General features: G+C 41.1%; 46 protein-coding genes (2 of these 46 only partly in view). 32 read left to right on the top strand and 14 right to left on the bottom strand.

Annotated features, from left to right (window positions below; translation table 11 throughout):
- From R2Q78_RS06015 to lpdA, 6 genes are all read right to left on the bottom strand, one after another.
- Positions 1–631, bottom strand: the 5' portion of a protein-coding gene (locus tag R2Q78_RS06015) for a M28 family peptidase (protein ID WP_316789857.1). Its footprint begins 311 nt before the window's first position; only the first 631 of its 942 coding nucleotides appear in the window; it begins with the start codon at positions 629–631; its stop codon lies off the left edge, out of view.
- Between the two features lie 68 nt (positions 632–699).
- Entirely contained in the window at positions 700–2,148 is a 1,449-nt protein-coding gene (locus tag R2Q78_RS06010; protein WP_316789855.1) for a glyceraldehyde-3-phosphate dehydrogenase, read from the bottom strand.
- A gap of 116 nt (positions 2,149–2,264) precedes the next feature.
- Positions 2,265–3,125, bottom strand: coding sequence for an RNA polymerase sigma factor RpoD/SigA (locus R2Q78_RS06005; protein WP_008242129.1), 861 nt, complete (start codon positions 3,123–3,125; stop codon positions 2,265–2,267).
- A 393-nt stretch (positions 3,126–3,518) separates the two neighbouring features.
- Positions 3,519–3,848, bottom strand: coding sequence for a YegP family protein (locus R2Q78_RS06000; RefSeq protein WP_316789839.1), 330 nt, complete (start codon positions 3,846–3,848; stop codon positions 3,519–3,521).
- Between the two features lie 92 nt (positions 3,849–3,940).
- Positions 3,941–4,789: an MBL fold metallo-hydrolase gene (locus tag R2Q78_RS05995; protein WP_316789837.1), complete on the bottom strand. Its 849-nt coding sequence runs from the start codon at positions 4,787–4,789 to the stop codon at positions 3,941–3,943.
- 158 nt (positions 4,790–4,947) lie between these two features.
- Positions 4,948–6,336 carry a dihydrolipoyl dehydrogenase gene (gene lpdA, locus R2Q78_RS05990; protein ID WP_316789835.1) on the bottom strand — a complete coding sequence of 463 codons (1,389 nt, stop codon included), beginning with the start codon at positions 6,334–6,336 and terminating at the stop codon, positions 4,948–4,950.
- Between the two features lie 334 nt (positions 6,337–6,670).
- Here lpdA and R2Q78_RS05985 point away from each other — a divergent pair, with 334 nt between their 5' ends.
- The 7 genes from R2Q78_RS05985 to R2Q78_RS05955 all read left to right on the top strand — a co-directional run bounded on the left by R2Q78_RS05985 (position 6,671) and on the right by R2Q78_RS05955 (position 14,787).
- Positions 6,671–9,256 (top strand): TonB-dependent receptor, encoded by a 2,586-nt coding sequence (locus R2Q78_RS05985; RefSeq protein WP_316789833.1) that lies wholly within the window; start codon positions 6,671–6,673, stop codon positions 9,254–9,256.
- A gap of 10 nt (positions 9,257–9,266) precedes the next feature.
- Complete coding sequence (locus tag R2Q78_RS05980) at positions 9,267–10,418, top strand: hypothetical protein (RefSeq protein ID WP_316789830.1); 1,152 nt, start codon at positions 9,267–9,269, stop codon at positions 10,416–10,418.
- A 202-nt stretch (positions 10,419–10,620) separates the two neighbouring features.
- Positions 10,621–11,118 (top strand): hypothetical protein, encoded by a 498-nt coding sequence (locus tag R2Q78_RS05975; RefSeq protein WP_316789828.1) that lies wholly within the window; start codon positions 10,621–10,623, stop codon positions 11,116–11,118.
- A 2-nt stretch (positions 11,119–11,120) separates the two neighbouring features.
- Complete coding sequence (locus tag R2Q78_RS05970; protein WP_316789825.1) at positions 11,121–11,909, top strand: SDR family NAD(P)-dependent oxidoreductase; 789 nt, start codon at positions 11,121–11,123, stop codon at positions 11,907–11,909.
- Positions 11,910–11,914: 5 nt separating this feature from the next.
- Positions 11,915–12,907: an NAD-dependent epimerase/dehydratase family protein gene (locus R2Q78_RS05965; protein WP_316789823.1), complete on the top strand. Its 993-nt coding sequence runs from the start codon at positions 11,915–11,917 to the stop codon at positions 12,905–12,907.
- Between the two features lie 28 nt (positions 12,908–12,935).
- On the top strand, positions 12,936–14,039 hold the full coding sequence (locus tag R2Q78_RS05960; RefSeq protein WP_316789821.1) for a sensor histidine kinase: 1,104 nt from the start codon (positions 12,936–12,938) through the stop codon (positions 14,037–14,039).
- Entirely contained in the window at positions 14,020–14,787 is a 768-nt protein-coding gene (locus tag R2Q78_RS05955; protein ID WP_316789820.1) for a LytTR family DNA-binding domain-containing protein, read from the top strand. Before R2Q78_RS05960 ends, R2Q78_RS05955 begins: the two co-directional genes overlap by 20 nt.
- A 4-nt stretch (positions 14,788–14,791) precedes the next feature.
- On the opposite strand, the gene R2Q78_RS05950 is transcribed toward R2Q78_RS05955, so the two are convergent.
- Entirely contained in the window at positions 14,792–16,225 is a 1,434-nt protein-coding gene (locus R2Q78_RS05950) for a PLP-dependent aminotransferase family protein (protein WP_316789819.1), read from the bottom strand.
- Between the two features lie 105 nt (positions 16,226–16,330).
- On the opposite strand from R2Q78_RS05950, the gene R2Q78_RS05945 reads away from it, so the two are divergent.
- The gene (locus tag R2Q78_RS05945; RefSeq protein ID WP_316789817.1) at positions 16,331–17,620 is read left to right on the top strand and encodes a PhzF family phenazine biosynthesis isomerase; all 1,290 of its coding nucleotides are present in this window, start codon (positions 16,331–16,333) and stop codon (positions 17,618–17,620) included.
- Between the two features lie 167 nt (positions 17,621–17,787).
- Here R2Q78_RS05945 and R2Q78_RS05940 read toward each other — a convergent pair whose 3' ends face one another.
- On the bottom strand, positions 17,788–20,235 hold the full coding sequence (locus R2Q78_RS05940) for a hypothetical protein (protein ID WP_316789816.1): 2,448 nt from the start codon (positions 20,233–20,235) through the stop codon (positions 17,788–17,790).
- 407 nt (positions 20,236–20,642) lie between these two features.
- Here R2Q78_RS05940 and R2Q78_RS05935 point away from each other — a divergent pair, with 407 nt between their 5' ends.
- The 4 genes from R2Q78_RS05935 to R2Q78_RS05920 all read left to right on the top strand — a co-directional run bounded on the left by R2Q78_RS05935 (position 20,643) and on the right by R2Q78_RS05920 (position 25,988).
- Positions 20,643–22,841, top strand: coding sequence for a S46 family peptidase (locus R2Q78_RS05935; RefSeq protein WP_316789814.1), 2,199 nt, complete (start codon positions 20,643–20,645; stop codon positions 22,839–22,841).
- A 165-nt stretch (positions 22,842–23,006) separates the two neighbouring features.
- Entirely contained in the window at positions 23,007–25,256 is a 2,250-nt protein-coding gene (locus R2Q78_RS05930) for a GH92 family glycosyl hydrolase (RefSeq protein ID WP_316789813.1), read from the top strand.
- A gap of 66 nt (positions 25,257–25,322) precedes the next feature.
- Entirely contained in the window at positions 25,323–25,469 is a 147-nt protein-coding gene (locus R2Q78_RS05925; protein WP_316789812.1) for a hypothetical protein, read from the top strand.
- Between the two features lie 39 nt (positions 25,470–25,508).
- Complete coding sequence (locus tag R2Q78_RS05920) at positions 25,509–25,988, top strand: SGNH/GDSL hydrolase family protein (RefSeq protein ID WP_316790001.1); 480 nt, start codon at positions 25,509–25,511, stop codon at positions 25,986–25,988.
- 2 nt (positions 25,989–25,990) lie between these two features.
- On the opposite strand, the gene R2Q78_RS05915 is transcribed toward R2Q78_RS05920, so the two are convergent.
- On the bottom strand, positions 25,991–27,175 hold the full coding sequence (locus R2Q78_RS05915; protein ID WP_316789810.1) for an AIR synthase related protein: 1,185 nt from the start codon (positions 27,173–27,175) through the stop codon (positions 25,991–25,993).
- A gap of 85 nt (positions 27,176–27,260) precedes the next feature.
- A complete protein-coding gene (locus R2Q78_RS05910) occupies positions 27,261–29,447 on the bottom strand; it encodes a glutamine synthetase III (RefSeq protein WP_316789807.1) in 2,187 nt (728 codons plus the stop codon).
- A 338-nt stretch (positions 29,448–29,785) separates the two neighbouring features.
- Here R2Q78_RS05910 and R2Q78_RS05905 point away from each other — a divergent pair, with 338 nt between their 5' ends.
- From R2Q78_RS05905 to R2Q78_RS05885, 5 genes are all read left to right on the top strand, one after another.
- Positions 29,786–30,640: a TonB family protein gene (locus R2Q78_RS05905; protein WP_316789805.1), complete on the top strand. Its 855-nt coding sequence runs from the start codon at positions 29,786–29,788 to the stop codon at positions 30,638–30,640.
- A gap of 162 nt (positions 30,641–30,802) precedes the next feature.
- Entirely contained in the window at positions 30,803–31,672 is an 870-nt protein-coding gene (locus R2Q78_RS05900) for a GLPGLI family protein (protein ID WP_316789804.1), read from the top strand.
- A complete protein-coding gene (locus tag R2Q78_RS05895) occupies positions 31,669–34,311 on the top strand; it encodes a hypothetical protein (protein ID WP_316789802.1) in 2,643 nt (880 codons plus the stop codon). The genes R2Q78_RS05900 and R2Q78_RS05895 overlap by 4 nt, the downstream gene beginning before the upstream one ends.
- A gap of 42 nt (positions 34,312–34,353) precedes the next feature.
- Positions 34,354–34,734: a BlaI/MecI/CopY family transcriptional regulator gene (locus tag R2Q78_RS05890; RefSeq protein ID WP_316789800.1), complete on the top strand. Its 381-nt coding sequence runs from the start codon at positions 34,354–34,356 to the stop codon at positions 34,732–34,734.
- Between the two features lie 6 nt (positions 34,735–34,740).
- Positions 34,741–36,021 (top strand): M56 family metallopeptidase, encoded by a 1,281-nt coding sequence (locus R2Q78_RS05885; RefSeq protein WP_316789798.1) that lies wholly within the window; start codon positions 34,741–34,743, stop codon positions 36,019–36,021.
- Positions 36,022–36,038: 17 nt separating this feature from the next.
- Here the strand turns inward: R2Q78_RS05885 and R2Q78_RS05880 are convergent, their stop codons facing one another.
- Positions 36,039–36,356 (bottom strand): hypothetical protein, encoded by a 318-nt coding sequence (locus R2Q78_RS05880; protein WP_316789795.1) that lies wholly within the window; start codon positions 36,354–36,356, stop codon positions 36,039–36,041.
- A 508-nt stretch (positions 36,357–36,864) separates the two neighbouring features.
- On the opposite strand from R2Q78_RS05880, the gene R2Q78_RS05875 reads away from it, so the two are divergent.
- Entirely contained in the window at positions 36,865–38,109 is a 1,245-nt protein-coding gene (locus tag R2Q78_RS05875; protein ID WP_316789793.1) for a DUF2264 domain-containing protein, read from the top strand.
- 53 nt (positions 38,110–38,162) lie between these two features.
- Here the strand turns inward: R2Q78_RS05875 and R2Q78_RS05870 are convergent, their stop codons facing one another.
- Positions 38,163–39,086 (bottom strand): AraC family transcriptional regulator, encoded by a 924-nt coding sequence (locus tag R2Q78_RS05870; RefSeq protein WP_316789790.1) that lies wholly within the window; start codon positions 39,084–39,086, stop codon positions 38,163–38,165.
- A 129-nt stretch (positions 39,087–39,215) separates the two neighbouring features.
- Here R2Q78_RS05870 and R2Q78_RS05865 point away from each other — a divergent pair, with 129 nt between their 5' ends.
- The 4 genes from R2Q78_RS05865 (at position 39,216) to R2Q78_RS05850 (ending at position 44,552) form a co-directional block, all read left to right on the top strand.
- Entirely contained in the window at positions 39,216–40,544 is a 1,329-nt protein-coding gene (locus tag R2Q78_RS05865) for a sugar porter family MFS transporter (protein WP_316789789.1), read from the top strand.
- Positions 40,545–40,565: 21 nt separating this feature from the next.
- Positions 40,566–43,910 carry a tetratricopeptide repeat protein gene (locus tag R2Q78_RS05860; protein WP_316789786.1) on the top strand — a complete coding sequence of 1,115 codons (3,345 nt, stop codon included), beginning with the start codon at positions 40,566–40,568 and terminating at the stop codon, positions 43,908–43,910.
- Between the two features lie 53 nt (positions 43,911–43,963).
- Positions 43,964–44,194 carry a DUF6965 family protein gene (locus R2Q78_RS05855; RefSeq protein WP_316789784.1) on the top strand — a complete coding sequence of 77 codons (231 nt, stop codon included), beginning with the start codon at positions 43,964–43,966 and terminating at the stop codon, positions 44,192–44,194.
- Between the two features lie 100 nt (positions 44,195–44,294).
- A complete protein-coding gene (locus tag R2Q78_RS05850; protein WP_316789781.1) occupies positions 44,295–44,552 on the top strand; it encodes a hypothetical protein in 258 nt (85 codons plus the stop codon).
- A gap of 200 nt (positions 44,553–44,752) precedes the next feature.
- On the opposite strand, the gene R2Q78_RS05845 is transcribed toward R2Q78_RS05850, so the two are convergent.
- Positions 44,753–45,307, bottom strand: a complete 555-nt coding sequence (locus tag R2Q78_RS05845; protein ID WP_316789779.1) for a ferritin-like domain-containing protein — start codon at positions 45,305–45,307, stop codon at positions 44,753–44,755.
- A 226-nt stretch (positions 45,308–45,533) separates the two neighbouring features.
- On the opposite strand from R2Q78_RS05845, the gene katE reads away from it, so the two are divergent.
- The gene (gene katE, locus R2Q78_RS05840) at positions 45,534–47,693 is read left to right on the top strand and encodes a catalase HPII (RefSeq protein WP_316789777.1); all 2,160 of its coding nucleotides are present in this window, start codon (positions 45,534–45,536) and stop codon (positions 47,691–47,693) included.
- Between the two features lie 50 nt (positions 47,694–47,743).
- Here katE and R2Q78_RS05835 read toward each other — a convergent pair whose 3' ends face one another.
- Complete coding sequence (locus R2Q78_RS05835) at positions 47,744–48,217, bottom strand: ankyrin repeat domain-containing protein (RefSeq protein WP_316789775.1); 474 nt, start codon at positions 48,215–48,217, stop codon at positions 47,744–47,746.
- Positions 48,218–48,499: 282 nt separating this feature from the next.
- On the opposite strand from R2Q78_RS05835, the gene R2Q78_RS05830 reads away from it, so the two are divergent.
- The 9 genes from R2Q78_RS05830 to R2Q78_RS05790 all read left to right on the top strand — a co-directional run.
- On the top strand, positions 48,500–49,240 hold the full coding sequence (locus R2Q78_RS05830) for an Error-prone repair protein ImuA (RefSeq protein WP_316789773.1): 741 nt from the start codon (positions 48,500–48,502) through the stop codon (positions 49,238–49,240).
- On the top strand, positions 49,237–50,742 hold the full coding sequence (locus tag R2Q78_RS05825; protein ID WP_316789771.1) for a DNA polymerase Y family protein: 1,506 nt from the start codon (positions 49,237–49,239) through the stop codon (positions 50,740–50,742). Before R2Q78_RS05830 ends, R2Q78_RS05825 begins: the two co-directional genes overlap by 4 nt.
- Positions 50,743–50,744: 2 nt before the next feature.
- A complete protein-coding gene (locus R2Q78_RS05820; protein ID WP_316789769.1) occupies positions 50,745–53,873 on the top strand; it encodes an error-prone DNA polymerase in 3,129 nt (1,042 codons plus the stop codon).
- A 331-nt stretch (positions 53,874–54,204) separates the two neighbouring features.
- Entirely contained in the window at positions 54,205–54,522 is a 318-nt protein-coding gene (locus R2Q78_RS05815) for a hypothetical protein (protein ID WP_316789768.1), read from the top strand.
- Between the two features lie 353 nt (positions 54,523–54,875).
- Positions 54,876–55,247, top strand: a complete 372-nt coding sequence (locus tag R2Q78_RS05810; RefSeq protein WP_316789766.1) for a sigma-70 family RNA polymerase sigma factor — start codon at positions 54,876–54,878, stop codon at positions 55,245–55,247.
- 152 nt (positions 55,248–55,399) lie between these two features.
- Entirely contained in the window at positions 55,400–55,729 is a 330-nt protein-coding gene (locus R2Q78_RS05805; protein ID WP_316789764.1) for a metalloregulator ArsR/SmtB family transcription factor, read from the top strand.
- Positions 55,730–55,784: 55 nt separating this feature from the next.
- The gene (locus R2Q78_RS05800) at positions 55,785–56,252 is read left to right on the top strand and encodes a DUF6428 family protein (protein WP_316789762.1); all 468 of its coding nucleotides are present in this window, start codon (positions 55,785–55,787) and stop codon (positions 56,250–56,252) included.
- Between the two features lie 6 nt (positions 56,253–56,258).
- Positions 56,259–56,684, top strand: a complete 426-nt coding sequence (locus tag R2Q78_RS05795) for an arsenate reductase ArsC (RefSeq protein ID WP_316789760.1) — start codon at positions 56,259–56,261, stop codon at positions 56,682–56,684.
- Between the two features lie 141 nt (positions 56,685–56,825).
- Positions 56,826–57,671 carry the 5' portion of a DUF5703 domain-containing protein gene (locus R2Q78_RS05790; protein WP_316789758.1) on the top strand. The gene runs 1,428 nt beyond the window's last position, so the window shows 846 of its 2,274 coding nt (coding positions 1–846); its start codon is at positions 56,826–56,828; the stop codon falls past the right edge of the window.

The following is a 57,671-nucleotide window of genomic DNA, read 5'->3' as shown; positions in this document are numbered from 1 at the left end:
GCCACGGATGTTTAAAAGTACCACAGGCATAAAGTTCTCCTTTGTCATTATGGCTAATCATATCCATATTGATATTCAGTTTTATTTTTTCCAATGGTACCGGAGGTTTCGCTACAAAAGCTTTTGCCCCCTGCAGACCCATTTCTTCCGCATCAAAAGCTGCAAATACCAATGTATAATTTGGTTGGTTCTTGGCAAAATAGGCGCAGAATTTCAACAATGCAGCTACTCCCGACGCATTGTCGTCCGCACCATTGAATACCTCACCCTTTATAACTCCTATGTGATCGTAATGTGCAGATATCACAATTACACTGTCGCTTTTTCCCTGTATGTAACCAATAAGATTCTTTCCTGTTATGGTCTCCTGGGTGGATTTGAAGCTGAAAGCTTGTTCATATCCCTGCAGATCCGTCGAAAAAGACTTCAAACCTACTTCTTTAAATCTATTGATGATGTAGGTTTTAGCCATTTCAGAACCCTTTGTTCCTGTTTTTCTACCTTCATAAGCGTCAGAAGAAAGTATTTCTACATCCTTCAAGAGCTGGCTGCCTGGAGTTTGTCCTTCAGTTTTTTTTACAGTATTGCAGCTCAGTAATAGCGCGAGTGAGACGAATAGGTATGATTTCATTTTTAAATTCAGCTTAAAGACTTAAAGGTAGCTATATAGAATGAGATATTTTTCGATGAGATTATCAATTAATAATACGTCAGACGTACAACACCGGCTAGCTTTTTCGCCAGTCTGATTACTTGCCTTGTATAGCCATATTCATTGTCGTACCATGCATAAAGCACTACAGATTTGTTGTCTTTCGCGATAATTGTAGCCGGCCCGTCAATAATAGAAGCGTGGCTATTGCCAATCAAGTCGCTACTTACCAGTTCATTGGAAATAGAGTATTCAATTTGCTCTGATAAATCTCCAAATAACGATGCTTGTTTAAGTACTTCAGCTACCTCTTCCTTGGAAGTTACCTTGTTTAAGGAGAGATTTAATATAGCGAGCGAAACATTTGGAGTAGGTACGCGGACTGCATTTCCTGTAAGTTTACCTCCAAGATGCGGAATTACTTTTGCTACAGCTTTATCAGCACCTGTTTCTGTAATTACAAGGTTTAGAGCGGCTGCACGTCCTCTGCGATACTTCTTGTGGTAGTTGTCTAACAGATTTTGGTCATTGGTATAGGAATGCACAGTCTCTATATGGCCTTTTTCAATTCCAAATGCATCGTCTATTAATTTTAATACCGGAACAATGGCATTTGTAGTGCAAGAAGCATTGGAAAGTATATTTTCTGCTGTAAAATCGATATTGGTGTCATTAATTCCAGTCACAACATTAGGGATATCGCCTTTCGCCGGAGCCGTAAGTAATACCTTGCTGATACCCTTAGCTTGTAAATGTCTGCCCAGGCCTTCACGATCTCTAAAAATTCCTGTGTTGTCAATGAGTAAAGCATCTTCGATTCCGTAAAGGGTATAGTCTACATCCTCAGGTTGTTTAGCTTCAATAAAATAAATGGTCTGACCATTTATTAACAATGCTTTATTCTCGAAATCTTCTACAATTGTGCCGCTAAAAGGACCATGGATGGAGTCCGTGCGCAATAGCTCACCTCTTTTAATTAATTCCTCATCACTATAGCTACGTGTCACAATAGCTCTTAGACGAAGCTGTTCTCCTTTTCCAGCCTGTAATATTAATTCTCTTGCAGCTATCCTTCCAATTCTTCCAAATCCAAAAAGTACCACATCTTTCGGTTTCAGACTGATCTTGTCTTTCCCAATATGTTTACCTAATTTACTGATTACAAAATCATGTATAGAGGAATAGTTACTGTTGTCTTCCAGCCATTCCGAAGCCAGACGACCTACATCAATACGTGAGGGTGCAAGATTACATTTTCCTATAACTATTGCCAGCTCCAGGGTTTGATAGATGCTAATGTCTTTGCCGCTTACTTCTTTGGCATACTGATGATGGCCCAGTATTTCGCTGCTACTCACATCAAAAAGAGGTTTACGGAATAATACAAGCTCAATAGATCTGTCGAACCAGAGTTGGCCAACTACATTAATTAATTCAATTGCTTTTTTTTCTTTTTCAATCCAGTTCTGAAACTCAGATTGGTATTTATGTAGCATGTTATGAAATTTTGGTTAGAATGGCACAAAAGTAAAAAAGATCGGGTGAGTACCCAATCTTTTTATTTTATATATTTCTTACAAATTCAGGATGAAGACCGTATTGGCCTGATGCACTATCCCAAATAAGATTTTAATATTTTACTTCTTGATGTATGACGAAGACGTTGTAAAGCTTTATCCTTAATCTGACGAACGCGTTCACGTGTTAAATTGAATTTTTCACCAATCTCTTCAAGAGACAGAGGGTGGTTGGTGCTCAATCCAAAGAAAAGAACGATAATTTCACGTTCACGCTCAGTTAGCGTAGAAAGTGAGCGTTTGATTTCTTCTGAAAGTGATTCGTTGATTAGGCTACTATCAGTATTCGGTTCATGGTTTTCCAATACATCAAGTAATGTATTCTCTTCACCCTGAACAAATGGAGCATCCATTGAAACGTGACGGCCTGAATTACTTAAGGTGTCAGATATTTTATCTACCGTAGTTTCCAGTATGTCTGCAAGTTCCTCAGGAGATGGCTCACGCTCATATTCCTGCTCCAGTTTAGAGAAAGCTTTACTGATTTTACTCAATGAACCAACCTGGTTTAAAGGTAAACGTACAATACGGCTTTGTTCTGCGATAGCTTGTAATATTGACTGACGAATCCACCAAACTGCATAAGAGATAAACTTGAAACCTTTAGTCTCATCAAAACGCTTTGCAGCTTTAATTAAACCAAGATTACCTTCGTTAATTAAGTCTCCCAGTGTTAAACCTTGATTCTGATATTGCTTAGCAACAGAAACTACGAAACGCAAGTTGGTTTTAGTTAAACGTTCTAATGCAGCCTGATCTCCTTCCCGTATCTTTCTTGCTAAAATTACTTCTTCTTCGGCGGTGATTAAATCTACTTTACCAATTTCGTGAAGATATTTGTCTAGGGATTGACTTTCGCGATTGGTAATTGATTGCGTGATTTTGAGTTGTCTCATCTATATGCTTTGGTACTCGTTATGTGTTTTGAACGTGCAAAAGTAAGAATTTAAAGGCAATTAGAAAACATAAATTACTGAAAACGTTACACTTTACACCTGTTATTTATACAATAATTCTACAGCAAAAATTATTCCAAAATACTTTTGTCAGTATCACTTCTTTTAACTGTTTTTGTGTCTTAATCTGTTGTTTTTTAGGTAGTTGTTTCTTTATTTATACTTGTGATTAATTGATTTGTCACCGAAATATTATTTTGTAATGATAGATTATATGGATAAAATTCAAAAATTGTACTCTAAAAAATAAAACGATTACACAGAAAATGTACAATAAAAAGTCCTGTCTGGATGTTTATTTATGACAGGACTTTTTAAATTTATTATTCTTTTTTAAGTCAGATCAGAAATTTCAGCTTCCGGAGCATTCTTTTTCACTGACTCGATGCCATTGTCTCTGCTGGCTACACTTTCGTACATTTCACTGGCTCCGATGATTTGTCCATTACTGGCCTTCAAATTGAAATAAGGCTTCCCATTCGACGAAGTCAGTTTGTCATATCTGCTGTCATCCTGAGAATTTTTCCTAACTGACTCTATGCCATTCAGGCAAGCACTTTTGCTTGAATACCCTTCACTCGCCAAAATAACCTGACCATTTCCTGCCTTTAAATTGAACTGAGTTTCGCCATTCTTCCTGGTTGTAATTTCAAATTTACTCATAGTCTTTTTATTTGTTTTTTACTTAGGTTGATAACATTACCTAAATTTATAAAAAAAACATAAACAGAAACGGGTTGCAGCTATTTTTTTGTTTAAGCCGAAGTAAGCTCAGTTAAACTGAATGTCTGATCGACCCTAATGCCTTTTTCAGTCTGTTGGAGTGTGCAGCATTCATTTACAGGGTCGTGCTCCAGGTACAGGATGTAGTTTTTGTCTGTCGCTTCCTGCAAAAAGGATTTTTTTTCTTTCAGTGTTTGTAGCGGAAACATGTCATACGACATTACGTAGGGCAGGGGTATATGTCCTGTTGAGGGCAGTAGATCTGCCATGTAAACTATTGTTTTTTCTTTGTATTGTATTTGCGGGAGCATCATGGCATCTGTGTGTCCATAAGCAAATCTAATATTGATGCCGTCATGAAACTGGATGCCATCGGTATCTTCAATAAATCTCAATTGTCCGCTTTCCTGAATAGGCAGAATGTTGTCTTTCAGAAAAGAAGCTTTCTCCCTGTCATTAGGATTTACGGCCCAGTCCCAGTGTTTTTCATTGCTCCAGTAAAAAGCATTTTTAAACGCCGGGCGAAGCTTGTCGCCAACACGCATGATAGAACCTCCACAATGATCAAAATGAAGGTGTGTCAGGAACACATCTGTGATGTCGTCTCTGCTGTATCCTTTTGCTGCAAGAGATTTATCCAGGGTGTCGTCTCCATGTAAATAATAATGGCTCAGAAATTTTTCATCCTGTTTATCTCCAATTCCATTGTCTATAAGGATCAATCTTTCACCATCCTCGATCAGCAAACATCGCATTGCCCAGGTGCACATGTTATTGGCATCTGCAGGATTACTTTTTTGCCAGATTGATTTGGGAACTACGCCAAACATAGCGCCACCGTCGAGTTTAAACAATCCGGTTTCAATTGTATGTAGATTCATGATATAAGATTAGCAGAAGTAAAACTAATAAAAAAGGCCGCTTAACGCGGCCTTTTTTATTAGTTTTTTGGCGGTAATTTTGGTGTCTGGGAGAAGGCATAGCGTTCTTTGCGCTTCTTCAGCGCAAAGCAATGCAGCCATCGGGCAGATCACTCAAATTACAAATGTATTACTTCCCCGTAAGCATCAGCAGCAGCTTCCATAATTGCTTCACTCATGGTCGGGTGAGGGTGTACAGATTTAATCATCTCATGCCCGGTTGTTTCCAGTTTACGCGCTACTACGATTTCAGCAATCATTTCAGTTACGTTTGCACCAATCATGTGTGCACCTAATAATTCGCCATATTTAGCATCAAAGATCAATTTTACAAAACCATCTTTAGCACCTGCAGCACTTGCTTTACCAGAAGCAGAGAAAGGGAACTTACCGATCTTCAATTCATAGCCCGCCGCTTTAGCAGCTTTCTCTGTATAACCTACAGAAGCAATTTCCGGACTGCAATAAGTACATCCCGGGATGTTATTGTAATCTAAAGGTTCTGGTTTATGTCCGGCAATTTTCTCTACACAGATGATACCTTCTGCAGAAGCAACGTGGGCTAAAGCCTGTCCGCTTACAATGTCGCCAATTGCATAATATCCTTTTACCGAAGTATTGTAGAATTCATCTACAACAACTTTTCCTTTTTCAGTTTTAATTCCGGTTTCTTCTAAGCCGATATTCTCAATGTTAGCTACTACTCCTGCAGCAGAAAGAACGATGTCACATTCTAACGTTTGCATTCCCGAAGCAGTTTTAACCTGCACTTTACAGCCAGTTCCGCTGGTGTCTACAGATTCAACGCTTGAAGAAGTCATTACCTCTATACCTGCTTTTTTGAAGCTGCGAAGCAATTGTTTCGACACATCTTCATCTTCCACAGGCACTACATTATCCATGAATTCTACCACGGTAACTTTAGTTCCAAGTGTAGCATAAAAATAAGCAAATTCAACACCTATAGCTCCTGAACCTACCACTACCATAGATTTTGGTTGCTCAGGCAATACCATCGCCTGTCTGTAGCCGATTACTTTTTTACCGTCTTGTTTCAGATTAGGTAATTCTCTGGACCTGCCACCTGTTGCCAGGATAATGCTGGTTGCAGTATATTCCTTTTGAGATCCGTCAGCAGCTTTTACTTCTACCTTATTTCCAGGTTTAGCTTTTCCGGTACCCATAATTACATCGATCTTGTTCTTTTTCATTAAGAACTGAACACCTTTGCTCATGCCATCTGCAACGCCACGACTACGTTTAATCACAGCAGCAAAATCAGCCTCAGCTTCAGCAGTCTTAATACCATATTCTGAAGCATGATTGATATATTCGAAAACCTGTGCACTTTTAAGAAGCGCTTTTGTTGGTATACATCCCCAATTAAGGCAGATTCCACCCAACGATTCACGTTCTACAACTGCAGTTTTCAAACCCAACTGAGAAGCTCTGATCGCGGCTACGTATCCACCCGGACCGCTACCTATTACAATTACATCGTAGTTCATATCTTTATTTAAAGGAATTTTAACTTTAGTAAAGGCCAAAAATAAAAAAAATGTTTGTTAATAACCCCTTTAAGATTTTTGAGCCAGTCATTTTAATCTTATAATTTTCGGTTATTGAGTATAAAGTTCATGTGTATTTATGTAGAAAGAGTATAAATAACTGGTAAACTGAAAGTTATAAATGTGATTTGTATGTTAAATGTTGAAAAGTTTTGACATTATTAATAATTATTTAACATGCAGATCAACTATGCTTGCATAATTAATTTTTAACTTTGCGGCTATTAATGCTCATTACCCTAATGAATATCATAATTAAACAAATCAAAAAAGTATGAAGAAATCGTTACTCATCATCTTCACTTTGTCACTTCAATTTCTCGCTGTTAGTGTTTTTGCCCAGCAGATTAGGGGTACAGTGGTAGATTCATTGACAAAAGAATCGTTGCCGGGTGCAGCGGTAAGTCTTAAAGGTACATCCTTGTCTGTTTCCACTTCTACGGATGGCAGCTTTTCAATCAAAAAGCAGGATGGATCAAATGTTTTGGTAATTTCTTATGTAGGATACCAAAAGAAAGAGGTTGTAGTGTCTGCTGGACAAAATGACCTGGGACAAATTATTTTGGTCTCGAATACCAACACCATGAATGAGGTAATGATCGTGGCCAATGCAAGGGCTATCGACAGAAAAACCCCTGTGGCGGTTTCGACTATTAATGCCGAGCGCATAGAAGAAAAAGGAGCTCAGCAGGAATTTCCTGAATTGCTGAAATCTACGCCAGGTGTTTATGCTACAAAAGGTACCGGAGGTGGTTTCGGTGATGCCAGGATTAACATGAGAGGATTCCAAAGTGCCAATATCGCTGTCTTAATTAATGGTATTCCTGTAAATGACATGGAAGATGGCCGGGTGTTTTGGGGCAACTGGTCTGGATTAACTGATGTAACCAGTTCCATACAATCGCAACGTGGTCTGGGTGCTTCCAAAGTAGCGGTGCCTTCCCTGGGTGGTACCATCAATATCCAGACTAAAACCACTGATGTAAAAAAAGGAGGATTTATTTACCAGGGACTTGGAAACAACGGTTACAGTAAAACTACTTTTTCTTATTCAACAGGATTAACCGATAAAGGCTGGGCATTTTCTGCAATGGGATCGCGAAATGTAGGCGATGGTTATGTGAATGGCCTGGGATACGAAGCCTACAGTTATTTCTTTAACATATCTAAAGTAATCAATGCAAACCATACCATTTCTTTAACAGGGTTTGGCGCTCCGCAATACCATGGTTCAAGATTTGAACGTTTTAACCTTGCCTATTACGAGAATGCTCCTCAGGGTAAAAGATTCAATCCTAACTATGGAATTCTGGACGGAAAAGAAAAAACAATAAGTGGTAACTATTACCACAAACCGCAGGCGTCGTTAAATCATACCTGGATCATTGACGAGACTTCGTCGTTGTCTACCGCACTTTATGGCTCTATAGGTAAAGGAGGAAATGAATTCCCTAATGATGCCGCTCTTTTCCTGAATACAAGAACAGGCAATAAGTACACTCCGGTTGATATTGATGCGTTAATAGATCTCAATACAGCTTCACCTGATGGAAGAGCAGTAGCATATCTTCAATCTTACAGAAACGACCACAAGTGGGGCGGTTTGCTGAGTACTTATAAGAAAAAACTAAATGATAAAATAGACCTGCTTGCAGGACTAGACGTAAGGCAGTATAAAGGCGAACATTATAATTCTGTAAGGAATTTATTGGGCGCTGAATATGTTTTAGAAATAGCAAATGGCAATCCGACTACTTCGCGTGGTGCCGGTGATATCAATAATCCGGTTAAGATGGCCAAAACTGGCGATAAAATCGGATTCAATTATGATGGACTGGTAGGCTGGCAGGGAGCGTTCGTACAAGCTGAATACTCATACGATAAACTTTCCGCTTTTGTTTCGTTATCAGGAAACAATCAATCTTATCAGCGTGTAGATCATTATAAATACCTGACTAGCGATCCTAACCGTAAGAGCGCAACGGTTAATAATCTGGGCTATCAGGCAAAAGGTGGTGCAAACTACAATATTGATGCGAACCATAACGTATTTGCCAATGTTGGTTATTTGGAGAAGGCGCCTATTTTCGAAGCTGTTTTTGCAGGCTATCAAAATAAAAAGAATCCTGATGCAGTAACAGAAAAAATCCTGAGCTATGAACTGGGTTACGGATACAGAAGCAGGAAGTTCTCTGGAAACTTAAATTTGTACCGCACCAGCTGGAAAGACAGATCTACTATCAACCCATATTATGATCCGGCAAGTCAGCAGTTTTACACAGCAAACCTAAGCGGTGTTGACGCCTTGCATCAAGGGGTAGAAGTTGATTTTAAATATACGCCGGTACACGGTCTGACTATCAATGGTATGCTTTCTGTGGGTGACTGGAAATGGGATAGCAATGTTCCAAAAGCAGTAATTACCGATGTGAATGGTACAGCTTTAGCCAACGGTTCAATTGGCCCTCTTTACACAAAAGGAATTAGGGTAGGTGATCAGCCGCAAACCACTTTGGCTCTGGGTGCATCATTTGATGTAACAGAAGATTTAAGGATAGGAGCTGACTATAACTATTTCAGCCGTTTTTATTCCTCATTTGTTCCTACCGCCATTACTGCAGAAAATTTAGTGCCATGGCAACTGCCTAATTACTCACTTCTTGATGTAAATGCGGTGTTTAAATTCAAATTCGCAGGCGTGAGATCTTCTATGTTTGCCAATGTGAACAATTTGCTTGATGCTGAATATATCTCAGATTCAAATGCTCAGTTTAATAATGGGATCAGTGATGTAAACAATTCGAACGTATACTACGGTGTAGGCAGAACATGGACAGTGGGTTTAAAGGTTAACTTTTAAGATGATAATCATGAAAAAGAATATATTGTATTTATTAGCGGCTATCACTACGGTATTTACCGCTTGTAATCCATTAAAGGATGAAATTAATAATATAAGTCCTATAGTTGATAAAACTTTTGCTCTAGTTACCTCGGATTATAATTTTCTTCCAACGGGTAATTACGCAAAAGCTGCAGGTTACTTTTTTACTGTAGCAGATGCAAATGCATCCATCCCAGTGATTTTAAACATAAAATATCCGAATTTGGGAAACGGTTCTAAAGCAATTATAACTTATAATTCAATGGCTAATCCGATTAAACCTGCTGATAGTCTATTGTCTGCTAGTGGGGCTGTTCCTACTCAATATACTGTTACGGATGCAGATTATGCTGCGATAAACGGGAACGCAAACAAAAACTTTAATGCAACTAAAGTTATAGAATTCTTAAATGCTAAATTTCCTGTACGGGTAGAAAACCAGTTGGTCGTTCTTAGCTACGTTTATTTTCAGGCTGTAGCAGCACCTGTTGTCGAAACGTTCCTTTATATCGGAGGAGCGTGGGTGAAGCCTTATCATGTTTCGCAGGCGCAATACATTTCTGCAGGAAAAATTACGGCATTTAACTTTGCAGCAGCGGATGAGCCTAATTTGAATAGCTATTTTAACACTTTTTTGAAATCTGACGCTGCAGTATCGGCAACCACAAAAGTTGGCGATGTTAAGTATGTTTCTTATGCTTATTTTGCGTCAAGAAATTATCAAAGAATCAGAACCTTGACGTTTGACGGTGTAAATTGGGTTGCAAAACCTGTACCGGCTGCTCCATTAACTTTTCTAAAAAAGAACGGAACCTGGATACCTGATCCAACCATCTATTATACTTTAGTGAAAGCAGATTTTGAAATATTAAGAGGTTCTAATGTTGCTTCTGAAGCAGCTGTTGCTAATGCCGTTTCATTCGGATCTTTTGATAAGACCGGTGGTGCAAATAACTGGAAAGATGAAGAAATTAAAGTAGCTGTGATCACCATGTTAAATAATAAATATAAAAATGCAGCAGTTGATGCTTCCATCCCCTATAAAATTACCCATGTTCTTTTTAGAGGTCCTAGTCCAACTGTTACCAATACCTATATCAAAACAGCAACAGGCTTTGTTCTTGCACCTGAGAATTAAGAATACTTTTATTTAAAAAAAAAGCCTTGCTTCAGAATTGAAGCAGGGCTTTTTTGTTTTTACCAACAGATGCTTTTTCTCCCGACAAGGCTCCGCAGATAAATATCACAGCTCATGCTTAAATATCTACAGTTCATGGTTTATTTATTTCTCCACTGATCACTTATGCACAGTTTTGTATAACCATAAAAACAAATGTATTATGTTGACCGGTAGTTTATCTGAAAATAATAAAGACGTAAATATTCTTGGTGATGCTTTGGACCTCAATGCATTACATCATACTGTTCGCAAAATTATGCTGGTCATCCTTGATTACCTGCCTGTGGATAACGATGCATCTAACATACTTGTTAGCTTTCTCGAACGGATAGAGCAGGCATATCTGGGCAGAGCACTTCACAAGCAGTTGCATGCCTGTCAACGTCAGTTGAATTATCAGGGTTTCATCACCAACCATACAGAATTAACAGCAGTAAACCATCTGCTCCATACCTTATCTGCATATACGGTTTTGGACGAAGCAGATGAGGTGAATTTGCTTCATCTCGAAAAAATTATAAAACAAACAGATACATCAGGTAAGGATATGAACCATATAAATGGTTCTGATCTGCATCTGGATATTAAGGCCTTTATTGAAGGTTTCAGCTGTAAGACTACTAATCCCGGTCCGGGCAATATTTTTCTAAACCTATGAATATGATGAAATATACCTTAATAACCGGCGCGAGTTCCGGATTGGGCAAAGAGTTTTCTATTCAATGTGCCGCAAAAGGCATGAACCTCATTATGATCGCCCTGCCAGGGAGCAATACCATATCTCTGGCGGCTAATCTTCAGATCGAATATGGGGTAGATGTACAGGTGTTCGAATTTGACCTCACCGATACTATTTTACTCAAAGAACAGCTGAATCACATTCTTGAAAAGTATCAAATTAACTTTCTGATCAATAATGCGGGGATTGGAGGAACGGTTTCGATTAGAAAAAGCTCGCTGGAAGCGATAGACAGAATCCTGCAAGTCAATATCAGGAGTATGGTATTGATCACACAAACCATGCTGCCCTATCTTTTGAAAGAACAAAAAGCCTATATCATGAACATAGCCAGCATGGCGGCTTTTACACCTATCGCTTATAAAACTGTTTATCCTGCGTCTAAAGCCTTTATATCTTCATTTTCATTGGGATTAAGGGAAGAGCTGAATGATACCTCGATTTCTATAAGTGTAGTTTACCCCGGACCAATAATGACCAATTCAGGTGTATCTTCCAGAATCATAAAACAGGGATTAAAGGGTAAGATGGGTTTACTGTCGACGCCAAGAATTGCCGGGGTGGCTTTAAAGCAAACACTGGCCGGAAAGGGCATAATTATTCCTGGTTTTTGGAATAGGCTCAATCAGCGGCTGATGGCCATGCTGCCAATAGAAATTAAGCTAAAAATCGTATCACAAGCAGTAAAAAAAGAATTAGCAATCAAATAATGGATATGAAAATCGGTAAGGTACTGGTAACCGGTGGAAATGGTTTTTTGGGTTCCAATGTTGCACGGGAGCTCTTCAGGCGGGGTTATGAAGTGAAGTTGATGATGAGGCCTTCAGCAGATACCAATGTGATTGCTGATATTCCATGCGAATTGTATTATGGAGAAATCAGTAATACTAAGGATACATTAAGGGCAGTGGAAGGTTGTGATTATGTAGTGCATACGGCTTCTATAACCCGACAGTGGTCTGTCTCTTTTAGAGATTACGAGGAGATCAATGTAAAAGGCACTATGAATGTTGTGGATGCTTGTTTGTTTCATGACGTGAAGAAATTGATACACATCAGCACTGCCAATACCATCGGCCCGGGTAGTAGGCTTAAACCGGCTAACGAACTTAACTCATTCATGCTTACCAATATCAATTCGGGCTATATCAGCAGCAAATACATCGCTCAGCAGTACGTGATGGAGCAAGTTGAGAGAAAGAAGCTTCCCGCAGTAATCATCAATCCCACGTTTATGATCGGACCGTATGATACAAAGCCCAGTTCCGGTAAAATTATCTTGCATGGGATGAATAAACGCATTGTGTTTTATCCGCCCGGGGGAAAGAATTTTGTACACATCGGTGATGTATGTACAGGTATAGCGAATGCATTGGAAAAAGGAAAAGTCGGCGACTGCTACCTGATGGCCGGGGAAAATCTGGACTACAGGGATTTTTTTAAACTGTTGAATAAAGTTTCCGGACAAAATCCACTGCTCATCAGAATACCAGTATTTGTGCTGAAATCAGTTGGATTAATAGGTACATTGCTGGAAATATTTAGCAGGAAAACCGGTAAACTGAACCATTCATCGGCCTACATGCTGTGTTTGTACAATTATTATTCGGGCAAGAAATCTGAGCGGGAACTACAATTGGACTATACATCTACAGAAAAGGCAATAAACAGTGCTTTATTATGGTTCAGGGAAAATAATTACTGCTAAATTTATGCTGATAGGATCTTTTATAATAATGCTACTGAGAATGAAGACGGCACAGATTGAAGCAATTTTTCAAAGTAAATGGTTTAAGTATGGGCTTAGGGTGATCATACTTTACATATTTAGCGTGGTATTCAAATCTTTTGACCTTACTTTTCCTCATGAATTTGGTGTCTTTTCTTTCAGGGGGCAGGCTTTTAGTGTGATGTATGTGTTGCTAGGTTTGTTTGTCTGGGAAGGCGCAGTAATGCTTTCCAGGTATACTGAGCGGAATGTATACAACAAGAATGTCTCAAGAAAGCTTATATTTCTATGTTTGAGCCTTCTTCTTTACGGCTGGCTGGCTGCTTGCCTGTTTGGTTTGTGCTACTCGGTTTTTGATATTCTGCTTTTTGGAAACTATGAGGCCTGGAAGAGTTTTTCTTCCTTCAGTTATGACCTCAATTTTGGCACTTTTCTATTTTACCTGTTGATACTGGCTTATAGCGGGATTGTTTTCTACTATAAAAACTGGAAGGAATCGCAGGTAAATGCCGAACGCCTGATGCGCGAAAACATACAGGCTAAATATGATGTGTTAAAAAGCCAGATTGATCCCCATTTTTTCTTCAATTCTTTAAGTGTACTGACCAACCTGGTTTATAAAAGTGCAGATTTATCGGCGGAATACATCACGCAGCTTGCAAAGAGCTACAGGTATATACTGGATAAGAAATTTGAAAACCTGGTATCCATAAAAACAGAACTGGAATTCCTGGAATCTTATTCTTTTTTAATCAGGATCAGGCACCAAAGTAGTATTGAATTCAACATAGAGATTAGTGAAGAGGTTCAGAATACAGGAATGGTGCCGCCGGCTACGCTGCAAATGCTCGTAGAAAATGCGGTGAAACATAACCGTTTTTCAGGAAACGATCCGCTGCATATTGGCATCAGGGAAGAAGGCGAATTTTTAATAGTAACAAATGACCTGAGGAAAAGGATGGGAGTGCAAAATTCTATCGGTGTTGGACTGGAGAATATTAGTAAAAGATATGAGCTTACCAGTGATAAGCGAATAGAAATTACAGAAACAAAAGATAAATTTATGGTTAGGGTTCCAATAATAAACAATTATGAAGGTTATCATATTTGAGGATGAAAAACACAATGCAGAACGACTGATTCAGTTGCTGGAAAAGTGTGTTCCTGATGTTAAAATAGCGGCAATTATTGAATCTGTAGAGGAAGGTTTAAAATGGTTTGCCGGTAACAATGCAAAAGATGTGGAGCTGATTTTTATGGATATCCAGCTCTCCGATGGGAATTGCTTTGAGTTGTTTGAGCAACAGGAGATCCTGATTCCTGTAATTTTTACTACAGCGTATGATAGCTTCGCATTGCAGGCCTTTAAAGTTTATAGCGTAGATTATTTGCTGAAACCCATAGACCTTAAAGAACTCAAGCGTGCTTTGGAGAAATATGCCTATTTTAAGCTACCTGCAAATCCTGCGGTCAACATCTCCAGGATAGCGGAGGAGTTTTCCAAGCGTGAAAATACGAGGTTTATTGGTAAGATTAACAACCAGCTCATTTATGTAAAGGCTAAGGAAATTGCACACATTCATTTTTCAGACGGACTTACCTGGGCTACCACCATGGGCAGTCAGCGAATACCCCTGGATTACTCCCTCGATCAAATGGAAAAACTGCTGGACAAGAACTTATTCTTCCGGATCAACCGCAAACTGATCGTGCAGATTGATGCCATAAAGAAAATCACCACCTATTACAACAGCCGTTTTGTATTGCAGCTGGCTCCTGAAATAGATATTGATGCCATCATCAGCAGAGAAAGGGTTGCAGGCTTTAAAGCCTGGCTGGAGGGGCAGGAAATTGGTTAGCTACCTAAATCTTAGCTTTTATAAGCGTACCAAGGAGCTTGATCTTTTTTTCAATTTCATCGGTCCATTGTAATCCAAAGCTTAGCCTCAGGCAGTTGTCGAACTGATCCTGCAACGTAAACATTTTTCCCGGCGCTATGCTGATTTTATGTTTTATGGCGGTTTCATAAAGTTCAAGGGTGTTTACCTTCCTGTCCAGTTCTATCCATAGAAAATAGCCGCCCAAAGGCTGACTCACACATGTGCCTTCCGGGAAATGGCTGGCAATAGCGCTGATGTATTTCATGCTATTGTTGTACAGTGTTTGCCTCATTTTTCTCAAATGATTTTCATAACGTCCGTTTTTAAGAAAATCGGCCACTACCTCGGATGTAATGGTTGTGGAGGAGATGGAGTGGTTTAATTTGAGCCTGATTATTTGCTCCTTGAAAATGCCGGGAGCTACCCAGCCAACCCTGTAGCCCGGAGCAAGTGTTTTCGAAATGGAATTGCAGTAAAGCACCAGCCCGCTTTCATCAAAGGTTTTACAGGTAGAAGGACGGTTGCTGCCGAAATAAAGATCGCCGTAGATATCGTCTTCAATCAAAGGCACATTAAAATGCTGAAGCAGCTTAACCACTTCTTTTTTATGTTCATCAGGCATAGAAGATCCGCAGGGGTTATTGAAATTACTGACCAGTATGCATGCGCTGATATTATTCGAAGAAAGTGCTTTTTTCAGCGTATCCAGCTCTATTCCCGTAATTGGGTTTGTTGGCAGTTCCAGTACATTCAGTCCAAGGCTTTTGGTCAGCTGCAGAATACCAAAATAAGCCGGACTCTCAATAGCAATGGTATCTCCCGGTTTTGTAAGTGCCTGTAAGCAGTAGGATACCGCGTTCATACATCCGGAAGTGGTGATCAGGTCATCCTCATTAAAACTGGCTCCCCAGGAAAATGACCATTTTGCAATCTCTCTTCGCAGTTTTTCATTGCCTTGTACCTGATCGTATGCGGTGCCGCTACCCGGAAGACTTCTGGTCGCATGTATCAGGGCCTTGTTTAATTTCGCGATTGGAAGCAAGCTGACATCAGGTACGCCCAGCGATAATAACGTGATCTCAGGGTCTGTACTGTCTTTGTGTACCCTGGTGATCAGGTCATCCTGATGACGGGGTTTTTGTAGGCTAATGGGCTTGCTGGTATTTGGTACAGCCATTCGTTTTTTTGGCGGCAGACAAACGTAGTAGCCAGACCTCGGCCTGGTTTCTATCAACGACCTGCTTTCGAGTTCATAATAGGCTTGCGTTACCGTACTCATATTGTGTCCAAGTTCACGGCAAAGCGTTCTGATGGAAGGCAGTTTGTCACCCGCCCTCAATACTTCATCCGTAATTTGTTTTTCAATCCGGGCAGCTATCTGCATGTATAAAAAAGGTTCGGTATGCTGTTTTCTCATATTGAGGTTATTGAACTGTACTGGTCAAAAATAATAAAATTGTATCTGTATTGGTTGGATTGTTTTTATGAAATTTGCTGAATATCATTAAAACATCAGTCTCGTATGGAAATTTTAAATAGCACAATCGAAGATATAGATACCCTTTTTAGACTTTATGATGCAGCGACAGCATATCAGAAAGAAGTGGGCATAAAAAAGTGGAAAGGATTTGAACGCGCATTGGTAGAACAGGAGATCAAAGAGGGGCGACAATATAAGATCATTGAGGATGGAAAAATTGCCTGTGTTTTTGTGATCACTTATAACGATCCGCTGATCTGGAAGGAAGCGGATGCTGATCCCGCAATATATATCCACCGCATAGCGACAAACCCGGATTATAGGGGTCGTTCTTATGTAAAACATATTGTAAACTGGGCAAAGAAATATGCTGCTGAACACAACAGGAAATTTATCAGGATGGACACAGGAAGCGGTAATGACAGGCTGAATAATTATTACATCAGCTGCGGGTTTACCTATAAAGGGATTACCGGCATAGAACAGACTGAGGGCTTGCCCGAGCATTATAAAAACGGGACTTTCAGCTTGTTTGAGATTGACCTTTCAAAACTTGCTTTTTACCATGTAGATGCTTTCACCGACCAGCTTTTTGGAGGGAATCCTGCTTGTGTGGTTCAATTGGAAAACTGGCTTCCTGATGCGACACTGCAAAAAATTGCTAAAGAAAATGCAGTGCCTGAAACCGTGTTTTTTGTTGCCGAAGATGAAGACTTTCACATCAGGTGGTTTACTCCGGAACATGAGATGGATTTGTGCGGACATGCTACGCTGGCAACTGCACATATTTTGAAGACTGAACTGCAGCGGAAAGACGGGACATTCAGGTTCAATTCTAAAAGTGGCTTGCTGGAGGTAGGCGTAGATGGAGATCAGTTTACACTGAATTTTCCTTCGAGAAAACCTGTAAAAGCAGAATTGCCGCCGATCATATCAGCTTCATTGAGTAAACAACCAAAGCAGGTTTTAAAATCAAGGGATTATGTGCTGGTGTATGACACAGAACAGGAAGTGCGTGAACTTGTATTGGACAGGGCAATGCTGGAGCAGATAGATCTGAAACCGGGCGGTATCATTGCTACTGCAAAAGGTGAGGTGGCGGATTTTGTATCCAGGTTCTTTATTCCCCAGGCCTCGATTTTTGAAGACCCTGTTACAGGTTCGGCGCATTGTTCATTGATTCCTTACTGGTCGGAACAACTTGGTAAAACTGAAATGGATGCATTGCAGGTTTCTGAAAGAGGAGGGAAATTAAGCTGTAAACAGTTTGGAGATCGGGTACTGATCACCGGAACCGCGGTGACCTATGCATCAGGACACTATCGCCTCTGATGAGCAATTGAGTCATTATATTGCTAAGTACTAATTAGCTGATAATCCCTTTTAAGTCCTATCTGAGCCTTATCCCGGATCTGGGCGTATATGTATATTTCAGCAATAGTGGTTCTTCCATTTCGGACCAAAGTGGCCGCCAGCTTGACTGCCGGGTGCAGTAAAAATTAGCATCTTTCTCTTTTGTAAAATGCACCTAATATTAAGAATCCTAATAAAAATGACCCTGCCAATGAAATCTTTTCGCCGTAGTAATATGACTTTGGATGGAAAATAAATTCTATTTTATGACTACCTGCCGGTATATAAGCAGCGCGAAGCAAGTAGTTGGCCCTGAAGTAGGGTGTTTCCACACCATCTATCTGCATGCTCCATCCCTTTTTATAGAATATCTCTGAAAACACAGCGATGCCTGGTTTCTCAGAGCTGCTCTGATAGACGAGTACATCAGGATTGTAGCTGGTTAACGTAATCGTACCAGTTGTACTGCCGGTATCCAGTGGCTTGCCCGCAATGTCTTTGTATTGCTGATCAACAATTACTTCTTTCTTAGGCTCAAGATCTGTGATTGCATGCATCTCTTCATCAGCATTTTTTACAAATCTCACCTTTTGGACAAACCAGGCATGACCACATGCTGCCGGATTTAATTCAACGGCCAGTTTCTGCGTGTTAGGGTCTGAAGTGATGATGTATTTGGTGTTCATCATACCCAGGATATTTAAGTTAAGGCCTTTGCTAAACTGGTTTTCAATGACTTCGTCAAATCGCCTCAATCTTGCTGCCGAATAGCCGCCGATGGATTTATGAAAATAAGGAGTGGTTGCATCGCTAAGGATGCTTTGGCTTAGGTCGATCACTTTATAGTTAGGATCTTTATCAAGCCATATCTGATGATCGACCTCGCGTGGTTGCGGCTTTGCTGCCTCGTGTTTGGCTATAAAAGTACTAGTGTTCAGGTAGCGTTTATCAATACTCCACATATCGACAATTACCAGTGCCAGAAAACCAAATGACAGGGTGGAAAAAGTCGTTTTATTCTTAATATACGCCCATAACAGACCAAAAGCCAGTGCAACGAAAATGCAGGACCTGACAGCGTCAGACTGTGCAGCAGATTGTCTGTCGGCGATCAGGGCGCTACCTATTGAATTGGCTGTTGCACCGTCTATTTTTAGTGTTGCCGCTAAATTACTGATCAGATCAGCATGGGTGCTGCTGGTAAAGGATAAAAATAGGGTAGGAATCAGCGCTACTATCAATGAAATTCCGAAAGTGATGTAGAAAGAGATCTTTATTTTTTTTAGGAGTTCGACCTTATCTTTAAATGAAGATACCTCCTGCAATGCGAGCAGGGCCAATAAAGGAAAACAGAGACCTGCTACAGCAAGTATGGATTCGACTGTGCGGAATTTATTGTATAATGGTACATAGTCAAAGAAGATGTCTGATATGAGGGGCCAGTTTTTTCCGAATGACAGAAACATAGTAAGGATAACAGTAGCGAGTAACCACCATTTCAGGCGATTTTTTACGATCATCAATCCAAGGACGAAGAGAAAACAGATCACAGCTCCAAAATAGAAGGAGCCTTCCGTAAAGGGCTTTTCTCCCCAATATAAGGGTGTGAGGCCCTGCGCTATGTATGCAGCCTGATTTGGGTCGGCACCTATTCCGGTCAGCGTTTTTACCACATTTTCATGTGCGTTGACATCTCCTCTGCCACTCCCGCCGTAGGCACCGGGGATCAGGAAAGTAATACATTCTTCCACACCCTGGCTCCATTGGTAGGCGTACTCCCTTGATAGCCCACTGCCGGTTTTTTCCGCTGCAGGCTGGGTAAGGTTGGCCGGGCCCCTGAGGGTCTCGGTACTGTAATCGTAGGTACTCCATAAAGACGAAGCATTAACGGCAAGAGCCAATATTAAAGCAGCAGCAGCGTAGCCCGCAGATTTTAAAAACGAAGTGGTCAATTTATTTTTAACAGCATGGTACAACTCGATGCCTACTAATATCAGTATGGCAAGCATCAGGTAATAAGTCATTTGTATGTGATTGGCCCGGATCTCCAAAGCAAGGAAAAATGCCAGGATTGCAGTGCCCGGTAGATAGTTTCCCCTGAAAATAAGAATTAGCCCGGCCAGAACAGGAGCAAAGAAAGCAATAGCAAATACCTGGTTGGCATGTCCTGCCGCCAGCAGGATGATATTGTACGACGAGAATGTAAAGGCTATGGCACCAGCGGCTGCAAGCCAGGGATCCAGCTTTAGTACACAAAACAACAGGTAGGCACCCAGAATAATCATCAGCACTGTGCCAAGAGGAGCGGGCAGGGCATAGCTGATTACCTTGACTATCCATGTGGTAATGTTATAAGGATAGGGCGCCCAGATCTGGAAAGCCGGCATGCCCGCATGGATCTGGTTAGTCCATAAGACAGTAGTTCCTTTTTCTCTATAATCTTTTATTTCCGTCGCTGTTGATTCAGCTCGAGTAACGTCATTTTGTCCTAATGTTTTATCAAAGAAAACAGGGTGGAAATAAGCAATACATAAAGTTATTAAAAGTGCAATTATAAGGAGATGAGTAGCATTACGCTTAAACCAAACATTCATAGTTAACATTTAAGTCTTAAATATAAGATAATCCACTATTAATTATTAACGATAAAAGTTAAAAGTAGAGATTCGTTTGTTTATTGATGTTGGCGATTTTAAGCATTGCATGAAAACGTAGCACCAAATTCGTCATGAACTGCGACAATTTGCCGGCTCCATTCTCATCAATACATTTTACTATTTATCTTCATAAAAGAATTAGATCTTTCATTAGAGGTTTCGGCAATAGTAGCCAGGTAATTTTGAAACCCACTGAGTTGCATGGATACATGCAATACTGCAATGAGCAGGGAGATTTGGTAAGTACTACCCTTTATCTGGGAACGGTGAAGGTTTAGTGATTTTACTGGTCTGATAACGAGTTATTGTTTAACTTTACGCCATCACTAACTAATTAATTTATCATGAAAAAGACGGTTTATCTGTTGCTGTGTGCATTGGTTTTTTCCTTTGCAGGTACAGTAAAAGCAGATGAGGGGATGTGGATCCCAATGCTGATAGGGAAGAACTATGAGCAAATGAAAAAGCAGGGTTTTAAACTCACTGCGAAGGACCTTTACAATGCAAATGGCTCCAGTTTAAAAGATGCAATTGTACACTTCGGCGGATTTTGTACCGGTGAGATTGTTTCAGACAAAGGATTGATCTTTACCAATCACCATTGCGGTTACGATGCGATCGCTTCTAATTCTACGGCTCAGAACAATATTCTTGACAATGGTTTTTATGCTAAAAACTATGGAGAAGAAAAGCCGATCAATGGCTTGTTTGTCCGTTTCCTGCAAAGAATGGAAGACGTGACTGCTAAAGTAAACGAGGCAACCAAAGGATTAAAGGGAGCAGAAAAAGATTCAAAAATGCTTCAGTTATTCGATGCAATTGCAAAAGCCGCGGTTACAGGGCCTACTATTGAGGCGAATGTGAAAGATTTTTACAAATCAAACCAATTTATCCTGTTTGTTTACGAGCGTTTTGATGATGTTCGTTTGGTAGGTGCACCACCGCAAAATATTGGAAAATTTGGTGGCGATACAGACAACTGGGAATGGCCTCGCCAGACTGGAGATTTTTCTGTATTCAGGGTATATTCAGCAAAAAACAATGCTCCTGCGAAGTATTCGGTAGAGAATGTGCCTTATAAACCTAAAAAATTCCTTCCCGTTTCTATAAAAGGAGTTAAGAATGGAGATTTTTCTATCGTTTATGGCTATCCTGGTCGTACCGATAGGTATCTGACTTCTTATGGCGTAGACCTGGCGACTGAAAAAGTTAGTCCAACTATCGTGAAGCTGCGTGATATCCGTTTGAAAGCATGGAAAACAGAAATGGATAAAAGCGTAGATACCCGTCTGAAATTGTCTTCTAAATATGCAAATATTGCAAATTACTGGAAGTATTACATCGGACAGACAGAGCAATTGAAACGCCTGAAAGTTTCAGAAAACAAGCGTAAAGAAGAAAAATCATTTACCGAATGGGCCGCTCAGAAAACAGAATTTGCAGGTTTAATGGAGCAATATGATCAGATCTATAAAAGCTATGATCCTATTGCGATCCAACGTACCTATATCAACGAAGGCTTTTTGGCTTCGGGCTGGGTAACTAATGCAATTACCATTGGTCGTTCATGGGCTGCTATAGCGCAAAAGAAAGACGATGCGGCTTTTGCCGGACAAGTAAAAACAAGTGTCGATCAGGGCATCGCTGCTTATGAGGAAACTTATAACGAAAATGCTGATAAAAAGATATTTGCACAGATTTTAGCTGCTTTTTACAATGATGTGCCTGTTAAGTCTCAGCCTAAGTTTTATGCGGAGATTGCAGAGAAGTACTGGACAGGAAATCCTGAAACTACATTCCAGAAATATACAGACTACCTGTGGGAGAACAGCAAGTTGATCAAGCCTGAGAAATTAAAAGCATTTATGGCTACCAATCCATCTTTGGATGCCATAAAAGAAGATCCAGGTTATAAGTATGCGATGAATCTGTATCCTGCCGATTATATCAAGGCGAATTTTGGTTCTGCTGTGGCTGATTTTGAAACTAAAAAAGCAGAACTGGATCATTTGTATCTGAAAGCAATACTGGAAAAAAACGCCGGTAAACTGATGTATCCTGATGCCAATTCCACGATGAGACTTACTTATGGTAATGTGCAGGATTATTCTCCTAAAGATGGCATGACTTATAATACCACCACAACTATTGATGGTATCATTGCAAAATACATCCCCGGTGATGATGAATTTGATTTGCCTGCAAACCTCATAGAAAATTACAATAAGAAAAACTTTGGTCAGTATGGTAATAACGGAATCTTAACTGTTGGTTTTATTACGAATAACGACATTACTGGAGGTAACTCGGGTTCTCCGGTGATCAATGGCAATGGTGAGCTGATCGGTCTTGCATTTGATGGTAACTGGGAAGCAATGAGCGGTGATATTGCCTTTGATAAGAAATTTAAACGCACCATTTGTGTCGATGTACGTTATGTGCTTTGGTGTATAGATGTACTTGGCGGTGCTAAAAACTTAATTGCAGAATTGGATATTAGAAAGGATGCACCAGCTGTTAAAAAGGTAAGTTCCAAAAAATAGAGATCTGAATTTCTTTTGAAAATCAATAAAAAGGCTGTCTGAGAAGACAGCCTTTTTATTATATTAACTTTTTGCTATAAGGGTTTAGTAATATTAAAAACCTTGTTTTTTATGGATTGAGTTTTATATCTTAGCTTAACGCGCAATATAAAATTTAAACCAAATATGTCCTTATTCCTTTCTAAACCTGTCAATACAACCCTTAGATTAGCATGTTGTGCTGTCATTTTATTTACTCAGGCGGCTGTCGGGCAGGTAAAAACCTATGAAGGTGCTGGCAATCTGAAATATGTAGATCCCAGGATTGGAAATGTGGGTGCGATTTTAGAACCTACACGACCGACCATCCAGTTGCCAAATCAGTTGATCCGGATGACGCCGCAAAGAGCGGATTATATGGACGATCAGATCAGCAGCTTTCCATTGACAGTAGTATCTCATCGTCAGGGACAAATATTTTCCATCAAGCCGAGTACCACATTGCCAAAATCAGGTGAATGGGGCAAAAGACTGACCTATGATCATGATTTGGAAATAAACCGGCCATGGTATTATTCGAACTGGCTGGTAGATGAGGAAATCAATGTTGAATTTGCACCTGGTAAGAAAGCCGGCTTCTACAAATTTGAATTTCCAGAGAAAGGTGAGAGGGTAATATTATTCGACAGGTACAATGGAGGGAGTAATGATTATAAGTTTCTTTCCGGTACTGAAATCACAGGTGTAGAAACCTATAACGGGATTAAAATGTACATGTACGGGGAGTTCAACACCGGTGCAGCTACAGAAACAGGCGTTATAGAAGAAGAGAGTGATGGCAGGACACGCAAAAGAGTATGGATCAGGTTTACAATAAATGCCCCAAAGGTAGTCGAGTTTAAATACGCCATTTCTTATGTAAGTCCGGAGCAGGCGAAGAAGAATTTTAATAAAGAGCTTAAAGGCATCGGTTTCGACCAACTGGCAAAACAAGGAGAAGAAGCCTGGTCTAAGGTGATCAACCAGATTCAGACCAAAGGGGGCACTGAAGCTCAGAAACGTTCTTTTTATACTGCCCTTTACCGTTCTTATGAACGTATGGTTGACATTACTGAAGATGGGCAGTACTATAGCGGATATGATAAAAAAATCCATAAAACTACCCGTCCGTTTTATGTGGACGATTGGGTTTGGGATACCTATCTGGCACATCACCCATTACGCACCATCCTTAATCCGGATCAGGAAGCAGATATGCTGAACTCTTATGTAAATATGTATGAACAGAGCGGTTGGGTGCCTACATTTCCACTGATCTATGGTGACCATGCCTGTATGAACGGCTTTCATTCTACCATCAGCTTTTTGGATGCCTACAATAAGGGGATCCGGAATTATGATGTGAAAAAAGCATATGAAGGCATGCTGAAGAATGCAACCCATGCAACCATGCTACCCTGGAAGAATGGACCGAAAGGACTATTGGAAGATTTTTACTATGAAAAAGGCTTTTTTCCTGCGCTAAAGATCGGTGAAAAAGAAACTGACCCTAATGTACACGGCTGGGAGAAGCGCCAGGCAGTGGCAATTACACTTGGCCATAGTTATGACGACTGGGCATTGGCTCAGTTCGCTAAAGCGCTTAAAAAGCCGCAGGACTATGACCGGTTTATGCTGAGAAGCAATAATTATAAAAACCTGTGGGACAGCAATAGTCAAATGTTTCTCCCAAAAGACAAAGAAGGCAACTGGATCAAGATAGATCCTAAGTTTGACGGGGGTATGGGTGGACGTGATTATTATGATGAGAACAACGGCTGGACTTATTTATGGCAGGTACAACATGATGTAAAGGGCTTAATCGGGCTTTTTGGAAGTGTAAATAGTTTTGAAAATAAGCTGGATCAGCTTTATCGTGAACCACTTGGAAGAAGTAAATATGAACTTTGGGCTAAATTCCCCGATTTTACAGGGATAACAGGCCAATTTTCCATGGGTAATGAACCGAGTTTTCATATTCCTTATCTGTATAATTACACGAGTTCACCATGGAAAACCCAGAAACGCATCAGGTTTTTGCTGGATACCTGGTTTAAGGACAATGTATTTGGCATTCCAGGCGACGAAGATGGAGGTGGAATGTCCGCTTTTGTAGTGTTTTCTTCAATGGGTTTTTATCCGGTAACACCTGGAACTCCGGTTTATACCATTGGCAGCCCTGTATTTGAAAATGTAACGATAGATCTGCCGGGAGGTAAGCAATTTCAATTGATCGCAAACAACTGTTCTGTGGTTAATAAGTATATTCAAAGTGCTAAATTTGATGGAAAGGTACTTGATACTCCATGGTTTACACATGAACAATTGATTTCCGGTGGCAAACTGGAACTTGAAATGGGAGCTAAGCCCAATAAAACATGGGGCTTGGGTAAATAACAGATTAATAAATAACAAATTTTATCGGCAGATATGAATTCAATAGCTAAAACTTTACTGATTATAATGGCATTGTTATTTCCCTCAGCGCTTCTGAAAGCACAGGATTGGGCCAATCTTAAAAGGTACCAGGACGAAAATGCAAAATTGGGCGCTCCTGCCTCCAACGAAAACAGGGTAGTTTTTATGGGCAATTCGATTACTGAGGGCTGAAAAAATAACCGTCCTGAGTTCTTTTCAGGCAGGCCCTATATTTGTCGCGGGATTAGCGGACAAACTACTCCCCAGATGTTGGTTCGTTTTCACCAGGACGTGGTGGCGCTGAAGCCAAAAGTAGTCGTGATGCTTTGTGGTATAAACGACATTGCCGGCAATACTGGTCCCTCTACGTTGGAAATGATAGAAGACAATATTGCCGCCATGACTGAGATTGCCCGTGCCAACAAGATCAGGGTTGTACTTTCTTCTGTACTTCCGGCTTATGATTTTCCATGGAGACCAGGACTGGAGCCGGCTAATAAAGTCATTGCCCTTAACAAATGGATCAAGGCTTATGCTGAGGAACAAAAGTTTGTCTACGTAGACTATTTCTCTGCAATGAAAGATGAGAGAAATGGACTGCCGAAAAGCCTGGCCGGAGACGGTATACATCCGAACAAAGCAGGATATGCCATCATGGAGCCGCTTGTAGAGGAGGCTATCGCAAAGGCATTGAAACAGAAACTTAAATAAGGTTAGTTGTAAACGAACTCTCCGTTTTCAGTAAGTATCGTTACCTGTTTTTTATCTGAAGCTTCTACCTTGCCAATAATTTGTGCGTCGATGTTGAAGCTTTTTGATATTTCAATAATATCTGCAGCGATTTCAGCAGGTACGTAAAGTTCCATACGGTGACCCATATTGAACACTTTATACATTTCCTTCCAATCTGTTCCGGATTGCTCCTGAATCAGTTTAAATAATGGAGGGATAGGGAACAGGTTGTCTTTAATGATGTGGACGTTGTCGTTTACGAAATGAAGCACCTTAGTTTGGGCACCACCACTGCAATGTACGATGCCGTGGATCTGCGATCTGAAGCCTTCAAGTATTTTTTTAATTACAGGTGCATAAGTACGGGTAGGAGACAATACCAGCTTTCCTGCGGTAACTGTAGTTCCTGCATCATCGATTTGAACAGCATCAGTCAGTTTCTTTCCACCGGAGAATACAAGGTCAAAAGGAACCGAAGGATCGTAGCTTTCAGGGAATGCCGTAGCTACAGATTTATCAAACACATCGTGACGCGCAGAGGTAAGCCCGTTAGAACCCATACCGCCGTTATATTCAGTTTCATACGAGGCTTGTCCATAAGAAGATAAGCCAACAATTACATCGCCAGCTTGTATTTTATCATTGCTGATGATTTTGTCGCGTTCTATACGGCAGGTAACGGTTGAGTCAACGATAATGGTACGAACTAAATCGCCTACATCTGCTGTTTCGCCTCCTGTAGAATAGATAGAGATGCCCTGTGAACGTAGTTCCGCCAGGATTTCTTCTGTTCCGTTGATAATGGCTGCAATTACTTCACCCGGGATCAGGTTTTTATTACGGCCAATGGTAGAAGATAAGAGGATATTGTCGGTTGCGCCAACACAGATCAGGTCATCAATGTTCATGATGATGGCATCCTGTGCAATACCTTTCCAGACAGATATATCACCAGTTTCTTTCCAGTAAACATAAGCCAGGGAAGATTTGGTGCCCGCGCCATCAGCATGCATGATGTTGCAAAATGCTTCATCATTGCCCAGAATATCAGGGATGATTTTGCAGAAAGCCTGCGGGAAAATACCTTTGTCTATGTTCTTGATGGCCTGGTGCACATCTTCTTTCGAGGCAGAAACGCCGCGCTGGTTGTACCTGTTATCACTCATGTTGCTGCAAAGATAAAAAAATAACCCCTACTAATTAAAGCAGGGGTTATAAAACTAAAAAATAGTTGATTATTAGGGGTTTGGTTTATTTCAAAAACAATAATTCCCTGAACTTAGGTAGAGGCCATACACTGTCATCTACGATTTGTTCTAATTTATCAGTATGGTAACGGATGGTATCAAAGTAAGATTTTACTTTTTCATCATAATTGATGGCTTTCTCACGAGAGTCTTCAATTGCATTTACCTTTTTACGTTGCTCAAGCATTGCATCAATGCTGGTCTTAACGATATTTAAGTGCTCAGATACTTTGTTGATGATCGCCAAAGGAGTAGCTAAAGCGTCGTTTCCTAAGCCCAGTTCTTTTAATCCTTTCGCATTCTCGATCAGTGAGTTTTGGTAAGCAATAGCAGCAGGAATGATCATGCTGTTGGTCACTTCACCCATTACCCTTGCTTCGATCTGCAATTTTTTGTAATAGCTTTCTAACAAGATCTCGTGACGTGCATGTAGTTCGCGCTCACTGAAGATATTTAATTTAGCAAATAACTCAGTAGATTTTTCGCTTACGTAAGCGTCTAATGCTTTAGGTGTAGTTTTGATGTTAGCCAGACCGCGTTTTTCAGCTTCTGCAGCCCACTCATCGCTATAACCATTTCCTTCAAAACGGATGTCTTTAGATTCTTTGATGTATCTTTTCAGTACAGTCAATAACGCAACATCTTTTTTCTCACCTTTTTTAATCAATTTATCAACTTCTACTTTGAATTTGATCAACTGATCAGCAACGATCGCATTTAATACGGTCATTGGTGCAGAAGAATTTTCAGATGAACCAACTGCTCTTAATTCAAATTTATTTCCTGTAAAGGCAAAAGGAGAAGTACGGTTACGGTCGGTCGTGTCAAAAGAGATTTGAGGGATTTTAGGAATACCTAACCACAGAGAATCTTCGTTTTTAACTTTTTTGATGATGCTTCTTGACGATTCGATCTCATCCAAAACCTCAGCTAACTGAGAACCAAGGAAGATAGAGATGATCGCTGGAGGGGCTTCGTTAGCACCTAAACGGTGATCGTTGCTTACAGAAGCGATTGAAGCTCTTAGCAAGTCGGCATGCTCGTGAACAGCTTTGATGGTGTTAACGAAGAACGTTAAGAACATCAGGTTGTTTTTAGGAGTTTTTCCTGGTGACAATAAGTTCTTACCAGTATCAGTGATCAACGACCAGTTGTTGTGTTTACCTGATCCATTGATTCCTGCATAAGGTTTCTCATGTAAAAGCACTTTGAAGTTGTGTCTCAAAGCAACTTTTTCCATTAAGTCCATCAATAGTTGGTTGTGGTCAATCGCAAGATTGATTTCTTCATAAATAGGTGCACACTCAAACTGAGAAGGAGCAACCTCATTGTGACGGGTTTTCAAAGGAATACCCAATTTTAAGGCTTCGTTTTCAAAGTCAACCATGTAAGTAAATACACGCTCAGGAATAGATCCGAAGTAGTGATCTTCTAATTGTTGTCCTTTTGCAGACATGTGTCCGAATAAAGTACGACCTGTTAAAGCCAAATCCGGACGTGCATTGTATAGTGCAAGGTCAACCAGGAAGTATTCCTGCTCGATACCTAATGATGCATTAACTTTAGTGATGCTTTTATCAAAATACTGGCAAACATCAACAGCCGCTTTATCCATAGCAGAAAGTGCTTTTAGTAAAGGAGCTTTATAATCTAAGGCTTCGCCGGTATAGGCAACAAATACTGTAGGGATACAAAGCGTTTTACCTGCTTTGCTTTCCATAATGAAAGCCGGAGAAGAAGGATCCCATGCAGTATAACCGCGTGCTTCGAAAGTGTTGCGGATACCACCGTTAGGGAAACTTGAAGCATCTGGTTCTTGTTGAACCAATGCACTGCCTGCAAATACCTCAATTGCACCATCACTGCTTGGCTCAAAGAATGAGTCATGTTTTTCAGCAGTAGTACCAGTTAAAGGCTGAAACCAGTGTGTATAATGTGTCGCACCTTTACTCATTGCCCAGCTTTTCATAGCCGTTGCGATGTGGTTGGCATCATCATGGTTAATTAATTCACCCTGTTCAATCGAGGAAATAAGTTTTTGAAATACTTCTTTTGATAAGTAGTCTTTCATCTTTTTCTTATCAAAAACATTCACGCCAAAAAAATCAGAAATTTTAGTCGAAGGAGACTTTACTTCTGGTGAAATTCTTGTTTGTGCCTCTTTTAATGCAATTGTTCTTAAGCTTTTCATCTATTTATTTAAAGTTTGGTCAAAAATAGGATTTTTATTTAAATATTTCTATCGAATTGTTTGTAAAAATACGAATGTCGATAAATATTCAAAGATTTTTTAAGGTTTTTGGTTGTTTTTTAGAGTAAAAAATGTGGAAATGGCAATTATTTTACTCTTGTTGGGCAAGTCTGATCGATACCTTAATTATGAGATATTTAAATAGTAGCCTATTTAATTGAACCCAATTTAAAGATAATGAAAAAAAAGTAGGCTTTTTTGATATTTTCTCAATTTTCTTTATGGAATAACGAATCAAGTTTCATCGTGTATTTAAATTAACACTAAAACTTACCGTTATGCTAAACATTTCATCAAGTTTGTACAAGTCTGAGTGGCTCGACCTTGTATTTAAGAACCGCAATCAAAATTATGGTGCTTATGCCCTCAGAGCCCAGTCGGCGGGGACGACTACAAGAGCTCTATTTATTGCCGGACCACTTTTCATCCTGTTGTTTGCCGGACCATTAATTTATAAGCATTTAAATCCTGGTGCTGAAGATATTCTAGATTTAGGTGACCCTGTGACAGTTGTTGAGGTTGCTCCGCCAATTCATGAAATGAAAAAACCTGAAGAAATGCCAATGCCAAAGGCAGAACCTTTAAAAGAAAAGATAAAAACGGTAGCGCTTCCCAGCAGGCCAGTGGTGGTCAATCATGAGGTGGTTACTGATCCTCCGACTTTAGAGGAAGTTAAAAATGCCGCGATAGGTCCCACTACGCAGGATGGTTTAGAAACCAATATTGCTGTGGCACCAGCAGTGGGCATTGGAAATGGAAATGGGGCGGGTAGTGCAACTGGCGGAAATGGAACCGCTGTAGATAATGAAATACATGAATTAGGCGGTGGCGTAGAAGTATATCCGGAATTTGAAGGAGGCATGAAAGCCTGGGCAAAATTTATCCAGAGAAATATGAGGTATCCTGATGCTGCACAAGAAAAAGGTTTGCAAGGTAAGGTATTCATTAGTTTCGTTGTCGAAAAAGATGGTTCGGTTTCAAATGTTACGATCATAAAAGGCATTGGTGGCGGTTGCGATGAAGAAGCAATTCGTGTCATTAAAAAATCTCCAAGATGGAAACCTGGCCGTCAGAATAGTCAAAATGTTAGGGTGAGGTACCAAATGCCGTTGTCATTTGCTATTGCACAATAAAATATTCGTACGCTCTCAGTACTGAATAGGTGGGCTGAATAGGGTAAAGGGCTGTAATTAATTTTACAGCCCTTTTTATGTCTAAATTTTTAGACAAAATATTTGTATTTCCTTGTTTGTCTAAAAACATAGACGTACATTGGTCCAATAAATATTTTGTATATGAGGCAATTATTAATGATTATCGGTACCTGTATCAGTATTTCTGCATCTGGACAGGGGATCTTTGGAAAAAAAGAAACTACAGTAATGAAGACAGTGGACAGTGCTTCGTTAAAGTGTTATTATCTGTTCAGTAAGAAGAAGGAGGGGGCCGACAAAGCTTTTCGTACGGATACTATGGTGCTTGACATCGGGTCTCAGCTGTCTAAATTTTATGATCCGGCAAGATTGGGAAGGGACTCTATGGTGAGTGCGAGGATGAAAAATATTGATCCGGCCACAATTAAATCTGTAACCGTCTATAAAAGCGATTCCGGTAAAGATTTTTCTAATATGCCCGGTACCACATTTTCCAATGTAATAGAGGGCGAAAGCTATCAGATCATTAAGGATAAAAAATTAAATAAGATCACTGTTCTGGATTATATTGATGCAATTGGCGACAGGTTTAAGTATGAAGATGAACCTGCTAAGTGGCTTTGGAAAATAAGCAGTGAAACGGATACTGTAGCTTCTTATACCTGCCAGAAAGCCAGCTTGAGTTTTAGGGGTAGAGAATATACGGCGTGGTTTACAACTGATATTCCGGTAAACGACGGTCCATGGAAATTTAGCGGTTTACCCGGGTTAATTTTAAAAGTAGAAGACTCAGGGGGCTTATTTTCTTTCAGGCTGATAGGTCTGCAGCAGCTTTCGGTGCCGCTCCCAATACAAATTGATGATGCCAGGAGCATCAAATGTACGCGTGCTGAATTTGAAAAACAAAAAGCCAAACAGGGCGGAGGTATTCAGATCAATGTCAATGCTGGTGCCGTAATTATTGCACAGACCCCTGGTAAATTTGAATACATTCCAATGGAATTGGAATGATCAGGCTGCTTATATTAATTGTATGTTCGCTGTCCTGCCATTGCTTAAGCGCACAAACTGTCATTACCGGTACAGTAAGCAACAAATCAGATGGTAAGCCGCTGGGGGGAACGACGGTAACGATAAAGGAAAAAGCCGCGGTGCTGGTCTATGGAGTGACGAATGAAAAAGGTGATTACAAGTTAAGTTTCAAAAGTGAAGAAGATAGTTTACAGCTCACTGTTGCCGGACTGAATTTTAAAAAACAGACCCTGATGTTCGCCAATAAAAGTCAGAACTTAAACTTTGCAATTACTTCTGAAACGATTAAACTTAAAGAGATCAAGATAAAACCTCCTAAAATCAGGCAGCTCAATGATACACTAAACTATCTTGTAGATGCTTTTTCTGATCAGAATGACCGTAGCATAGGTGATGTGCTTAAGAAGATGCCGGGTATTACGGTTAAGGAGGATGGAGCTATCTTTTATAATAATAAACCCATCAATAAATTTTATATAGAAAATAAGGATCTGTTGCAGGGACGGTACGGTATTGCTACAAACAACATACAGGCAAAAGATGTGGCTACTGTGCAGGTTTTGGAAAACCACCAGCCGATAAAGGCTTTGAAGGACAAAGAGTTTACTGATGAAGGCGCGATCAACCTCAAGTTGAAAGATGGTGCAAAAGGAGTGCTCACCGCCAATGCACAGTTAGGTGCAGGTGCCTCTCCGGTACTTTGGAACAACGAACTGACCAGTATGTATTTTAATAAAGACCGTCAGAACATGAATGCCTATAAAGGAAACAACTCAGGACTTGATGCAGGCGCTGAACTGGCTTCTTTTTACGGCGGATCCGGAGGGGCTTCGCAAAGTGGATCGCTGTATGTGCAATCGCCATCTTCGCCTGGAATTAGTCAGAAGCGATACCTGTTCAACCGTTCGCATGCCGCAACGGTAAACAACCTATGGGCTTACGATAAAGATTTTCAGGTGACTGCTAATGTGAATTATCTGAACGACAATCAGGAAAAGGAGAGTTATTCCCGGTCGGTTTATTACCTGCCTGGAGACAGCATGCTTACCATAGAAGAGTCGCTGGCCAGCACCAAACAAATTAATTCTTTGGATGGCAGCTTGCAGATAAATGCAAACAGGGATAAGTATTATATGGACAACACGCTGAGATTTAATGGAAAATGGACTGCGGAAAAAGGCAATGTATTAAATGGGAGTGAACTTGTTCAGCGTCTGAATAGTCCGGCATTCAGTCTGAATAATAATTTTAGCATCATCAGGAATTACAAAAAGGCTACTTTAAAGGTTTATAGTTATAATGCTTATAGTCAGGCACCGCAAACCTTAAAGGTTCAGCCGCTTTTATACCCTGAGTTATTCAATCAGCCAGGTGCCTCCGATATCATGCAGCAATATTTACGTGAATCACAGTTTTCTTCCACAAGCAGGGTAGTCTATGGATTGGATCACGGAAGTTTCAAACATAATTATGGGGTTGGTTTTAATGCAAACCTGCAAAACTTCAGGTCTGATCTGCAGTCATTATCAGATGCCGGAGTGTTGAGTGGGGCTGATGATTCTTTAAAGAATGATATACAATGGAATACATATGAAGTATTTATCAGTCCGGATTATTCTTACACAAAGAATAAATTGCGGGCAAGTCTTAACCTTCCTTTGACGTATAATTACCTGAATGTGGTTGACAGGTTTGCTGATCATGATAAAAATAGTGGCAGGCTGTTTTTTAATCCCTCTTTTAGCTTGAGGTATGAATTGACTTTACTTTGGAATGTTTCCTTCAGGGCACAAAGAAGCAATAGCATTGGTGGATTAAGTAATGGTTTTAGTGGTTATATTTTGCAGTCTTACCGCAGTTTAGTTCGAAACGAAAGTGATTTGCCGGAACGTCAAGCTCAATCTTATAGCCTGGATGTCAGTTATCGGCACCCACTCCATGCAATCTTCTTTAATTTCGGTACCAGCTATTCTAAAAATAAGAGCAACCTGTTGTATGGTTATGATTATAGCGGGATCAGGAGTCAGCAGCGTACCTATAACCTTACCAATTATAATGAGGGCTATAACCTGTTTGGCAAAATAAGCAAAGGTATAGACGTGATAGCAAGTACACTGGTTATCGATGTAAATTACAGCGGTTCCAAAGCTTCACAAATCAGTCAGGGCGAAATTGTCAATTTTAGAAATGAAAACTACGGCGTAAATCCTTCTATTTCCACCAGAATAAAGAAGCTGGGTAGTTTGTCTTATAGCTATCAATACAACAGGAGTAAAAATAAAACTGCGCAGGGGGAGAAGTTTAGTCCGATCAACAGCATCAGGCAGCGTGGACAGTTTAATTTCTTTCCGGCAAAGAGTATGACTTTAAACATGTCATTGGAACATTTCTACAACAGTGCAATTCGTGGGGAGAATGGGGCAGATCAGTCTATGTATTTTGCTGATCTGGGCGCTAGATATACCTGGAAACGTATTGAGTTTAACCTTGAATATAATAATGTATTCAACACAAAGCAGTATATCTCCGCGTCCTACAGTGACATTAGCACATTTTATACGTCGTACATCTTAAGACCTGCGCAAGTAATGATGAAGGTAAGGTTTAAGGTGCTTTAATTGTTTTGTGGTCTATAAAAATAGTCATATATTTATAAGGTTATGGAGAAAACATCACAACTGACAAAGGCAGAGGAACAGATCATGCAGGCACTGTGGATATTGGGAGAGGGTAGCGTGCAGGATATCCGTGATCAGATGGAAGATCCAAAGCCAGCCAGGACTACAGTATCAACGGTACTAACTATACTTGAAAATAAGGGTTTTGCCACTCATAATAATTTGGGAAGGACCAATATATATACACCTTTGATTGCAAAAGAAGCTTATTCAAAAAGTCAGCTATCAGGATTGCTGAAAAACTATTTTAACAATTCGTTTGCGAGTATGGCTTCTTTTTTTGCGAAAGAAAATAACTATAGTATCGAAGAGCTGGATCTTTTAATAAAAGACACCAGAGATGAGTTGAATAAAGAAAAATAGGGCATTATGGAACAGCTAATCACTTACCTTCTAAAATCAACATTGTGTATTGCCGTATTTTCGGGGATCTACTGGTGTTTTTTAAAAAATGAGACTTTTTATAAGTTCAATAGGTATTTTTTACTTTGCGGTTTGCTATGCGCCATGGCGCTTCCATTTTATACCTATACTTATACGGTAAATGTTCAGGCTTCACCAGACGTCTTATCTTTACCGCAAGGGGTTATGCCAATTGAAGATAAGGATAGTAATTTTTGGCTTTATGTAGCATTGATTACTTATATGCTGGGGATTTGTTTTTTGATAGCCAGACATTTTATCGGCCTCGGCCGAATAAAAGGAATGATTAGGAAATATGGCTATACTTCATTGGAAGGTTATAAACTGGTAAAAACACCTGCGTTCAAAACCTCATTTTCTGTATTTAATTACATCATCATAGACAGCTCTGCTGAAACTTCAGAAATTGAAAGGAAGTTGATCCTGGAGCATGAGCTTGCACATGTAAAACAGCAGCATTGGATTGATTTGCTGGTAGTTCAATTATTTTGTGCCCTTCACTGGTTTAATCCTTTATCCTGGTTGTATTTACATGCTATCAAGCAAAATCATGAATTTTTAGCTGATACAGCGGTGCTTGATCGCGGTAATTCTGCAGCCATTTACCGTGCCGCATTGATAAACCATAGCCTCGGTACTCCTGTATTCGCTTTGGCGAGTTCCTTCTCGCATTATGATAAGCTGAAACGTGTTAGGATGATGATGAAACCTGCTTCTTCATCGATGAAAAAACTTACAACACTTATCCTGCTGCCCGCCCTGTCAGTTTTTTTCTGGGCCTTTGCGGAACCTGATTTCATTATAGCAGCCGCTCAGAAATCTGCTGAAATACAGTATAAACCGCTGCGAGATACTTCTAAATTGTCACCGGTTTTGAAAACCAGTCAGCATAAGAAAACTGCTGATCTTCCTGCTGTTGAAAATAAACCTGCACCTGCGGTTCAGGTTCGACAAGAAATCGCGATCACTAAACTGCCTGATGAGCATAAAACGAACACTGTATTGCAGGATACCACCAATCTGATCGAACGACCGCTGCCACTTAAAACCATAAATTCAACCACTCAGCCGTTATACATTCTTGACGGGGTTGAGGTGGCTTCAGTGAATGTTATCAGTCCTAACGACATAGAATCGATTACAGTTCTGAAAAATGAATCTGCTACTACTAATTATGGAGAACGCGGAAAAAATGGTGTGATTCTTATCGTATCTAAACCAAAGTAGTTTAAATAGTCCGTGTGTTAGTATTTTAACTTGGTGTCACAATGAGCAACAAGATAGATACGATCTTTGGAATTGGCCAGTAGCTGAGATTTATTCTGCTCTTTACCTGCTCCTTCTTCTGCTGGAATAAAGATACCTGCAAGACTGGCGAGATCTTCATATTCACACTTTACAAAAAGCACAGGATAAAATTTTTGTTCCAGAGCCAGTTTTTCACTGGCAGTAGACTGGTTGAAAATCCAGCTGTCTGTGCTTGAAAAACTATATTCGTATTTGGCACTATTGAGCTCAAACTGAAATAATTTGGCTTGTTGCGCAATTTCTTTAGTTGTCATTTTCGTTGGATTTCTTCACCTTACTCAGAACGAGTTGTGGTTGTTAGTGAATATAACTTTAATAAATGGTATTAGCTACATAATTCGTGTGTTTAAATAAAGTAATATAGAATACTCTGGCTTAAACTACCATATATAGCAAATGATCCATGATATTTATGGAGAAATCATTAATTGTGAAATCGTTTTCATATTTTAGAAAAATAATACATAACCAATGAAACCAAATAAAATAACCACAAATGAAATGCTATTACCGGATTCTTTGTCTACGCTTTGGCTTTTGGTGTAAATAACGGTTATTTGCCGAAAGAAGAGTTCTTGCCTGTGATTAAAAGAGGCTGATAGGTTAATACGGAGGGTAAGCTCGACTGGGTTCAGTCTATTGAAGAGGATCCCAGAAAGGTGACTAAAAGTATGACAGAACGATATGGGCCGGGAGCTTTTCTGATGGCGGCAAATGAAATTTATAAATTATCTGAATAGTCAAAAAGTATCAATGATTAATATGAAGAAGTACATTATTGTTTTATTGCTGAGCTGCGCCATTTTACCGGTTCAGCTATTGGCACAATCAAAAACCAACAAAAAGCAAATAGCGAATGGGGCGGCAGACAGGGCATTTTGGGTGAAGACACTCTACAAAATGAGTTATCCCGTGGTACATAACCTTGCCGAAGAGACACTAAAAAAGAACATGCCGCTTGAGAAGGGTGATGGTTATGGGTTGAATGTGACCAAGGTTACCTACCTTGAAGCATTGGGGAGAACGATGTCTGGTCTGGCACCCTGGCTGGCATTACCTGATGACGATACGGAAGAAGGCAAAATGCGTAAAAGTATGCGCCAGGAATTATTAAAAGGACTGGCAAATTCTGTAAACCCGGCTAGCCCTGACTATATGAATTATCGTACCGAAAGTCAGCCTTTAGTAGATGCTGCTTTTGTCGCACATGCTTTTTTAAGAGCGCCAAAGGCACTTTGGGAGCCACTGGATGAAATTACAAAGAAGCGGTTCGTTGAAGAATTTAAATCATTGAGAACAAGATCCGGAGCATATAATAACTGGCTTTTATTTGCGGGAATAACCGAAGGATTTTTACTAAGCATTGGCGAACAGTACGATCCGGCAAGGGTGCAGTTTGCCGTCAATAAATTGAAAGAATGGTATGTTGGAGATAGTTGGTACAGCGATGGAGCCAAGTTCAGCATGGACTATTACAATTCATTTGTAATTCATCCCATGCTTGTAGATTTGCTGAAACTTTTGGCAGATAAGAAGAGAGGTAGTCTTAACGATTACAATACTGCAGTAGAACGGATGTCGCGTCAGGCCGCCTATCTTGAACGGGTTATTTCTCCGGAAGGTACATTTCCGGTCTACGGACGCTCCATGACCTATCGTACGGCAGTATTTCAGGCACTGGCACAAACAGCATTAATTGAGAAACTACCGGAAGGAGTGGAGCCTGAGCAGGTTAGGTGCGCGCTTACCAAAGTCATGCATAAAATGTACGACGGCAATCAGAATTTTGATAAAGATGGCTGGCTTGTTCTGGGTTTTAACGGACATCAGCCCAAGATCGCGGATTCTTATACTTCCACAGGAAGCTTATATATGGCAACCATGGGATTCCTTACACTGGGATTACCTGCAGAAAATAAATTTTGGTCAGGGCCTGCATTGCCCTGGACTTCAGTAAAGGCTTGGGGTGGAGAAATGATCATGAGAGACCATAAAATAGAAAACTAATAATTCTTTAAGGATTTGTAATAATTTACGCATCTGTCTTTTGGAATTAAGGATTATAAAAACTTTGTTTCCCTGAGCATTTCCCTTTTTACTTTATAGTCTTGTGGAGATACACCCATTATTTTAGAAAACATCCTGGAAAAATAGTACGGATCATCGATGCCTAATGTTGCTGAGATCTCTTTGATTCGGAGATCGGTAAACTGAAGGTACTGGCAGGCTTTCTGTATTTTAATGTGGTTGAAGTATTTTATTGGGGCGAAGCCCGTTTGTTCTTTAAATAACGCGGAGAAATGAGAAGCTGATAAATTAACCGATTTGGCAATGTCTTCAAGTGTAAAGGTGGCATGCAGATTTTTCTGCATGAACTCGATAGAAATATCAATCGGATTGGCCATGCTTTTTTTAGAGGAATAGTTGAATTTCTCATCGAAAATAAAAGACGAAAGAAAATGGGAGAAGCTGATGTTTACATAACACAGGTTGTCTGTACTGTATCCCCTTTCCAGGTTCGAGTAGATCTCGTCGAAAAGCTTTATTCTGGATTCGTTGAACTGCACAAAGCCTTTATAGCCCTTCTGTCTTTTAAGCAGCAGTCTTACGAGCGGCTTAACCAGCTGGCCTTTAAAATGTGCCCAGTAGATAGTCCATGGGTTGTTCTTATCAGAAGCATACGCATGAGATTTTTCCGCAGGTATGATGATGAAATTTCCTGTAGAGAGGGCATAAGCGTTCTTTTCAATTTTCACTTCGCCCTTTCCATCTACGCAGTACAGCAGGATGTATTGATCCAGGCCATGATCGCGCTCACGGTAATGAAATTTGGCTTTGGGATAGAATCCGATATCTGTGATGTACATGCCAGACAGAAGAGGATTGGTCGTACAGTCTTTTGAAATAATGGATCTTGGCAATACAATAGCCTTTTGACCATTAAAACCTTCTTTCTTCTTGATGTCAGCTGTTTCATTCTCCATTTCATACCAGTTAATCGCCGTGAATTTATATAGATTATTCCGTAATATTGTCCATCCCTTTCATAAATATTTCTATTGTATTCTTGATTATATAAGTTCAAATTTGGTATAGTTAACCTGAACCTACAAATGCAGCAATTTAAAACTTCGTATCTTTTGTCTATCTCCTTCATCTCCGCATTAGGGGGATATCTGTTTGGTTTTGATTTTGCCGTAATCTCGGGAGCACTGCCCTTTTTGCGCGATCAATTTGGATTGAATGAATACTGGGAAGGATTTGCTACAGGTTCACTTGCTCTTGGCGCGATTGTAGGCTGCCTTACAGCGGGACGTGTCGCAGATAAATACGGACGCCGGCCGGGACTCTTTTTTGCAGCGGTTATTTTTGGTATATCCTCACTTGCCATGGCTTTTTCGCCTGGACTATATTTATTTATTACCTCACGTTTCGTGGCGGGAATAGGAGTAGGGATGGCGTCGTTATTGTCGCCTATGTACATCGCGGAAGTCTCTCCCGCCCAATACAGGGGAAGAATGGTAAGCATCAATCAGCTCACGATCGTACTTGGAATATTGATGACCAATCTGATCAACTATTCGCTGCGTAATAGTGGGCCTGATGCCTGGAGATGGATGTTTGGTCTGGGGGCTGTGCCTTCATTACTGTTTGTTCTTGGTGTGGCCTGGCTGCCGGAAAGTCCAAGGTGGTTACTCAAAGCAGGAAAGGAAAATAAGGCGCTGGCCGTACTGGAAAAAATCGGGGGTAAAGACTTTTCGATCAGCTCAGTAGATACGATGAAAGCTACTCTAAAAGGAAGTCAGGGAGTAAGCTATAGAGCGATATTTGAAAAAACTGTATTTCCGGCTGTTTTGGTCGGTATCGTACTGGCGGTCTTTCAACAGTTTTGTGGGATTAACGTCGTTTTTAACTACCCGTCGAATATATTTGCCAGCATTGGCGCATCTAAAGACGACCAGTTGCTTCAAACGGTGTTCATAGGTGGGGTAAATCTCTTTTTTACACTTCTAGCGATGTTTTTAGTTGATAAAATGGGCAGAAGACCATTGATGTTATTCGGGGCCGGGGCATTGGCTATATTGTATATTATTATTGCCCAATTGCTTTCTGCACAATCAGCATTAGTAGGGGTATTTTTACTGGCCGCGATAGGCACTTATGCCATTTCACTGGGACCGGTTACCTGGGTCTTGATTTCCGAGATATTTCCTAACCATGTGAGGGGTGCAGCATCTTCTATTGCTGTATTGTGTCTCTGGGCAGCCTATTTTATACTCACTTTTACGTTTCCTGTCCTGGCAAAATGGATAGGCATGGACTATACATTTTACCTGTATTCAGGAATCTGTGTGCTGGGTTTCATTTTTATCAGAGCAAGAGTGAAAGAGACCAAAGGAAAGACGCTGGAAGAGCTGGAATCGGTGTTTACACCTCACTAATCAACATTATATCTATCAAGAATGCCAATTAATACTATGGAAGTAAAAGCATGGGTGGAGCAGGTAATTATCCCCACATATGAAACAGGTAATCCGGAGAAGAATCCAATTTTTCTGGATAAAAGAGTTTATCAGGGGAGTACTGGTGCGGTCTATCCACATCCCGTGATCGAAAAAATATCTGATGAGAAGATAGACAAAGCATATACAGCAGTATTTATTGAAAATGAATACCTGAAAATCATGGTGCTTCCGGAACTCGGCGGCAGGATACAACGGGCTTTTGATAAAGTGCGCAATCGTGATTTTATCTATTACAATCAGGTAATTAAACCTGCACTGGTAGGCCTCACGGGTCCATGGATTTCAGGGGGAATAGAGTTCAACTGGCCACAGCATCACCGCCCAAGTACCTTTGATCCTATAGATTTTACTATAGAAGCACATGCTGACGGTAGTAAAACGGTATGGGTAAATGAACTTGAAGTGATGTTTCGTACAAAAGGAATGGCTGGTTTTACCTTATATCCTGATAAGGCGTATCTTGAAATCAAAGGAAAGGTTTATAACCGTACTCCATTCCCGCAAACTTTTTTGTGGTGGGCGAATCCGGCAGTAAAAGTGAATGATCATTATCAATCAATCTTTCCACCGGATGTATATGCTGTTTTTGATCATGGAAAGCGTGATGTTTCAGATTTCCCAATAGCCACAGGTACTTATTATAAAAAAGACTATTCTCCGGGAACTGACATCTCCCGTTACAAAAACATTCCGGTGCCTACTTCTTATATGGCCATCAAATCCGATTACAATTTTATAGGAGGGTATGAACACGATACACAAGCAGGCATGCTGCATGTGGCCAACCATCATGTTGCACCGGGCAAAAAACAATGGACCTGGGGCGATGGTGATTTTGGTCAGTCCTGGGACAGGAACCTGACAGATGAAGACGGACCATACATCGAACTCATGACGGGTGTATTTACAGATAACCAGCCTGATTTCTCCTGGCTGCAACCTAATGAGGAAAAGACATTTGAGCAATACTTCATGCCTTATGCCAAAGTTGGGGCAGTAAAGAATGCCACTAAGGAAGCCATGCTGAATGTAGAACTCAGAGGAAATACCGTCGACATAAAGGTCTACGCGACTTCATCTTATCCTTCGGCGATGATCAGTCTGTTTATAGACGGAGAATTGGAAGATGCCAGTTGCTTTGACCTTTCGCCATCTGCAGTTTTTGAAAAAAGCATTCAACTGAAGGCCGAAGTCTCAGCGTCAAGTATAAAAGTGCGTGTCGAAAAACAAGGTGGGGGTTTATTGGTGAGCTACGAGCATGAAGAGGTAGGTGCTAAAGAAATTCCCGCAGCAGCCACAGCGGCAAAAGATCCTGCTGACATTACTGCTATAGAAGATCTGTATCTTAATGGACTGCACATAGAGCAATACCGCCACGCGACTTATGTAGCTACCGACTATTACAACGAAGGATTGAAACGTGAACCGGGCGATATAAGATGTAACAATGCCATGGGGTTGTGGTACATGAGACGCGGAAAATTTGAAGTAGCTGAGCCGTTCTTCCGCAGAGCCATTCAAACTTTAATATCACGTAATCCCAATCCTTATGATGGAGAGCCTTATTATAATCTGGGCTGGTCATTAAAAATGCAGGGAAAGTTAGACGAAGCTTATGATGCAATTTATAAGTCGACATGGAACGCAGCCTGGCAGGATGCAGGTTTCTTCGCTTTAGCCAGGATTGCTTCGGAAAAAGGAGATTACGAAGATGCCATATATCTGGTTAATAAATCATTACTGCGTAACTACCACGCTCATTCTGTACGTCATCTAAAAACGGCAGTTCTGCGTAAAATGGGAAGATATGAAGAGGCGATGTCTTTCCTTAAAGAATCTCTCGTGATTGATCCTTTCAATTTTGGGTGTCTGTATGAAAAATACATGCTCGAGCACGAGACCGGAAATTTAGGTGCATCGGTAACCTCTTTAAATCAATTCCTGGAACTGATCAGGGATGATGTTCATAATTACATTGAATGTGCGCTGGATTATGCACAGGCGGGATTATATAAAGATGCAACTGGTCTTTTGGCGGTCTATATCAGTGAAAATGCTACAGCAGTAAGCCCAATGGTATACTACTATATGGGCTGGTGTTGTCTGCAGACAGGAGAAGAACAATTGTCTGAAATGTATTTTTCTCAAGCACAGCATGCCGTGCCAGATTTCTGTTTCCCTCATCGTATCGAAGATGTAGGTGTCTTGAAGTCGGCTATTAAGTTTAATGCCAATGATGCTAAGGCCTATTATTATCTGGGGAATTTCTGGTATGGTAAACAGCAGTATAAAGATGCAGTAGTCTGCTGGGAAAACTCTGTGGCAATAGACAATACATTTCCTACAGCTCATCGTAACCTTTCTCTTGCGTATCAGAACCACCTGAACGACTCGGAACGTGCACTACAGGTGCTTGAAAAAGCTTTCAGTTTAGATAAAACAGATGCAAGGGTATTTATGGAACTGGATCAGCTGCATAAAAAAATGGGGTATGCCCCGCAACAACGTCTGGCTTTACTGGAGGCACATCCTGAACTCGTTGATTGTCGTGAGGATTTGTACCTGGAGAAGATTACTTTATACAATCACCTGGGTTTATACGAAGAAGCGAGGAAACTTATTGTAAGCAAACAGTTTCATCCCTGGGAAGGGGGAGAAGGTAAGGTGGTCGGGCAATACCTGCTTTGTCACATTGAGCTGGCTAAAAAGTCATTACTGGAAGGAGCATACGAACAAGCACTGGACTTTCTTTCGGCGGCAGAGGAGTATCCCCATAACCTGGGAGAAGGGAAGTTGTACGGCGCTCAGGAAAATGATATAAATTACCTTAAGGGTTGCGCTTATCAGAAATTAGGACTCGCAGATCGGGCAGAAGAAGAGTTTTTGCTGGCCACCAATGGAATTACAGAACCGGTTCAGGCCATATTTTACAATGATCCACAGCCGGATAAAATCTTTTATCAGGGATTGGCATGGCTAAAGCTGAACGCCGATGACAAGGCAAAAGAAATCTTTGAACGGTTTATCCAGTTTGGTGAGTTGCATTTGCACGACGACATCAAAATAGATTATTTTGCAGTTTCACTGCCTGACCTGCTGGTATTTGATCAGGATCTTAATTTAAAAAATTATATCCATTGCTGTTATCTGATTGGTCTTGGTCACCTCGGACTCGGAAGAACAGAGGAAGCGAAAAGAATGTTTATTGAGGTACTGGATAGAGACGTTAACCACCAGGGGGCTACTATGCATCTGAAGCTGTCAACTATGGGTCTGCTTTAATGAAATGCCTTATCTATGGTTTAAATACTAGACTCATTTGCTAACTTTGTCTCATGACAACCGAAGAATTACAGGATTTAGAAAACAGTTTGCATGGATTGAAATTACCCGAGGTACCTATCGAATTATACAGCGGGACGATGATTGTCGATATCGATGTTTTTATTGAGAGGCAACTGAATATCCTGAGAACAGCAGTAGGGTCAAAAGGATACCCTCCAGCCTATCAGCATTTGAAAGATTTCATTAAAATAGTTGAGGAAACGCAGGATGACAACATGTAAAACATTATCCGTCAGGCCATTTGTCGGTGCTAAAAATTTTGAGCTTTCGCGGAGCTTCTACCGGAACCTCGGCTTTCAGGAAGAAATAATTACGCATAATATGTCTGTGTTCAAAACTGAAGGCATTGCGTTTTACCTGCAAGATGCATATGTAAAGGATTGGATTGACAACACTATGATTTTTATTGAAGTAGCGGATGTCGACCAGTATTATCAGGAATTATTAGCATTGGATTTACCCGCCAGGTACAAAGATGTGAGGCTTAGCCCAATACGTGTTGATTATTGGGGAAAAGAGTGTTTTTTACATGACCCTTCAGGGGTATTATGGCATTTCGGAACGTTTACGGTCTCTTAATGGAGTCGGTATGCGTTTGTATCAACTAGGGTGTTGCTCCGTATCAACTAGGGTATTGGTTCGTTCCAGACCGAGTCAACACCCTGTCAACACCGAACCAACACCCTAGCAACACCCTAGTTGATACGAACGCATAGTGAACGCGGCCCGAACTGACGGTCTCTTTAATTAAACTTTAAGGCGGGTAAGTGACTATCTGATTACTCCGCTGCTGCTTGCTCGTTGATGAAGCTTTCTGCAACAGTAGTTAAAGCGACATCTGTTGCTTTTTCATTATCGAGAGTGATCTGCAGCAGTTCAGCGACATCGTTATGGCCCATGGTCTGGGCAAATACCCTAAGTGTGCCGTAGGTAGCAATTTCATAATGTTCAACTTTCTGAGCAGCCAGTATCAATCCAGCATCCCTGATCATGGTACCTGCATCGGTATCTTCAATAATGCCGTCTGCTTCTTTTAGCAGTCCTTCCATAGCATCACATTTCTTAGCCTGAGGTTTCTCATCCAGAAGTTCAAATACCTTTTCTAATGTTGCAATGTGTGTATTTGTCTCTTCCGTGTGCTTATGAAATGCTGCAGCCAGTTCTGTGCTGGTAGCTGCTTTTTTCATTTTAGGTAAAGCCTTCAACAGGTGTTTTTCGGCCCAGTAAATGTCTTTTAATTCATCTACAAAGAATTCATGAAATTCTGAATCTTCCATTTTTCCTGTCTTCGATTTTGCGGCGGGTTTTGCGCCTGCTTTTGTTGTAGTTGCCATAATTTTAGTTTTTCGTTAGATATATGTTTTGATGTTTAATGCAATAAATGTCCAGTCCGTGTCTGACCACGAAGCAAGTAATATGTTAAAAAAGAGAGATGTTATTTCTGTTGAGACCGAATTTGTTCAAGCGTATTGTCTGTGTAATTAACATTAACTGATTCAGAATGTTTTAATTAAAACAATTTTCATTCCGGGCAGTTATGATCCTATCAAATCTACTACTATGGCTAAAAACAATTCCCCGGCAAAGCCAGGGAACCAAACCGAAAATGAAAAAACAAAAACGTTGAAACCCCATATAGCAGATGCAGCCGGGGAGCAGATGACAACAGATCATGGCGTACGGATCAACGATGATCAGAATTCTCTTAAAGCAGGAGAGCGTGGAGCAACATTACTGGAGGATTTTATCCTGAGGGAGAAGATTACCCATTTTGACCATGAGCGTATTCCTGAACGCATTGTGCATGCCAGAGGATCTGGTGCCCATGGCGTATTCAAGTTATATAAATCTCTGGGGGATGTGACGAAGGCAAATTTCCTGAACGATACGGAAACAGAAACACCGGTGTTTGTTCGCTTCTCTACAGTTGCGGGCTCACGTGGCTCTACTGATTTGGCGAGAGATGTGAGAGGTTTTGCCGTAAAGTTTTATACCCAGCAAGGAAATTTTGATCTGGTTGGTAACAACATGCCGGTATTCTTTATCCAGGATGCGATGAAATTTCCTGATCTTGTGCATGCTGTTAAACCAGAGCCTGATAATGAAATGCCTCAGGCTGCTTCAGCACATGATACTTTTTGGGATTTCATTTCACTGATGCCGGAATCGGCGCATATGATCATGTGGGCAATGAGTGACAGGGCTATTCCCCGTAGTTTGCGGATGATGGAAGGCTTCGGTGTACATACGTTTAGGTTTATCAATGAAAGCGGCGAGGCAAGTTTTGTGAAGTTTCACTGGAAGCCTTTGTTGGGTGTGCATTCAGTGGCCTGGGATGAGGCACAAAATATTTCAGGTAAAGATCCTGATTTTCACCGCAGGGATTTATGGGAAGCCATTGAAAGTGGTGCTTTTCCGGAATGGGAACTGGGGGTGCAAATTGTGCCTGAAGCCGATGAATTTAAGTTTGAATTCGACCTGCTGGACCCGACGAAATTAATACCTGAAGAATTGGTACCGGTGCAGCGTGTAGGTAAAATGACACTGAACCGCAATCCGGATAATTTCTTTGCAGAGACTGAGCAAGTAGCCTTTCATGTGGGACATATCGTACCGGGGATAGATTTTACCAATGATCCCCTGATGCAGGGCAGGTTGTTTTCGTATACCGATACGCAACTGATCAGATTGGGCGGGCCTAATTTTCATGAAATTCCAATTAACCGGCCGGTCGTTCCGGTGCACAATAACCAGCGGGATGGCTATATGCGTCAAACCATTAATAGAGGCAAAACAAGCTATGGCCCAAATTCCCTGGGTGATAATGATCCGCAACAGGTTAAGGCAGCTGATGGTGGTTTTACTTCCTATCAGGAGCGAATTGATGCTAAAAAAGTAAGGGCCAGGAGCAAGAGCTTCTTTGATCATTTTAGTCAGGCAACCTTGTTTTTTAATAGTCAGTCCCAGCCCGAAAAGAACCACATTACAGATGCCCTGAGTTTTGAACTTGGTAAAGTTAAAACGGTCGCCATCCGGGAAAGAATGTTGGGGATCCTTAACCTGATTGATCAAAAACTGGCAGGGGATGTTGCTTTCGCTCTAGGCTTAAAAGTCCCTGAAAAACCGGAACGGCCAATCAACCATAGCATTCCGGCCGACGGGAAACCGGAAGATTACGATTCCCTGATTGTAAAAAGCAGTTTAAAATCGTCTCCGGCACTGAGCATGGCCAATACCATTAAAGACACCATCAAAACCCGAAAAATAGCTTTCCTGGCCGCTGATGGCGTGAATGGCAGTGCGTTAAACGCAGTTAAAAAAGCATTAACAGCTGAGGGTGCTGTGGTAGAAGTGATCGCTCCGAAACTCGGAGAGCTGCTGGCTGCGGATGGGACTAAAATTCCTGTAGATCAAAGTTTTTTAACTGCTGCATCGGTACTTTATGATGCGGTGTATGTGCCGGGAGGAGATAAGAGTGTCGCTGCAATAGCAGCAGAAGCCAATACCATACATTTTTTAAATGAAGCATTTAAGCATTGTAAGGCAATTGCGGCTGATCAGGACGCTAAGGCTGTACTGGATGCCACTTATTTTGGTTCGGCTAAACAGCCCGGACTCGTGATTGGGGGTGATGCTAAAAAGCTTATTAATGAATTTATTGCTGCTATTGCACAGCACCGTGTCTGGGAACGTGAAAAACCACGTCAGGTGCCGGCATAGTTTTTATAAAGCTGTCTTTAATGTAGTCGCATTAAAGACAGCTTTTACAATTATGCTTGGAGGATGTTTATCGCTGCGGTATTTCCCTGCTGCGCAGCCAGATCCAGAACAGAAAGTCCGCGGACGTCAAGTATTGTCTTGTTAGCTCCGTGAGTTAGCAGAAGCTGTAAGACTTCATTTCTTCCAAACATGGCAGCAAACATCAGGGCCGTACCGCCATTACCATGCTGAAGGTCTAAATTGGCTCCATGGCTGATCAGCAATTCCGCGATGTTCCGATAACCTTTAAATGCAACACCCATGAGTGCGGTATTTCCGCCATGGTCCTGGGCATTCACATTGGCTCCGGCTTCCAATAATAACTTAGCTGCCTGGTATTGATTATTGTAGCAGGCAATGATGAGAGGAGTATATCCTTTCTCATCCTGTGCATCAAGATCTGTTTTTTGGCGGATCAATTCCTGAAGTACTTCTATATTACCTAATCTCGCAGCATGAATGATTACCTGAGTTGTTTGTGTCATAAAATTTAAATGTGATGTGTTTACATCTTGTAACCATTTAGCACTGATTAAGTTTTATGAACCTATACTTTTCAGGAAAAATTATCTCTGATGTACTGCCTGGCCTGCTCCTGTGTCAAAACAGCGAAATCCTTGTAGCGGTCATGAACATCAATGCAGAGATAAATAGGCTGTAATATTAATATCTTTTATATTTAACCATAATACTAATATTATTAGTATTATATTTGTTAATTCATTTTTTATACTAATATAAATCGCTAAAAGTAAGGAAGGGGTACTATGAACGCGACAAAGGAATTGATTGACAAATTGCAGCGGGATATTCTGCATTGGCAAGGTTTTAAACAACAGGGAGCTGCCTCTGCTGAGGCCATTGGTCTGGGGGCAATCGAATGCGCTTTCCCGAATGGTATTTTTCCAAAAAAAGCAATACATGAATTTATAACAGTAGAACCGGAACATTCGGCCGCAAGTGCCGGATTTATCGCTGGTATCCTAAAAACGCTGCTTTCAAAGGGTGGTGCCTGTTTGTGGATCAGTACTTCCAGAACGTTTTTTCCACCCTCTCTAACTGCATTTAATGTAGCGCCGGAGCGGATCATCTTTATTGATGCAAAAGAGGAAAAAGAAGTACTCTGGGTGATGGAGCAAGCACTAAAATGCGGCGGACTGGCTGCGGTAATAGCGGAAGTTAAGGAAATCAACATCATCCAGTCGCGCCGCTTACAACTTGCCATTGAAAGCAGTAAGGTAACTGGTTTTTTACTGCGCAATGATCCGCAAAAGCTGGGTAGTAATACCTGTGTTGCCCGCTGGAAAATTACCCCTTTGCCAAGTGTGCTGGAGGATGAGTTGCCTGGAGTAGGTTTCCCGCGGTGGCAGGTTGATTTGCTCCGTGTCCGCAATGGTAACCCTGGCAGCTGGAAACTGGAATGGGTAGCAGATGCTTTCAGGCCTGTCGTTGATGTGGTTGAAAAAGAAGAGGCAGTTGTAAAACAGATAGCCGGACATTACGCATGACGAACAAGCGCTTTATATCCTTGTGGTTCCGTTATTTATTGACGGACTGGCTGACGCTTAAACGGCCGGAACTTAAAGAAGTACCTTTCGTTTTTGCTGCATCTGTACATAACCGTGTGGTCGTTACTGCAGCTAATTCCTTAGCAGAAGCAGAGGGCGCTTTTAAGGGAATGGCACTGGCCGATGCCAAAGCAATTGCAAAAAACCTGGAAGTAGTGCCTCATATAGAAGGACAGGAGGAGAAACTATTAAAAGCGGTGGGGGAATGGTGTATCCGGTATTCCCCTCAGGTTGCTGTTGACCTGCCCGATGGATTGATCCTGGATATTTCAGGATGTGCACATTTGTGGGGAGGAGAGCGCGGATATTTGAAGGAAATGGTAACCCGGCTGATTTCTAAAGGTTATCATGTGCGTGGAGCCCTGGCTGATACAGCAGGTGCCGCCTGGGCAATTGCACATTTCGGTAAGGTAAAACCGATTATCGAACCGGGCGGACAAGCAGAGGAGTTATTGGATCTGCCCCCTGCCGCTTTGCGTTTGGAGCCTGCGGTGTTGGACCGCTTGCATAAACTGGGTTTTTATACCATAAGAAGTTTTATAAGCACTCAGCGTTCTGCATTACGCCGCCGCTTTGGTCCCGATTTTTTATTACGTATTGATCAGGCTCTGGGCTATGAAGATGAGCCTTTGATACTGCTGCAGCCAGTCGAGTTCTACATAGAGCGTTTGCCTTGTCTGGAGCCCATACGTACCAGGACAGGTATTGGAATTGCAATTAAAACCTTATTAGAGCGATTGTGCGAACGGCTTTACAAGGATGGAAAGGGTATACTCGTCGCTATTTTAAAGTGTTACAGGCTGGATGGAGAAGTCATACAGATCCAGATTGGCAGCAGCCGTGCATCCAGTCATGTCGCACGTTTATATCAACTGTTTGAATTAAAAATAGAATTGATCCGGCCTAAGCTGGGCATTGAGTTATTTACGCTGGAAGCCCATAAGATAGGTGATGCAGATTCTGAACAGGAATATTTATGGCAGCCAGAGGGTTGCGGACTAGAAGATAAAGGTTTGTCAGCGCTTTTAGACACGCTGGCCAATAAGATTGGGGCAGATAAGATTCATCGCTATTTACCCCAGGAGCGTCATTGGCCCGAAAAATCCCTTAAGCTGGCATCTTCCCTCAGGGAACCTCCGGCTACATCATGGCGCGAAGACCGGCCCAGACCATCACTGCTGCTGCCAAATCCGGTAAGCATACAGGTGAGCTCGATACTGCCTGATAATCCACCTATACTATTTACCTATAAAGGAGTACGTCATGTCGTAAAAAAGGCAGATGATGCAGAACGTATTGAACGGCCATGGTGGGAAGATAAAGGACAGCACAGGGATTACTATGTGGTAGAAGACGAGGAAGGACGCCGGTATTGGATATTCCGTTCCGGGCATTATCATGATGAACGCTCTGGTTGGTATTTACATGGATTTTTTTCTTGATTATGGAATACTCAGAGCTACAGGTAACTACTAATTTTACGTTTATGCGGGGCGGTTCGCATCCAGAGGAACTGGTGACATGCGCTGCTGAACTGGGCTATACTAAAATAGCGATCACCGATCGAAATAGTGTGGCCGGAGTAGTGCGTGCGCATCAGCAGGCAAAAATCAAAGGAATTGGTATCATTCCGGCCTGCCGGCTGGATCTGGAAGACGGGCCCAGTTTATTGGCTTATCCTACAGATATTACTGCCTGGGGACGCATGTGTGCTTTGCTCAGCCTGGGTAACCTGCGGACGGAAAAAGGGAAGTGCCAGCTGTATAAAAGGGATGTTTATGCCTACAGGAAAGACATTAAGTTTATTGTAATTCCTCCTGAGCGGCTGAATGCCCGCTTTGATTTTAATGAAGATTTTAAGGAAGACTTAAAAGAATATAAGCGGATTTTCGGGACGGATCTATACCTGGCTATTTCACGTTATTATAGCGGAAATGACAATAAACGGTTTCATCGGCTGGCCAATCTGGGTGTTCCTTTGGTGGCTACCAATGATGTGCATTACCATATTGCTGAACGAAGAGAATTGCAGGATATACAGACTTGTGTGCGGGAAAAATGTACCATCACCAATGCGGGTTTTCACTTGCATGCCAATGCGGAGCGGCATTTGAAATCCAAAGAAGAACTGGAAAGATTGTTTAATCAATATCCTGAAGCATTGGTACGCACACAGGAGATAGCTGATGCCTGCAACTTTTCATTGGATACGCTCAAATACCTGGAGCCGGAATGGGCCAGTCCGGATGGACGGACAGCCGATGAACATTTGGCAGAATTGACCTGGGCGGGTGCGGAAAAAATGCTGGGTGATCAAATGACTGAAGAACTGCAGGAACAGATACAATTTGAGCTGGATTTCTTCAAGCGGCGTAAACTAGCGCCTTATTTTTTGCGCATATATGCCTACACCAGCAAAGCGACAGAATTGGGTATCCTTCACCAGGGGCGTGGCTCTGCAGCCAACTGTGCCGTCTGTTTTTGCCTGGGCATTACACCTGTAAATCCCCTTAAATCAAGATTACTTTTTTCGCGGTTCATGTCGGACGCCCGTGATGAATGGCCGGATGTGGATGTGGATTTTGAGCATGAGCGAAGAGAAGAAATTATACAATGGATTTATGATACCTATGGGCGGGAGCATGCGGCCATTGTGGCAACCGTAACCCAGGAGCGCCATAAAGGTGCAGTAAGGGATGTAGGCAAAGCTATGGGTTTATCCGAAGACACGATTAAGCGCCTTTCGGGCATCATCTGGCATCATTATGAAGATAGTTTCGACCAGGAAAGAGTTATTGAACAGGGATTGAACCCTGATGACCCTTTGATCAATAAAGTGCTGGAATTGACCGCCTCATTAATCGGATTTCCCCGGCAGCTGGGGCAGCATACAGGTGGATTTGTGATCACACAATCTAAGCTATCTGATATTTGTCCGGTGATGAATGCCCGGATGAAAGACCGTACCCAGCTGGAATGGAACAAAGACGATCTGGAAGCACTGGGCATTTTAAAAGTTGATGTGCTGGCATTGGGCATGCTGACCTGTATCCGCAAGGCTTTTGACCTGGCTAAACAGCATTATGGGCTTGACCTGACTTTAGAAAACGTTCCACAGGATAGGCCTGAGGTTTACGACATGATCTGTAAAGCAGATACATTGGGGGTGTTTCAGATAGAAAGCCGTGCGCAGATGTCTATGCTTCCGCGTTTAAAGCCGCGCAAATTTTATGATTTGGTGATTGAAGTGGCGATTGTGCGTCCGGGGCCTATTCAGGGAGATATGGTGCATCCGTATCTGAGAAGGAGAGATGGGATTGAACCGGAGGAATATCCAAAAGAAGAATTAAGAGAAGTTTTGAGTAGAACCAAAGGAGTTCCCCTCTTTCAGGAGCAGGCCATGGAGATTGCGATGGTTGCCGGTGGTTTCAGTGCCGCAGAGGCCGATCAGCTGAGACGAAGCATGGCTACCTTTAAAGCCAAGGGCATGGTGAGTGAATTCCGGGAAAAGCTGGTAAATGGAATGGTTGGAAAAGGCTATGAACAGAGTTATGCTGAGAGGGTATTTAAACAACTGGAAGGATTTGGTAGCTATGGTTTTCCTGAAAGTCATGCCGCAAGTTTTGCCCACCTGGTTTATATTTCCTCATGGATCAAATGTCATTATCCGGATATCTTTGCGGTGGCCTTGCTGAATAGCCAGCCGATGGGTTTTTATCAACCCGCCCAGATTGTGATCGATGCAGAGCGCCATGGAGTGGTGATGCGGGCGGTAGATGTCAATCATTCTGAATGGGACAATACACTGGAAGAGAAAGATGGTGATTATTGTGCGGTAAGATTGGGTTTCCGGCAGGTTTCCGGGCTCAATGAAGATGACATGTATACTTTGATCAGTAACCGGCCTGAGGGAGGGTATAAGAGTATGAGTGAGCTGAATGGATCGGGGATACCCCAGCATGCCATAGAAATACTAAGTGATGCTGATGCGTTTCGCTCGATGAATATGGACAGAAGGCAAGCTTTATGGGAAGCTTCGTCCCTGCAGGACCATCCGGTCGCACTTTTTAAAGGTCAGCCTTCTGAAAGCGTGCATGAGGGACAGGTGTCGCTGCCGCTAATGACAGATGCAGAACATGTGGTACAGGATTATGCAGTTACAGGCTTGTCTATAAAAGCCCATCCTGTAAGTTTTGTGCGTGAAAAATTACAGCTGCTGCGTGTAGAGGAGACCGCACGTTTATCTGAATTCAAAAATGGTGACCTGATAAAGGTAGCTGGTTTAATCACCGTGAGGCAAAGACCCGGAACCGCTAAAGGAGTTTTGTTCATTACCATTGAAGATGAAAGTGGGTTTGCCAATCTGGTAGTCTGGCAGAAAGTTTTTGAAGAATACCGTAAGGAAATCCTCCAGTCCCGGTTATTTATGGTAGAAGGTAAACTGCAGATTGAAGGATCAGTGATCCATGTGGTGGTCAGGCGCTGCTTTGATCTGACAAAGCTGCTGCGTGGTCTTAGCATTCCGGACGAGAAAGAGCGGGAAGTTTTTCATGGAGGAAGGAATTTTAAATAGGACACGGTATAACCCTGATAGTACACTGGTAGTAGACTGGTGGCAGATTGCTTCGCAAAAAGGTACTTGTTTTGTGAGGGAGGCCTGAAGCAGTGTGGAACCAGTGTGGGAGGAGAAAGTTTATTTTCTATTGTAGTTGGTTTATGTAAAATATCTGAATGAATTTCGCTGACATGAAAATATACTATGTTATAATTCACAATTGATGTGCCTTATGGGTGGGAGGAGGGTATAGATCTCGTCATGCTGAATTTATTTTACTTCGTAGCTTTCCGCTGCGCTACAGGTCAGCATCCAGGAATAGGAAGGATTTGTTTAACAGCATGACGAGATGGTTATAGCAAAACATTATATTTCCTCTGAGTATTTATTGTTTTCAATAGGAAGAGGAGAGAACGATAAATTATTTTATAATAATTTATCTAAGTTTGAACAAGAACTTGAATACTTAACAGGAAGGAGTGCTACTATGGGTTTAGAAGAATTATTACTGGATATAGCGAAGAATGAAGGGAAGAGCGAAGGCTTAGAAATAGGAGAGCATAATAAGGCTATAGAAATTGCTCGTGAACTAAAAATAGAGGGCTTGGCTATTGAATTTATAGCTAAGACGACTAAGCTTTCTGTAGAAGAGGTTAAGGAGTTGTAAATAATAACTGAATAAGTATATATAGGCAGGTCATGATAAATGACCTGCCTTTTTTTATTGAATGACGGCCGACTTAGGAAAGTTTATTTATAAACAGCAGTAACCCTCCCTAATCCCTTTTAGTAAGAAAAATTAAAATTTATTTTTCTTTGTAGTTGGTTGATATGGAATAACTTATATAATCTTGCCAAAGAAATTGCTTAACTTTAAAGTAACGGGGGTAATACATTATGGCTGCTTATAGCACATATACCGATCAGGAATTGCTGGCTTTGTTAAGGCAGGATAACGAAGTTGCGTTTACTGAAATATATGAGCGTTAAAAAGGGCCTTTATATGTTCACGCTTTTAATTTGCTCAGGGATCGTGAAGAGGTAAAGGATATTCTACAGCAAATTTTTTCTTTGATATGGACTGGTAGAAAAGAGCTTGAAATCCAATCTCAATTGTCGGGGTATTTATATACAGCTGTTCGCAACAGAATCTTTAAGGTCATCGCACATAAACAGGTGACTTCAAAATACATCAGTTCGCTCGCCGATTTTGGGAGTACAGGTGAATGTGAAACAGACCATCTTACACGTGAAAGGCAATTGCTGGCGATTATTGAAAAAGAAATCTCTGAACTTCCTGAAAAGATGCGGGAAATATTTGAATTGAGCAGGAAGCAGGGCCTATCGCATAAACAAATCGTGTGCAGCTTGATTTGTCTGAGAAAACCGTAAGAAACCAAATCAATAATGCATTGTAAATACTCAGGTTGAAGCTCGGCATTGTGGTTTATTTAATGCTGCTCTCTAATCTTTAACTACGCAAAAAATTATTCGCTAACATTTGCAGCTTTAAATTACTTATCGTAATATTGCGATATAAGATCATGGGACTTACAAAAACAGAAATATTCTCTAAGGAGCAAAACGAACTGGCCCTGCTGCTAAAGGCCATAGCGCATCCTGCACGCATTGCTATACTGCAACAGATTATTTCTGCTAAAGCCTGTATCTGTGGTGATCTGGTGGAAGAACTTGGTTTAGCCCAGGCCACTATTTCCCAGCATTTAAAAGAACTAAAAAACGCAGGTATTATTCAGGGTACGATTGAAGGTGTAAAGGTCTGCTATTGTATAGAGCCGGGTACCTGGAATCGTCTACAAAAGCTGTTTGGAGATTTTATGGGTTCTTATGTGGATCCAAATGGCTGTTGCTAGCTCCCTTTTTTTGAATAAATATATCGTAAAATTACGATACATAAAATATAAAAATATGAAACTATCAGATATCAAATCTATCCTTGCTACGGCAGAAGGAGTAAATTTTAAATTGGAAAATGGTAATTCGGTTCCTGAACATTTTCATGTAACCGAGGTTGGGATTGTTACAAAAGACTTTATCGATTGCGGGGGAACTGTACGCCATGAGAAAGTAGCTAATTTCCAGTTATGGGATGCGGATGATTATGAACACCGTTTAAAAGCAGCGAAATTGCTGCATATCATTTCGCTTTCAGAAAAGGTCTTGGGAATGGAAGATTTGGAAATTGAAGTGGAATATCAGGCGGAAACCATTGGTAAATATGATTTAGGATATGATGGTGAAAACTTCATGCTGATTTCTAAGAAAACTGCATGCCTTGCAATGGATAAATGTGGTGTCCCTGCTGAAAAACAAAAAATAGAAATGATAAATCTCGCTTCGGGCTCAACTTGTACTCCAGGTGGAGGATGCTGCTAATAGGATATGAAGAAAGTACTCGTACTATGTACCGGCAACAGTTGCCGCAGTCAGATTGCAGAAGGATATTTGAGGCACTTCGCAGGTGATGCCGCTGAGATCTACAGCGCAGGTATAGAAACCCACGGAGTGAATCCAAAAGCCATAGAGATCATGAAAAGAGATGGTATAGATATATCCGGCCATACCTCAAACAATGTGAATGAATACACAGGGATCGACTTTGACTTTCTGATCACTGTATGCGACAATGCAAAAGAAAGCTGCCCTTACTTCCCAACTAATGCCATTAAGCTGCACTACAACTTTCCTGATCCGGCAAAAGCCAAAGGAACCGACGAAGAGGTTATGGAACAGTTCAGGGAAGTTCGCGAAATGATCAGAAAGTATGCCCAGAACTTTGTTAACGAAAACCTGAAACCCCGCTACTAAAAATGTAAATCAGAATTTTTAAAAATATTTTCATTTCATCTGGGCAAATTGATTAACTGCGTAAAAACACTGTGAGATCTTTGGCTTTCAGGTATAAAATTTATAGCTTGAACAGCAATTAGTTCAATCCCTCGACATCAGATGATAAAAAACAAATCAATTGGAATATTTCTGCTTTTTTTATTGATACATATTGTGGCAGCAGCACAACAAAACATCAGTAAGTATAATGTGCTTTTTACTACGCCGTCTCAAAATGAGGCAGGCAATGTACCTATTGGAAATGGAAGTCTGGGTAGTAATGTGTGGGTGGAGGAAAATGGTGATCTGTTGTTTTACCTTTCGCGTAATGACGCTCATTCTGAATTGCAGCGGCTGTTAAAATTGGGACGAATTCGAATATCCATTTCCGGTAATCCTTTTTCAACTGGGGTTGCTTATCGACAGGTACTGGATGTTAAAAATGGTGTCTTAAATATTGATGCGGGAAAACCGGGAGAAAAAATTTCTCTGCAAATTTTCGTTCATGCCAACTCACCTGTAATGTATGTTAAAGGACATAGTGAGAAGCCAGTTACTGTAAATATCACGCTTGAAAACTGGAGAAAAACCAAACATGAGCTGAATGATGAAGAGCTTGCGTCGACATGGGTTTACCGTACTGGTGTACCAAAAGGAGCTGACAGGTGGGAGTCTCCTGATACCTTTTTGAAAAGAAAAGACGCAATAGTATGGTACCATCGGAATGCTTACAGCTGTGTGCCTGTGCATATAAAAGAGCAGTCGATGGATCAATATGCCAGCCTTATTAATGATCCATTGAAGAATAATACTTTCGGTGGATATATTCGGGCTAAAGGATTTAAAAGTCTGTCTGATACAATTTTGCAAACTTCGAAAGCGACTAATGAAATTGATGTCCGGATAGCCGGGTATGCGCGTAAGACACCGGATGCTATGACCTGGGAAAAAGAGATCACTAAGGTG

Origin of the sequence: Pedobacter frigoris (assembly GCF_032678645.1) — a bacterium.
GTDB classification, from domain to species: domain Bacteria; phylum Bacteroidota; class Bacteroidia; order Sphingobacteriales; family Sphingobacteriaceae; genus Pedobacter; species Pedobacter frigoris_A.
The sequence above is the reverse complement of the archived record's forward strand: the minus strand, read 5'-3'. Positions and strand labels throughout refer to the sequence as shown.

Excerpts from the sequence above, each read along its gene's own strand:
- R2Q78_RS06010 (WP_316789855.1), bottom strand. The coding sequence starts at position 2,148 with ATGCTACATAAATACCAATCTGAGTTTCAGAACTGGATTGAAAAAGAA.
- R2Q78_RS06005 (WP_008242129.1), bottom strand. The coding sequence starts at position 3,125 with ATGAGACAACTCAAAATCACGCAATCAATTACCAATCGCGAAAGTCAA.
- R2Q78_RS06000 (WP_316789839.1), bottom strand. The coding sequence starts at position 3,848 with ATGAGTAAATTTGAAATTACAACCAGGAAGAATGGCGAAACTCAGTTC.
- R2Q78_RS05995 (WP_316789837.1), bottom strand. The coding sequence starts at position 4,789 with ATGAATCTACATACAATTGAAACCGGATTGTTTAAACTCGACGGTGGC.
- lpdA (WP_316789835.1), bottom strand. The coding sequence starts at position 6,336 with ATGAACTACGATGTAATTGTAATAGGTAGCGGTCCGGGTGGATACGTA.
- R2Q78_RS05985 (WP_316789833.1), top strand. The coding sequence starts at position 6,671 with ATGAAGAAATCGTTACTCATCATCTTCACTTTGTCACTTCAATTTCTC.
- R2Q78_RS05980 (WP_316789830.1), top strand. The coding sequence starts at position 9,267 with ATGAAAAAGAATATATTGTATTTATTAGCGGCTATCACTACGGTATTT.
- R2Q78_RS05975 (WP_316789828.1), top strand. The coding sequence starts at position 10,621 with ATGTTGACCGGTAGTTTATCTGAAAATAATAAAGACGTAAATATTCTT.
- R2Q78_RS05970 (WP_316789825.1), top strand. The coding sequence starts at position 11,121 with ATGATGAAATATACCTTAATAACCGGCGCGAGTTCCGGATTGGGCAAA.
- R2Q78_RS05965 (WP_316789823.1), top strand. The coding sequence starts at position 11,915 with ATGAAAATCGGTAAGGTACTGGTAACCGGTGGAAATGGTTTTTTGGGT.
- R2Q78_RS05960 (WP_316789821.1), top strand. The coding sequence starts at position 12,936 with ATGCTACTGAGAATGAAGACGGCACAGATTGAAGCAATTTTTCAAAGT.
- R2Q78_RS05955 (WP_316789820.1), top strand. The coding sequence starts at position 14,020 with ATGAAGGTTATCATATTTGAGGATGAAAAACACAATGCAGAACGACTG.
- R2Q78_RS05950 (WP_316789819.1), bottom strand. The coding sequence starts at position 16,225 with ATGAGAAAACAGCATACCGAACCTTTTTTATACATGCAGATAGCTGCC.
- R2Q78_RS05945 (WP_316789817.1), top strand. The coding sequence starts at position 16,331 with ATGGAAATTTTAAATAGCACAATCGAAGATATAGATACCCTTTTTAGA.
- R2Q78_RS05940 (WP_316789816.1), bottom strand. The coding sequence starts at position 20,235 with ATGAATGTTTGGTTTAAGCGTAATGCTACTCATCTCCTTATAATTGCA.
- R2Q78_RS05935 (WP_316789814.1), top strand. The coding sequence starts at position 20,643 with ATGAAAAAGACGGTTTATCTGTTGCTGTGTGCATTGGTTTTTTCCTTT.
- R2Q78_RS05930 (WP_316789813.1), top strand. The coding sequence starts at position 23,007 with ATGTCCTTATTCCTTTCTAAACCTGTCAATACAACCCTTAGATTAGCA.
- R2Q78_RS05925 (WP_316789812.1), top strand. The coding sequence starts at position 25,323 with ATGGCATTGTTATTTCCCTCAGCGCTTCTGAAAGCACAGGATTGGGCC.
- R2Q78_RS05915 (WP_316789810.1), bottom strand. The coding sequence starts at position 27,175 with ATGAGTGATAACAGGTACAACCAGCGCGGCGTTTCTGCCTCGAAAGAA.
- R2Q78_RS05910 (WP_316789807.1), bottom strand. The coding sequence starts at position 29,447 with ATGAAAAGCTTAAGAACAATTGCATTAAAAGAGGCACAAACAAGAATT.
- R2Q78_RS05905 (WP_316789805.1), top strand. The coding sequence starts at position 29,786 with ATGCTAAACATTTCATCAAGTTTGTACAAGTCTGAGTGGCTCGACCTT.
- R2Q78_RS05900 (WP_316789804.1), top strand. The coding sequence starts at position 30,803 with ATGAGGCAATTATTAATGATTATCGGTACCTGTATCAGTATTTCTGCA.
- R2Q78_RS05895 (WP_316789802.1), top strand. The coding sequence starts at position 31,669 with ATGATCAGGCTGCTTATATTAATTGTATGTTCGCTGTCCTGCCATTGC.
- R2Q78_RS05890 (WP_316789800.1), top strand. The coding sequence starts at position 34,354 with ATGGAGAAAACATCACAACTGACAAAGGCAGAGGAACAGATCATGCAG.
- R2Q78_RS05885 (WP_316789798.1), top strand. The coding sequence starts at position 34,741 with ATGGAACAGCTAATCACTTACCTTCTAAAATCAACATTGTGTATTGCC.
- R2Q78_RS05880 (WP_316789795.1), bottom strand. The coding sequence starts at position 36,356 with ATGACAACTAAAGAAATTGCGCAACAAGCCAAATTATTTCAGTTTGAG.
- R2Q78_RS05875 (WP_316789793.1), top strand. The coding sequence starts at position 36,865 with ATGAAGAAGTACATTATTGTTTTATTGCTGAGCTGCGCCATTTTACCG.
- R2Q78_RS05870 (WP_316789790.1), bottom strand. The coding sequence starts at position 39,086 with ATGGAGAATGAAACAGCTGACATCAAGAAGAAAGAAGGTTTTAATGGT.
- R2Q78_RS05865 (WP_316789789.1), top strand. The coding sequence starts at position 39,216 with ATGCAGCAATTTAAAACTTCGTATCTTTTGTCTATCTCCTTCATCTCC.
- R2Q78_RS05860 (WP_316789786.1), top strand. The coding sequence starts at position 40,566 with ATGCCAATTAATACTATGGAAGTAAAAGCATGGGTGGAGCAGGTAATT.
- R2Q78_RS05855 (WP_316789784.1), top strand. The coding sequence starts at position 43,964 with ATGACAACCGAAGAATTACAGGATTTAGAAAACAGTTTGCATGGATTG.
- R2Q78_RS05850 (WP_316789781.1), top strand. The coding sequence starts at position 44,295 with ATGTCTGTGTTCAAAACTGAAGGCATTGCGTTTTACCTGCAAGATGCA.
- R2Q78_RS05845 (WP_316789779.1), bottom strand. The coding sequence starts at position 45,307 with ATGGCAACTACAACAAAAGCAGGCGCAAAACCCGCCGCAAAATCGAAG.
- katE (WP_316789777.1), top strand. The coding sequence starts at position 45,534 with ATGGCTAAAAACAATTCCCCGGCAAAGCCAGGGAACCAAACCGAAAAT.
- R2Q78_RS05835 (WP_316789775.1), bottom strand. The coding sequence starts at position 48,217 with ATGACACAAACAACTCAGGTAATCATTCATGCTGCGAGATTAGGTAAT.
- R2Q78_RS05830 (WP_316789773.1), top strand. The coding sequence starts at position 48,500 with ATGAACGCGACAAAGGAATTGATTGACAAATTGCAGCGGGATATTCTG.
- R2Q78_RS05825 (WP_316789771.1), top strand. The coding sequence starts at position 49,237 with ATGACGAACAAGCGCTTTATATCCTTGTGGTTCCGTTATTTATTGACG.
- R2Q78_RS05820 (WP_316789769.1), top strand. The coding sequence starts at position 50,745 with ATGGAATACTCAGAGCTACAGGTAACTACTAATTTTACGTTTATGCGG.
- R2Q78_RS05815 (WP_316789768.1), top strand. The coding sequence starts at position 54,205 with ATGGTTATAGCAAAACATTATATTTCCTCTGAGTATTTATTGTTTTCA.
- R2Q78_RS05805 (WP_316789764.1), top strand. The coding sequence starts at position 55,400 with ATGGGACTTACAAAAACAGAAATATTCTCTAAGGAGCAAAACGAACTG.
- R2Q78_RS05800 (WP_316789762.1), top strand. The coding sequence starts at position 55,785 with ATGAAACTATCAGATATCAAATCTATCCTTGCTACGGCAGAAGGAGTA.
- R2Q78_RS05795 (WP_316789760.1), top strand. The coding sequence starts at position 56,259 with ATGAAGAAAGTACTCGTACTATGTACCGGCAACAGTTGCCGCAGTCAG.